The 57,671-nt window shown below is 55.6% G+C and carries 48 protein-coding genes and 3 tRNA genes (2 of these 51 cut by a window edge); 13 read left to right on the forward strand and 38 right to left on the reverse strand.

The annotated features are described in order from the left end of the window. The 9 genes from ccmI to ccmA form a co-directional block, all read right to left on the reverse strand. On the reverse strand, positions 1-1,225 hold the 5' portion of the coding sequence (ccmI, locus tag V8L71_RS04730) for a c-type cytochrome biogenesis protein CcmI (protein ID WP_336273332.1). The gene continues 23 nt to the left of window position 1, outside the view; the window shows 1,225 of its 1,248 coding nt (coding positions 1-1,225); the start codon lies at positions 1,223-1,225; the stop codon falls past the left edge of the window. Continuing rightward, on the reverse strand, positions 1,222-1,692 hold the full coding sequence (locus V8L71_RS04735; RefSeq protein ID WP_176303255.1) for a cytochrome c-type biogenesis protein: 471 nt from the start codon (positions 1,690-1,692) through the stop codon (positions 1,222-1,224). Before V8L71_RS04735 ends, ccmI begins: the two co-directional genes overlap by 4 nt. Continuing rightward, positions 1,683-2,210 carry a DsbE family thiol:disulfide interchange protein gene (locus V8L71_RS04740; RefSeq protein ID WP_336273333.1) on the reverse strand — a complete coding sequence of 176 codons (528 nt, stop codon included), beginning with the start codon at positions 2,208-2,210 and terminating at the stop codon, positions 1,683-1,685. Before V8L71_RS04740 ends, V8L71_RS04735 begins: the two co-directional genes overlap by 10 nt. Next, positions 2,207-4,216, reverse strand: a complete 2,010-nt coding sequence (locus V8L71_RS04745) for a heme lyase CcmF/NrfE family subunit (protein ID WP_336273334.1) — start codon at positions 4,214-4,216, stop codon at positions 2,207-2,209. The genes V8L71_RS04740 and V8L71_RS04745 overlap by 4 nt, the downstream gene beginning before the upstream one ends. A 53-nt stretch (positions 4,217-4,269) precedes the next feature. After that, positions 4,270-4,779 (reverse strand): cytochrome c maturation protein CcmE, encoded by a 510-nt coding sequence (gene ccmE / locus V8L71_RS04750; protein ID WP_008957500.1) that lies wholly within the window; start codon positions 4,777-4,779, stop codon positions 4,270-4,272. Then, entirely contained in the window at positions 4,776-4,967 is a 192-nt protein-coding gene (ccmD, locus tag V8L71_RS04755) for a heme exporter protein CcmD (RefSeq protein WP_008957501.1), read from the reverse strand. The genes ccmE and ccmD overlap by 4 nt, the downstream gene beginning before the upstream one ends. Then, positions 4,967-5,734, reverse strand: a complete 768-nt coding sequence (locus tag V8L71_RS04760) for a heme ABC transporter permease (RefSeq protein WP_008957502.1) — start codon at positions 5,732-5,734, stop codon at positions 4,967-4,969. The genes ccmD and V8L71_RS04760 overlap by 1 nt, the downstream gene beginning before the upstream one ends. A gap of 14 nt (positions 5,735-5,748) precedes the next feature. Further along, positions 5,749-6,462 carry a heme exporter protein CcmB gene (ccmB, locus tag V8L71_RS04765; protein ID WP_008957503.1) on the reverse strand — a complete coding sequence of 238 codons (714 nt, stop codon included), beginning with the start codon at positions 6,460-6,462 and terminating at the stop codon, positions 5,749-5,751. Between the two features lie 86 nt (positions 6,463-6,548). After that, complete coding sequence (gene ccmA / locus V8L71_RS04770; RefSeq protein WP_336273335.1) at positions 6,549-7,196, reverse strand: cytochrome c biogenesis heme-transporting ATPase CcmA; 648 nt, start codon at positions 7,194-7,196, stop codon at positions 6,549-6,551. Between the two features lie 197 nt (positions 7,197-7,393). Between ccmA and V8L71_RS04775 the strand changes: the two genes are divergently transcribed. Then, positions 7,394-7,798: a LexA family protein gene (locus tag V8L71_RS04775; RefSeq protein ID WP_336273336.1), complete on the forward strand. Its 405-nt coding sequence runs from the start codon at positions 7,394-7,396 to the stop codon at positions 7,796-7,798. Beyond that, positions 7,798-8,415 (forward strand): IMPACT family protein, encoded by a 618-nt coding sequence (locus tag V8L71_RS04780; protein WP_336273337.1) that lies wholly within the window; start codon positions 7,798-7,800, stop codon positions 8,413-8,415. Before V8L71_RS04775 ends, V8L71_RS04780 begins: the two co-directional genes overlap by 1 nt. Positions 8,416-8,517: 102 nt before the next feature. Here V8L71_RS04780 and V8L71_RS04785 read toward each other — a convergent pair whose 3' ends face one another. The 3 genes from V8L71_RS04785 to V8L71_RS04795 all read right to left on the reverse strand — a co-directional run bounded on the left by V8L71_RS04785 (position 8,518) and on the right by V8L71_RS04795 (position 12,020). Beyond that, on the reverse strand, positions 8,518-9,840 hold the full coding sequence (locus V8L71_RS04785) for a sodium ion-translocating decarboxylase subunit beta (protein ID WP_008957507.1): 1,323 nt from the start codon (positions 9,838-9,840) through the stop codon (positions 8,518-8,520). A gap of 10 nt (positions 9,841-9,850) precedes the next feature. Beyond that, positions 9,851-11,671, reverse strand: a complete 1,821-nt coding sequence (oadA, locus tag V8L71_RS04790; RefSeq protein WP_336273338.1) for a sodium-extruding oxaloacetate decarboxylase subunit alpha — start codon at positions 11,669-11,671, stop codon at positions 9,851-9,853. Between the two features lie 91 nt (positions 11,672-11,762). Continuing rightward, positions 11,763-12,020 carry an OadG family protein gene (locus V8L71_RS04795; RefSeq protein ID WP_008957509.1) on the reverse strand — a complete coding sequence of 86 codons (258 nt, stop codon included), beginning with the start codon at positions 12,018-12,020 and terminating at the stop codon, positions 11,763-11,765. A 138-nt stretch (positions 12,021-12,158) separates the two neighbouring features. On the opposite strand from V8L71_RS04795, the gene V8L71_RS04800 reads away from it, so the two are divergent. Continuing rightward, the gene (locus V8L71_RS04800) at positions 12,159-13,154 is read left to right on the forward strand and encodes a tRNA dihydrouridine synthase (RefSeq protein ID WP_336273339.1); all 996 of its coding nucleotides are present in this window, start codon (positions 12,159-12,161) and stop codon (positions 13,152-13,154) included. A 343-nt stretch (positions 13,155-13,497) separates the two neighbouring features. Here the strand turns inward: V8L71_RS04800 and V8L71_RS04805 are convergent. From V8L71_RS04805 to V8L71_RS04845, 9 genes are all read right to left on the reverse strand, one after another. Beyond that, positions 13,498-13,574, reverse strand: a tRNA-Arg gene (locus V8L71_RS04805). Positions 13,575-13,617: 43 nt separating this feature from the next. Then, positions 13,618-13,694 (reverse strand) — tRNA-Arg (locus tag V8L71_RS04810). A 79-nt stretch (positions 13,695-13,773) separates the two neighbouring features. After that, positions 13,774-13,866 (reverse strand) — tRNA-Ser (locus tag V8L71_RS04815). A 133-nt stretch (positions 13,867-13,999) separates the two neighbouring features. Further along, positions 14,000-14,188 carry a carbon storage regulator CsrA gene (csrA, locus tag V8L71_RS04820; RefSeq protein WP_007111501.1) on the reverse strand — a complete coding sequence of 63 codons (189 nt, stop codon included), beginning with the start codon at positions 14,186-14,188 and terminating at the stop codon, positions 14,000-14,002. Positions 14,189-14,381: 193 nt separating this feature from the next. Then, positions 14,382-15,632, reverse strand: a complete 1,251-nt coding sequence (locus V8L71_RS04825) for an aspartate kinase (RefSeq protein ID WP_008957511.1) — start codon at positions 15,630-15,632, stop codon at positions 14,382-14,384. Between the two features lie 99 nt (positions 15,633-15,731). Next, positions 15,732-18,341, reverse strand: coding sequence for an alanine--tRNA ligase (alaS, locus tag V8L71_RS04830; protein ID WP_336273340.1), 2,610 nt, complete (start codon positions 18,339-18,341; stop codon positions 15,732-15,734). A 243-nt stretch (positions 18,342-18,584) separates the two neighbouring features. Beyond that, complete coding sequence (locus V8L71_RS04835) at positions 18,585-19,049, reverse strand: regulatory protein RecX (RefSeq protein ID WP_008957513.1); 465 nt, start codon at positions 19,047-19,049, stop codon at positions 18,585-18,587. 24 nt (positions 19,050-19,073) lie between these two features. After that, the gene (recA, locus tag V8L71_RS04840; protein WP_336273341.1) at positions 19,074-20,147 is read right to left on the reverse strand and encodes a recombinase RecA; all 1,074 of its coding nucleotides are present in this window, start codon (positions 20,145-20,147) and stop codon (positions 19,074-19,076) included. A 104-nt stretch (positions 20,148-20,251) separates the two neighbouring features. Further along, positions 20,252-20,785 (reverse strand): CinA family protein, encoded by a 534-nt coding sequence (locus V8L71_RS04845; RefSeq protein WP_336273424.1) that lies wholly within the window; start codon positions 20,783-20,785, stop codon positions 20,252-20,254. 83 nt (positions 20,786-20,868) lie between these two features. Here V8L71_RS04845 and mutS point away from each other — a divergent pair, with 83 nt between their 5' ends. Both mutS and fdxA read left to right on the forward strand, forming a co-directional pair. Continuing rightward, positions 20,869-23,430: a DNA mismatch repair protein MutS gene (gene mutS, locus V8L71_RS04850; protein WP_336273342.1), complete on the forward strand. Its 2,562-nt coding sequence runs from the start codon at positions 20,869-20,871 to the stop codon at positions 23,428-23,430. Between the two features lie 166 nt (positions 23,431-23,596). Continuing rightward, the gene (gene fdxA / locus V8L71_RS04855; RefSeq protein WP_176303240.1) at positions 23,597-23,920 is read left to right on the forward strand and encodes a ferredoxin FdxA; all 324 of its coding nucleotides are present in this window, start codon (positions 23,597-23,599) and stop codon (positions 23,918-23,920) included. A gap of 531 nt (positions 23,921-24,451) precedes the next feature. On the opposite strand, the gene eno is transcribed toward fdxA, so the two are convergent. The 12 genes from eno to pilM all read right to left on the reverse strand — a co-directional run bounded on the left by eno (position 24,452) and on the right by pilM (position 41,654). Beyond that, complete coding sequence (gene eno / locus V8L71_RS04860) at positions 24,452-25,741, reverse strand: phosphopyruvate hydratase (protein WP_009286778.1); 1,290 nt, start codon at positions 25,739-25,741, stop codon at positions 24,452-24,454. Positions 25,742-25,791: 50 nt separating this feature from the next. Further along, complete coding sequence (kdsA, locus tag V8L71_RS04865) at positions 25,792-26,679, reverse strand: 3-deoxy-8-phosphooctulonate synthase (protein WP_336273343.1); 888 nt, start codon at positions 26,677-26,679, stop codon at positions 25,792-25,794. Positions 26,680-26,691: 12 nt separating this feature from the next. Continuing rightward, complete coding sequence (gene pyrG, locus V8L71_RS04870; RefSeq protein ID WP_336273344.1) at positions 26,692-28,347, reverse strand: CTP synthase; 1,656 nt, start codon at positions 28,345-28,347, stop codon at positions 26,692-26,694. A gap of 262 nt (positions 28,348-28,609) precedes the next feature. Continuing rightward, a complete protein-coding gene (locus tag V8L71_RS04875) occupies positions 28,610-30,028 on the reverse strand; it encodes an FAD-dependent oxidoreductase (RefSeq protein ID WP_035564444.1) in 1,419 nt (472 codons plus the stop codon). 36 nt (positions 30,029-30,064) lie between these two features. Then, positions 30,065-34,507: a glutamate synthase large subunit gene (gltB, locus tag V8L71_RS04880; RefSeq protein WP_336273345.1), complete on the reverse strand. Its 4,443-nt coding sequence runs from the start codon at positions 34,505-34,507 to the stop codon at positions 30,065-30,067. A gap of 493 nt (positions 34,508-35,000) precedes the next feature. Then, positions 35,001-36,107, reverse strand: coding sequence for a 3-dehydroquinate synthase (gene aroB, locus V8L71_RS04885; RefSeq protein ID WP_336273346.1), 1,107 nt, complete (start codon positions 36,105-36,107; stop codon positions 35,001-35,003). Continuing rightward, positions 36,104-36,691: a shikimate kinase AroK gene (gene aroK, locus V8L71_RS04890; protein ID WP_008958864.1), complete on the reverse strand. Its 588-nt coding sequence runs from the start codon at positions 36,689-36,691 to the stop codon at positions 36,104-36,106. The genes aroB and aroK overlap by 4 nt, the downstream gene beginning before the upstream one ends. Further along, positions 36,691-38,775: a type IV pilus secretin PilQ gene (locus V8L71_RS04895; protein ID WP_336273347.1), complete on the reverse strand. Its 2,085-nt coding sequence runs from the start codon at positions 38,773-38,775 to the stop codon at positions 36,691-36,693. The genes aroK and V8L71_RS04895 overlap by 1 nt, the downstream gene beginning before the upstream one ends. A gap of 14 nt (positions 38,776-38,789) precedes the next feature. Further along, the gene (locus tag V8L71_RS04900) at positions 38,790-39,326 is read right to left on the reverse strand and encodes a pilus assembly protein PilP (RefSeq protein WP_336273348.1); all 537 of its coding nucleotides are present in this window, start codon (positions 39,324-39,326) and stop codon (positions 38,790-38,792) included. Further along, complete coding sequence (locus V8L71_RS04905; RefSeq protein ID WP_336273349.1) at positions 39,323-39,982, reverse strand: type IV pilus inner membrane component PilO; 660 nt, start codon at positions 39,980-39,982, stop codon at positions 39,323-39,325. The genes V8L71_RS04900 and V8L71_RS04905 overlap by 4 nt, the downstream gene beginning before the upstream one ends. Continuing rightward, a complete protein-coding gene (locus tag V8L71_RS04910; RefSeq protein WP_336273350.1) occupies positions 39,979-40,596 on the reverse strand; it encodes a PilN domain-containing protein in 618 nt (205 codons plus the stop codon). The genes V8L71_RS04905 and V8L71_RS04910 overlap by 4 nt, the downstream gene beginning before the upstream one ends. Beyond that, positions 40,593-41,654: a type IV pilus assembly protein PilM gene (gene pilM / locus V8L71_RS04915; RefSeq protein WP_336273351.1), complete on the reverse strand. Its 1,062-nt coding sequence runs from the start codon at positions 41,652-41,654 to the stop codon at positions 40,593-40,595. The genes V8L71_RS04910 and pilM overlap by 4 nt, the downstream gene beginning before the upstream one ends. Positions 41,655-41,856: 202 nt before the next feature. Between pilM and V8L71_RS04920 the strand changes: the two genes are divergently transcribed. Continuing rightward, positions 41,857-44,385 carry a penicillin-binding protein 1A gene (locus tag V8L71_RS04920; protein WP_336273352.1) on the forward strand — a complete coding sequence of 843 codons (2,529 nt, stop codon included), beginning with the start codon at positions 41,857-41,859 and terminating at the stop codon, positions 44,383-44,385. A gap of 92 nt (positions 44,386-44,477) precedes the next feature. Here the strand turns inward: V8L71_RS04920 and V8L71_RS04925 are convergent, their stop codons facing one another. The 3 genes from V8L71_RS04925 to V8L71_RS04935 are packed head-to-tail and all read right to left on the reverse strand — an operon-like array spanning position 44,478 to position 48,056. Further along, complete coding sequence (locus tag V8L71_RS04925; protein ID WP_336273353.1) at positions 44,478-46,496, reverse strand: TRAP transporter permease; 2,019 nt, start codon at positions 46,494-46,496, stop codon at positions 44,478-44,480. Between the two features lie 32 nt (positions 46,497-46,528). After that, positions 46,529-47,041 carry a DUF1850 domain-containing protein gene (locus tag V8L71_RS04930; protein ID WP_336273425.1) on the reverse strand — a complete coding sequence of 171 codons (513 nt, stop codon included), beginning with the start codon at positions 47,039-47,041 and terminating at the stop codon, positions 46,529-46,531. A 43-nt stretch (positions 47,042-47,084) separates the two neighbouring features. Beyond that, positions 47,085-48,056, reverse strand: a complete 972-nt coding sequence (locus V8L71_RS04935; RefSeq protein WP_008958853.1) for a TAXI family TRAP transporter solute-binding subunit — start codon at positions 48,054-48,056, stop codon at positions 47,085-47,087. Here V8L71_RS04935 and V8L71_RS04940 point away from each other — a divergent pair. From V8L71_RS04940 to gabT, 6 genes are all read left to right on the forward strand, one after another. Next, positions 48,055-48,243 carry a hypothetical protein gene (locus V8L71_RS04940; RefSeq protein ID WP_336273354.1) on the forward strand — a complete coding sequence of 63 codons (189 nt, stop codon included), beginning with the start codon at positions 48,055-48,057 and terminating at the stop codon, positions 48,241-48,243. The two genes, V8L71_RS04935 and V8L71_RS04940, sit on opposite strands and share 2 nt — an antisense overlap. A 139-nt stretch (positions 48,244-48,382) precedes the next feature. After that, positions 48,383-49,087, forward strand: a complete 705-nt coding sequence (gene csiR / locus V8L71_RS04945; RefSeq protein ID WP_336273355.1) for a DNA-binding transcriptional regulator CsiR — start codon at positions 48,383-48,385, stop codon at positions 49,085-49,087. Between the two features lie 102 nt (positions 49,088-49,189). Next, positions 49,190-50,368, forward strand: coding sequence for an acyl-CoA dehydrogenase (locus tag V8L71_RS04950; protein ID WP_035564468.1), 1,179 nt, complete (start codon positions 49,190-49,192; stop codon positions 50,366-50,368). Positions 50,369-50,435: 67 nt separating this feature from the next. Next, positions 50,436-51,650, forward strand: a complete 1,215-nt coding sequence (locus tag V8L71_RS04955; RefSeq protein ID WP_336273426.1) for a CaiB/BaiF CoA transferase family protein — start codon at positions 50,436-50,438, stop codon at positions 51,648-51,650. Between the two features lie 304 nt (positions 51,651-51,954). Further along, on the forward strand, positions 51,955-52,749 hold the full coding sequence (locus V8L71_RS04960; protein ID WP_336273356.1) for an EAL domain-containing protein: 795 nt from the start codon (positions 51,955-51,957) through the stop codon (positions 52,747-52,749). A 172-nt stretch (positions 52,750-52,921) separates the two neighbouring features. Beyond that, entirely contained in the window at positions 52,922-54,199 is a 1,278-nt protein-coding gene (gene gabT, locus V8L71_RS04965) for a 4-aminobutyrate--2-oxoglutarate transaminase (RefSeq protein WP_336273357.1), read from the forward strand. Between the two features lie 115 nt (positions 54,200-54,314). Here the strand turns inward: gabT and V8L71_RS04970 are convergent, their stop codons facing one another. Both V8L71_RS04970 and ccoG read right to left on the reverse strand, forming a co-directional pair. After that, entirely contained in the window at positions 54,315-54,962 is a 648-nt protein-coding gene (locus tag V8L71_RS04970; RefSeq protein WP_336273358.1) for a hypothetical protein, read from the reverse strand. 58 nt (positions 54,963-55,020) lie between these two features. After that, on the reverse strand, positions 55,021-56,448 hold the full coding sequence (ccoG, locus tag V8L71_RS04975; protein ID WP_336273359.1) for a cytochrome c oxidase accessory protein CcoG: 1,428 nt from the start codon (positions 56,446-56,448) through the stop codon (positions 55,021-55,023). Positions 56,449-56,789: 341 nt separating this feature from the next. On the opposite strand from ccoG, the gene mapR reads away from it, so the two are divergent. Beyond that, a protein-coding gene (mapR, locus tag V8L71_RS04980; RefSeq protein WP_336273360.1) for a GntR family transcriptional regulator MpaR crosses the window boundary here: on the forward strand, positions 56,790-57,671 show its 5' portion. It continues 528 nt past the right edge of the window; the window shows 882 of its 1,410 coding nt (coding positions 1-882); the start codon lies at positions 56,790-56,792; its stop codon lies off the right edge, out of view.

Raw genomic sequence — 57,671 nt, forward strand, 5'->3', positions numbered from 1 at the left:
CCACCTCAGCGGCTTCATCATCTGAGATTGGTCCGACGCTGACGCTCTCAAGATCACCAAATAGATCACCCGGTTGGGGCATGGCTTGCCCAGAGGGCGAAACGCGCACCATCAAACGTGCCTCCCGTACCTGTGAGATTTGCGCTTGGGGCGACATGGCCACGCTATTATCTAAGACGACGGTCATGGGCAGTTCAGACACTCGTGCCTGCACCACGGCCAGCGGTGGTAGTTCACCTTCCACATCACGAGCGGTGATAAACACCGTGTCGTCGCCGTCAACGCGATCGGCGAGTTCTTCGTCTAACGAGACACTCACACGGACACCTGAACTCTGGGCGGCTTCCACGGCAGCCTCTTCAGGCGCAACGCCCATCCGCTCTTGGGCAACGCGAATGCCATCGCGCAGCGAGGCGGCGGTATTAGGGTCTTCGATGTTAGCCACAGCACGGCGCCAGCGGTCGATAGCCTGTTCATAATCACCGTTATCAAAGGCATGAATGCCTAGCATGCCTAGCACGGTCGGCTGGCGTGGATCTTGTTCCAGCGTTTCATCGACCAGCGCCTGCACTTCATCGGTGAGTTCGCGCTCGGCCATAAAGAAACGAATTTGCGCTAGTTGAGCAAGCAGCGGTGGAATGCGGCCCTCAATCTCAATCAGGCGTTCAAGCGCATCGACGGCCTGGGGCATCTGTCCGGTTTCGCGATAGACCGGAAACAGCGCGCTCCATACGTTTGGGTTATCCGGCTGACGCTCGGCCTGCTCTTCCATCCGCTCGATATACATATCCAACGAGCCTTCGGGGTCATTCTGTACTTCTTGCTGAACGGCGAGTAACACGAGGTCGCCCTCGGCGCCTTTCTGCTGATACCAAAGCACGCTGACCACCACCACGGCCACCATAACGACCGGCACCACAAGGCGACCCGCCCCCGCCGGTTTGAGCGGCCGGCGCGCACGCACGGCGGTGTCTTCCAGCAGGCTGCGCTCAAGCTCCAACCGATCTTCTTCAAAGCGCTCGGCGTCAATGTCGCCACGCTCTCGCGCCGCTTCTAATGACGTTAAGCGACGTTTAAAGATCGCCACGTTCTGCTCGGCAGAGGTGTCATTGGTTTCAAACGCGTGTTGTTGATCATGTAATCGACGCGCGTTTCTTAGCGGCGCTACCAGCAGCCACAGCGCGGGGAGCAGTAAAACGGCAATCGCAATCCAGAGCAGCGTCATGAAGACCTCTTACGGTTAATCAGCGCATCTATACGCTGGCGCTCTTCGGCGCTCAGCGCTTTAGCAGAGGCATTTCGGCGGGCACGAATCATTAACACAACCACCAGAGCGCCTAGCAGCACCAACGCAATAGGTAGCCCCCAAAGCAGATAGGTGCGACTCTCTAAACGCGGGTTATAGAGAATATATTCGCCAAACCGCTGGACCATATGATTGACGATTTCGATGTCCGATTGCCCCTCTTGCAGCAGTTGATAAACCCGCTCACGCATGTCCCCCGAGATAGGGGCATCGGAATCGTTTATGGCCTGATTTTCACACAGCGGGCAACGCATGGAGGCGGTTAAATCGTGATAACGTTTTTCCATGACCGGATCGTCAAACTCGCGTAGCTCGATCCCCCCCGCCGCTGCACCAAACGCTATGACCAGCAGTAGTAGCGCTGCCATGGTTCGCATTAGCGCCATTTTTCCACCTCCGGCAGGATTCGTTCGCGGACGTCTTGTGGCGATACGTAGCCCTTATGGTGATAGCGAATAACGCCGTCGGCATCGACCAGAAAGGTTTCCGGCGCGCCGTAAACGCCAAGGTCAAAACCCAGCTCGCCTTCTGGATCAAAAATATTCACTTCGAACGGATCGCCAAACTCGCTGAGAAACTCCATGCCTTTCTCGCGGGTATCGCGGTAGTTAACCCCGACCATCCGAATATCCTGATCGGCCAGTTCCAGCAGCTGGGGCATCTCCTGCTTGCACGCGGGGCACCACTCGCCCCAGACGTTAACCAGGGTGACGTCGCCCTGGAGTAGCGATTGATCCACGCGCCGATTCTCATCGCGCAGCGTGGTGGCTTCAAAGGCCGGGAACTCGCGTGCCATCAGCGCCGAATCGCGCTGGGAAGGATCCAGCGATAGGCCTTGGTAAAAAAACAGCGCCAAGCCTAAAAAGCTTATGGGCAGCAGTAATAGCAGTAGCCGTCGTTTCATACCACGGCCTCCTGCGATGAATCGGCTTTAGTCGCGGCCTGGGGCGTTTCACGGGTGACTGCGGCGCGACGATAGCGCTTGTCGAGCACTGCCAGTACGCCGCCAAATGCCATAAACAGAGCGCCCAGCCATAGCCAGCGTACAAAGGGCTTGTATTGGACACGCATCGCCCAGCTGCCGTCGCCAAGGTCTTCGCCCATGGCCACATAGAGATCACGGAATAGCCCCGGTCGCAGAGCCACCTGGGTCATCGGCATACCGGTTGCGAGATAAAGGCGTTTTTCAGGACGCATGGTGAAACTGCTACCGGTATCGCCACGCTGTACCTGAATAACCGCGGTATCCGCCAGGAAGTTAGGCCCGCGACGCTCGGTCAACTCCGTCATGGTGAACTGATAGCCCGCCACTTCAACCGTGGTACCCGGCGACATGCGCACATTACGCTCAATGTTGTAGTTGGAAACCACCGCAACACCCACAATCGTGACCGCCACACCAATGTGTCCTAACACCATGCCCCAGTAAGAGAGTGAGAGTTTGCGTAACCCGGCGATGAACGAGCTGGCGTGACGGGTTTTATCGAATACATCGCGCACCATCGGCAGCACAATCCAAAGCGCAGAGACGATCCCCAGGGAGACAAACAGGTTCCACTCACCGCGATACAGCAGCGGCATCAGTATGCCCAACACCAGCGCAGCAACGCCCGCCAACCAAAGCTTACGGACTAGGTCACGCACCGCCATGCCTTTCCAGCGCGTTACCGAGCCTAGTCCCATAAAGATACACATCACCACGGTGAGCGGTACAAACAGCGCATTGAAGTAGGGCGGGCCCACGCTGATTTTACCCAGCCCCAGGGAGTCAAGAATCAGCGGATAGACGGTGCCAAGCAAAACGGTGACCGTCATGATGACCAGGAAGATATTATTGACCAGCAGCAGCGCATCGCGAGAGAGCCAGTTAAAGCCCACTTTGTGGCTGACCCGCGGGGCTCGCAGTGCGAATACCAGCAGCGAGAGCGTCACCGTAATCGCCAGCAGCATCAGGATAAAGAAGCCACGGGCAGGGTCGTTGGCAAACGCATGTACCGAGGTGAGCACGCCGGAGCGCACCAGGAAGGTTCCCATCAGCGACAGCGAAAAGGTCGAGATCGCCAATAGCACGGTCCAGCTCTTAAACGAGCCGCGCTTTTCGGTCACCGCCAGCGAGTGCACCAGCGCAGTCCCCGTTAACCAGGGCAGCAGCGACGCGTTTTCGACCGGGTCCCAGAACCACCAGCCGCCCCAGCCAAGCTCGTAATAGGCCCACCAACTGCCCAGGGCGATCCCCACGGTCAAAAACGCCCAGGCCAGATTCGTCCAGGGACGTGCCCAGCGCGTCCAGGCGGCGTCTAGGCGCCCTCCCATGAGAGCCGCAATCGCAAAGGCAAAGACCACGGAAAAACCCACATAGCCCATGTAAAGCATCGGCGGATGCACCACTAGCCCGAAGTCTTGCAGCAGCGGGTTGAGGTCGGCACCGTCTTGAGGCATGTCGGGCAGCAAGCGTTCAAAAGGGTTAGAGGTGATCAGGATGAATAGTAAGAAACCGACACATACCATGCCCATGACGCCCATCACCCGAGCGACCATATCCCGCGGCAAGTTGCCGGTGAACAGGCTCGCCGCAAAGCCCCAGCCTGCCAGCATTAGGCTCCATAGCAGGACAGAGCCCTCATGGTTGCCCCACACCGCGCTGAATTTGTAGTACCACGGCAGCAGCGAATTGGAGTTATTCGCTACGTTAGCCACGCTAAAGTCATCCAGCATATAGCTCGCGGTCAAACAGGCGTAGGCGATGGCAATGAACAGAAACTGCCCGGCCGCCATGGGCTGACCATACGCCATCCACAGTGGGCGGCGGGTCGCTGCACCGGCCAGGGGCATCACTGCCTGCACCATCGCCATCAACAGCGCGATGATGAGGGCGAAGTGGCCAATTTCAGGAATCATTTTAATCAGCATGTGCGCTCCGAATTAGCACTGGCGGTAGGGCAAGTCGGTTAAACGATGGGGGGTTAATACTCGCTTGCTTGAGGGACGCCCTCTTCATCAAGCCGCTTACCCACTTCGGCAGCTTTGGCCTGATAGTCGGCTGGCGAATAGCCCGCCTCTTCAAGTGCCTGCGCTACTTCAGGCGGCATGTAGTTCTCATCGTGACGCGCCAGCACTTTATCGGCATACAAACGGCCATCGGTTTGAAGCTCCCCGACCACCACCACACCTTGGCCTTCGCGGAATAGATCGGGAAGGATGCCGCTGTAGTAGACCTCTAGGTCATCGACATAATCAGTCACGGTAAACGCGACGTCCAGGCTGTCAGGGTTACGGGACACCGAGCCCTCTTTCACCATGCCACCCGCGCGAATCTGTCGTTCCATGGGCGCATCGCCCTGGGCGATCTGCACCGGGCTAAAAAACAGATTAATGTTGGCACGTAGCGCATACAGCGTTAGCCCGACAGCAATCGCGGTTAACGATACCAAACCCAAAATGACGAAGAGTTTCTGTTTACGTTTAGGGGTCATTGGGCGTTCTCTCTCAAGCTATTTGCGCGCCGTGCCCGACGCTTTATGCCATTCAGTAACTGACGTTGTTCAACACGTGCATGCCAAACGGTGGCCACCAGCAGCAGTGCCGTTACTCCCCAGGCAGACCATACGTAAGGTGCATGGCCACCCATGGCGAGAAATTCGGAAAATGAGGCAAATGCCATTAGCGCGTCTCCTCTGCCTGTGCATTCACTACCTGGCCGTTAACGAGCTCCTGTACCCAGCGCTTGCTCGACTCTCGGCGTAGGATCTCGCTGCGCGTGCGCATCAGCGTCAAGGCAATAAAAAAGCTGTAGAAACCCAGCACCATAATGACCAGCGGTAGCCACATTTCGGTGGGCATCGTTGGGCGCGAGGTTAATGTAAACGAGGCTGGCTGGTGAAGGGTGTACCACCAATCCACCGAGTATTTGATGATGGGAATGTTGATGACGCCCACCATGGCCAGCACCGAGGCTGCCCGTGAGGCGCTATCGCGGCTGGTAAACGCACCGCGCAGGGCAATCACGCCTAAATAGAGAAAGAGCAGAATCAGCATGGAGGTAAGTCGGGCATCCCACATCCACCAGGTACCCCAGGTCGGCACACCCCATACAGCACCGGAAAATAGCGCGACAAAGGTCATCGCAGCGCCCAGCGGTGCCATGACTGCCGCCGCCATATCGGCGACTTTAATTTTCCAGACCATAAACACCAGCCCAGACACTGCCATGGAAATAAAAATCGATTGAGCTAAAAAGGCCGCCGGCACGTGAACATAAATGATCCGGAAGCTGTTGCCCTGCTGATAATCCGCAGGCGCAAACGCCAGCCCCCACAGCGAGCCTGTGACCAATAACAGCACCGCTGCGGCCCAAAACCAGGGCTGTAATTTGGCGCTAATGCCATAGAACCACTTGGGTGATCCCAGTTTGTGTATAAAGGCCCACATAGCGTGTCCTATCCTTAACCGTTAATACTGATACGCAGCGATGCGGCAATCGCCCACGGCGCTAACATAAGTGAGGCGGCCAGCAGCGCGCCTAAGATAGCCAAGTGCGCAGAGACACCGTCGCCCAAAATAGCCGCCTGGACGGCACCTGCGCCAAAAATGAGTACCGGAATATACAGCGGCAGCACTAATAGCGAGAGCAATACGCCGCCCCGCGCCAACCCAACGGTTAACGCCGCACCAATGGCACCAATCAGGCTCAAGCTCGCGGTGCCCAGCGCCAGCGATAGCGCCAACACCGCGTAGCTACCCGCAGGCAGTGCAAGCATAATGCCCAGCAGTGGTGCCATCAGTGCCAACGGCAGCCCGGTCAGCAGCCAATGCACCGCCACTTTCGCCACACTTAATGCAGCCAGCGGCTGCGGGGCGAGTAACAGCTGCTCAAGGCTGCCGTCGTCATAGTCGCTGCGAAACAGGCTATCTAGCGACAGCAGCGCGGCTAGCAGTGCCGCCACCCATAGCAACCCTGGCGCAATCGTCGCCAACAGCTCCGGGTCGGGTGAAATAGCGATCGGAAACAGGGTGATCACCAGAGCAAAAAACACCAGCGGATTGAGCACTTCACCGCGACGTCTCAGCAGCAGCGTCAAATCACGCACCAACGTGGCCTTCACCGCGATCATCAGCCCGCCCTGATGCTCAAGCAATGGCACTGAAGGGGCATCCATGACGGAGTCTGATCCGTTTAGAGAGCTACCTGAAGAGCTGTGCAAGCCTGTTTTCTGCAACCCTGTTTCCTGCAATCCGGTCTCCTCTACCCCAGCGCTATGCGTCTTAACAGCGATGACGCGGCTAACTCGTGGTGTGTCGTTACTAGCACGCAGCCGCCCGCTTGAGCATGCCTAATCAGTTGCCTTTCAAGGGCTGCAACACCGTGGCGATCAATGGCGGTGAAGGGCTCGTCTAGCACCCACAGCGCGCGGGGGGTCAGCGTCAATCGCGCCAGCGCCACACGGCGCTGCTGGCCTGCCGAGAGTTGACCGGCGGGCACGTCTTCAAAGCCTGCCAGGCCAACCTGTTCAAGGGCATCCAGGCGCTGCTCCTCGCCCTCTTGTGCCCCGCGGCCCTGTCCTCCACTGCTCTCGCCACTCAGCGCCTGATACCACGCTAAATTTTCTAAGGGGGATAGCCCAGACTTGATGCCTGGGGCATGTCCTAAATAGAGCAAATTAGCGAGAAAATGTTCACGGACACTCTGCATTGCAGCGCCATTCCAGAACAGCTCGCCTTCATAGTCGCTCAGTTGCCCGGAGAGAATTTTAAGCAGGCTAGTTTTACCACTGCCATTAGGCCCTTCAATTCGCACGATTTCACCGCTGCGAATATCGAGATCCAGCCCCTTAAACAGTGAGCGATCATCACGTTCGCAGGACAGCTGTCGGGCTTGTAGACACAGGCTCAAGAGTCTCTCCAGGCACATTGATTTCGCGTCGAACTCTACACGGAAAGCCCGTTTCTCGCCACTCACTCTATGCGGCGCTGGGTCGCAGCATGACCTCAATCAATATGGCGTAAGACCAATTACTGCTAGCACTGTATGCAAAAACAGGTCTATACTGAAAACCACTGTATGAAAGAACATGCAATGGAGATTTCTCAATGACCATATCGATGGCAGCACCTACCGTTAAGCCTAACCACTTACGCTCGGTTCCGCGTACCTATGCGCCAACGCCTAGCATTACCCGTCGCAATACCTATGCGCTTAAAGTGCGTGGTAACGCAATGCGTGATTGCAACTTGTTCGATGGCGATGTCATTATTATTCGGCGTTATCAGCATGATGCCCAAACAGAAACCGCCGTTGCCGAAATCAACCAGCAAAAAATCGTCTTGAAGCAACTTTCGATCAGCCGCTTTGGCGTAGAGCTATGGCCTGAGGATACGTTGCAGCCAGCGCTTTTTTTGCATAACCGTGATATTCAGGTGCTCGGCATGGTGATGGGTGTTGAATCTCATCCAAGAGCTGGCCTGCAAAACAAGCCTACTATCACGGAGCATTAATGCGCTACCGGGTGCCGGAACTCCCTCTTTCGTCTTGGCAGACCACTGACATCGAAGTCGAAAAGAGTCACTTTATTACCTGGACCTGCCACGCCTCAGATATTGATGCATTCACTCGCATGCTGGCGGCGGCTAAAGCCGAGCATCCCAATGCGAGCCATCACTGCACGGCCTATATTGCTGGCCCACCCGGCGAGCAAAATTTGATTGGCTTCTCTGATGATGGCGAACCTGGCGGCACCGCGGGTCGCCCAATGTATCAAGTTCTGCAGGGCAGCCAATTAGGTCAAATCGGTTGCGTGGTGATCCGCTATTTTGGCGGCACGAAGCTCGGTACCGGCGGCTTGGCCCGCGCTTACGCCCAGGCGGTTAGCCATGCTTTGGAGACGCTACCTACCCAGGAAGTGGTCGAGCGCGATCTTTATACCCTGCGGCTCGGTTTTGCCAACGAAGCGATTGCCCGCGCCTGGTGCGAAGAGCAGGCTATCCCCATTGAGCAAGCGGATTACGATGGCGACGGTGTTCGTCTGACCATTGGCTGGCCACGGGACAACCCATTTGACCTTTCCCCGCTAGAAAACCGCTTGAAGAGCGCTATCGATATTCTCACTCGCTAGCTAGATAGCCCTTCGAATCAGCACTTCAAAAAAGCCCTTCAAAAAAAACGCGACATACTGAACCTGTCAGTACGCCGCGCTCGTATTCTCACTCTTTTTGCGTTAGCCCAGGTATTTAATCATTACCCCAGCCGCGACCGCCGACCCAATAACCCCTGCGACGTTGGGGCCCATGGCATGCATCAACAGGAAGTTATGCGGGTTTGCTTCCAAGCCCACTTTGTTGGCAACCCGTGCCGCCATCGGCACCGCAGAAACACCCGCAGCACCAATTAACGGATTGATGGGCATTTTGCTGACTAAATTCATCAGCTTTGCCATCAATACGCCCGCGGCGGTGCCTATTCCAAAGGCCACAATGCCCAGCCCTAATATCCCCAGGGTCTCAAACGCCAGGAAACTCTCGGCCATTAGCTTGGAGCCCACCGATAAGCCGAGGATTATCGTCACGATATTGATCAGGGCGTTTTGTGCAGTATCCGATAAGCGCTCTACCACGCCGCACTCGCGCATCAGGTTACCGAAACAGAACATCCCCAGCAGCGGCGCGGCATCAGGCAGAAACAGGGCAACCAGAATCAGCAGCATTAGCGGAAAGATCACTTTTTCCAGCTTGGACACTGGCCGCAACTGCGTCATTTTGATTTCCCGCTCTTTCTGGGACGTCAAAAGACGCATGATCGGCGGCTGAATCAGCGGCACCAACGCCATATAGGCGTAGGCGGCCACGGCAATCGCCCCCAATAGCTCAGGCGCCAGCACGCTAGAAACGTAAATAGACGTTGGGCCGTCGGCGCCACCAATAATACCAATGGCGGCTGCCTGATTAAGCGAGAAGTCCATCACGCCCATCGAGGTAAGCACCACAGCGCCAAACAGCGTGGCAAAGATACCAAACTGGGCGGCGGCGCCTAAAAATAGCGTGCGCGGATTGGCTAACAGCGGGCCAAAGTCGGTCATTGCCCCGACACCCATAAAGATAATCAGCGGCGCGATACCAGAGGCAATGGCAACTTTGTAGAAGTTGTAGAGCATGCCATCGCTGTAGCCGACGCCAATGGCGATATCTCGCGCGGCACGAACCTGATCTGGCGCCGCAGCATCATGGGCGATTACCTTAAGGGACTCACGCCATGCTTCAACGTTTGCCAGTGGATCAAGACTCGCGCCTAATGCTGCCGCCATTTGCTGCAGCACCGCGGGTTTAGCCACTTCAATCGCTTGATCGAGCGCTGAAATCGCCAGTCCAGCTTCAGGAATATTCGCAAGAATCCCGCCAAAGCCGATGGGTACCAGAAGCAGCGGCTCAAACTTCTTATAAATGGCCAGGTAAAGCAGCAGTAGCCCCACCATGATCATCGCCGCTTGACCGAGCTCAAGGTTATATAGTCCCGAGCCTTCCCATAACGTCACTAATTTATCCATTACTGGGCCCTTAGAGCTCGATCAGCGTATCGCCTACGGCTACGCTGTCGCCCTCGCTGACGTTCACCTTAGACACAGTGCCTGCGCTGCTGGCACGCACTTCGGTTTCCATTTTCATCGCTTCAAGAATGATGACTACATCACCTTCAGCAACTTGCTCACCAGGGCGAACGTTCACCTTGAAGATATTACCTGCTAACGGTGCATCAATGGTTTCACCACTGGGTGCAGGCGCTTCCTCTTTGGGTGCAGTAGGACTGGCTGCCGTTTGCTCTTGCACCTCGCCCAGTTCACCGCCTTCAGAAACCTCGACCACAAAGGATTTGCCGTTGAGCTTAACCGTGTAGGTTTCTGGGCCACTGGCAGCTACTGGTGGTTTACTTTCAGCCTTAGCCTTAGCAGGGGCATTGGCAGCACTCGCCTCAGCCGCCTGGGGAGCGGGCTCAAAGGCGTCGGGATTGTCACGATTCTTAAGGAACTTCAAACCAATCTGTGGGAATAGCGCGAAGGTCAGCACGTCATCGACTTCGCGCTTGCCTTCGGCCAAGCGGATACCTTCAGCGCTGGCTTTCTCTTTCAGCTCGGCGGCCAATCTATCCATTTCAGGTGAGAGGTTATCCGCCGGGCGGCAGGTAATTGGCTCGCCGCCTTCCAACACGCGTTTTTGCAATTCAGCGTTGAAGGGCGCTGGTGCAGCACCATATTCACCTTTAAGCAGCGCCTGAACTTCCTTGGAGATCGACTTATAGCGCTCGCCCATCATCACGTTCATCACCGCCTGGGTGCCGACGATTTGCGAGGTAGGCGTTACCAGCGGGATAAAGCCAAGGTCTTCGCGTACGCGAGGAATCTCGTTCAGCACATCGTCAAGCTTATCGCCCGCGCCCTGCTCTTTGAGCTGGCCTTCCATATTGGTCAGCATGCCGCCTGGCACCTGAGCAATCAGAATGCGCGAATCAATACCACGCAGCGAGCCTTCAAAGGCGGCGTACTTCTTGCGCACTTCGCGGAAGTAACCGGCAATATCTTCCAGCAGCTCGAGATCCAGCCCGGTGTCGCGGCCGGTGTCTTTGAGCATCGCCACGACAGATTCGGTCGGACTGTGGCCGTAGGTCATCGACATGGAGGAGATCGAGGTATCGACGTTATCGATCCCGGCCTCTACCGCTTTTAAAATGGTCGACGTAGAAAGGCCGGTGGTGGCGTGACAGTGCAGATGCACCGGAATCGATAGCTCTTTTTTGAGCCGCGAAACGAGGTCGAAGGCCGTGTAAGGAGTGAGTAGCCCCGCCATATCCTTGATAGCCAATGTATCTGCGCCCAAACCGGCAATGGTTTTGGCGAGATCGACCCAGCTATCCAGGGTATGTACCGGGCTCACGGTATAAGAGATGGTGCCCTGGGCGTGGCCTTCGACGTTACGCACCGCCTGAATGGCGCGCTCCAAATTACGCGGATCATTCATGGCGTCAAAAACGCGGAAGACGTCAACACCGTTGGTTTTTGCCCGCTCGACAAATTTATCGACCACGTCGTCGGCGTAGTGGCGGTAGCCCAGCAGGTTCTGGCCGCGCAGTAGCATTGCCTGGGGCGTATTTGGCATGGCTTCTTTCAGGGCGCGGATACGCTCCCATGGATCTTCACCCAAATAGCGGATACAAGCGTCATAGGTCGCCCCACCCCAGGTTTCCAGCGACCAGTAGCCAACGCGATCCAGCTTTTCGGCGATCGGCAGCATATCGTCCAAACGCATACGCGTCGCAAATAGCGATTGATGGGCATCGCGCAGCACGACATCGGTAATGCCTAGAGGGCGTTTTGTTTCGTTCATGGTCTTAGCTCACCGTAGAGAATTGTCAGTTTGTAGTAAAAATAACAAAAAAATAGCCTAGAGAGGGCTGAGATAGAAAAAAATGAGAAAGTTAACGACGTCGTGTCGAGCGATAACGGTGCACTGCAGCACTGATCACCGCCAACATCTCGTCATTTTGGCTGGCAGGCGCTGAAGATGACGGCGACTTCTTGCTCACTTCAGCCGCGGTGGGGGCAGGCTGAAAACGGCCAATCAACTTCGACATTAGCGTAACGCTAATAACTAAAATAGTAAGAAAAACAAACACAACACCCATACCAAGCGCCATTAACGCCAACCCGTCCTGCAATAGTTCATAATCCTGCATAAGACGCTCCTACCTCTCGAAGTACAGTTGCTAGACACGTTATTTCACCAGCGGCTATTAAAGCCCCTTGGCGCAGTGAGGGGAATACACTAACCTGCCACACCCAGAATAGAATGCAATGGCGCGATAGTGGAAGTCATGGTTGTTAATTTACTACAAAACGGCAGAATTGGCCTAGCCCCTATGGAAGGGGTCATCGACGCACTGACGCGTGACCTGTTAACCCGTCACGCGGGGTTCGACTGGACGGTTACCGAATTTGTCCGCGTCGTCGATGCACGCCTACCGCCAAGAGTGTTTTATAAGCATTGCCCGGAACTTGCGCAACCGCCGGTGGCAACGCCGAGCGGGATTCCTGTGCATTTACAACTTTTGGGCTCAGACCCTGCTGCCCTAGCGGCCAATGCGCAGCAGGCGCTCAAACTTGGCGCAGTTAGCGTTGACCTTAATTTCGGCTGCCCAGCCAAACTGGTCAATCGACACGATGGCGGCGCTTCGCTCTTACGCCAGCCCGATCGGGTCTACCAAGCGGTTAGAGCCGTCCATGATGCGTTAGACGGGCAAATCCCGGTCACAGCCAAGATCCGCCTGGGCTTCGCCAACCGCCGCTTAGCGGTTGCCTGTGCTCAAGCCACCGAAGCAGGTGGAGCAGCGCAGTTGGTCGTACACGCCCGCACCCGCGATGAAGGCTACCGACCGCCTGCGCACTGGGAATGGATTGGCAAAATACGCCGCCATGTCAGCATCCCCGTTGTCGCCAATGGGGATATCTGGACGCTGGAGGATTACTGGAAAGCTCGAACGCTTTCAGGCTGTCGCGATGTGATGTTAGGCCGCAGTGCACTGGCAGACCCCTGGCTTGCGCCACGCATCCGTCACTGGCTACAGACCGGCGAGCGGTTGCCCGAAAGCAGCTGGTCCATGCGCGCCAACGTACTCAAAGAGTACGCCGCTCTGCAGCGCCAACAGCTGCCTGACCGCGTTGTCGTCTCTCTGGTAAAGCAGTGGCTTGCCCAAATGCGCCAAGGCAGTGCCGAAGCCGAGCAGAACTTTCAGCGGGTGAAGCGCATTACCGAACTGGATCACCTGCTCGATAGACTTGTGGTTGACGAGCAGCACGCCACCCTGGCTTAGGCTCTGTCTGAAAAGTGCCTGAGCTCGACAATACGGCGTTAAAAATTGGCTCAGAATACTCATTTACACCCCGTAAACTCCGTTTCTTCGCCAATTTTTGCCTTGTCTTGTCTTCGCTAGCCGACCTTTCAGGCAGAGCCCTAGCGCCCTTTCCGCAACGCCTTATCAATTTATAGCCAAAAAAAAGCGCCCTACCGCAAAGCGGGGGCGCTACACACGATCGCAAGACCGGAGCGCGAGCTTATATACCGGTCAGGCTGGAAAATAGTCAGTCAGGTTAGAAACAAGCAGGCAGACTGGAAACAGAAAACCCGCTCTCGTTAAGAGAGCGGGTTTTGAAATCTGGCGCGCCCGGGAGGATTCGAACCTCCGACCCCCTGATTCGTAGTCAGGTACTCTATCCAGCTGAGCTACGGGCGCGTAATGTTACAACTAATCTATACTAATACTGCTACTAAGTAGGTGGCGCGCCCGGGAGGATTCGAACCTCCGACCCCCTGATTCGTAGTCAGGTACTCTATCCAGCTGAGCTACGGGCGCATACCTTGTGACCATGTACTTTCTAGCTAAGTACTTTTTTAAGTACTCTATAACCTATAGTACTTAATGGTCATGCTATTGGCGGAGAGAGAGGGATTCGAACCCTCGATAGGGCTATAAACCCTATACTCCCTTAGCAGGGGAGCGCCTTCAGCCACTCGGCCACCTCTCCTCAACGGCACGGCGCGAATATTACCGATTTAGGGATCTTGTGTCTAGTCCTCTGCCGATTTTTTTCGCGCCGACCATATCTTACCTATCAGCTTACGTCTTAAGCATCGCGTCATTATGCAAACCCGCAAGTCTTATTCCACTTCGTTTTCACTATTTCTTTCACGCTGAATGCGCTGATAAATCTCTTCCCGGTGAACCGCAACATCTTTAGGCGCATTAACACCAATACGCACTTGATTGCCTTTCACACCTAAGACGGTGACAGTGATTTCATCACCGATCATCAAGGTTTCGCCAACACGGCGAGTTAGGATGAGCATGGCTGATCTCCTTTTCAGACGTTTAATGCAACGGAATGTGTCAGCCCGAGGCAACACTAGGCCATTATGCGGCATAGCGTTGCCTGTCACCAACGGCTCCGGCTCCATGACACCTCAACTTCCCGTTGAAAGAAAGCTCACCACCACATGGCAGCAAGTACCCCTTCAGCGTAGAAGATTTAAGGCATTAATGTTATTCAGATTCGATATCTGCCTTATCTAAACCAAAGGCTTTGTGTAATGCATTGACGGCAAGTTCCATATGCTTCTCATCAATGACGACTGAGATTTTAATCTCAGAGGTGGAGACCATACGAATATTGACGTTCTCATCAGCCAGCACGCGGAACATTTTTGATGCCACACCCGCGTGGGAGCGCATTCCCACACCTACCAAAGAGACCTTGGCGATGTTGTCATCACCACGCAGCTCACCACCACCTAGATCCGGGATTACCGTCTCTTCAAGCAGTTTCTTGGTAGCTTTGTAATCGCCTTTGGCAACCGTAAAGGTGAAATCGGTATAGTCACCAGCCGGGGCAACGTTCTGTACGATCATATCGACTTCGATATTGGCATCGGCAATCGGGCCAAGAATACGTGAAGCGACGCCTGGTACATCCGGCGTATTGAGCAGGGTCAGTTTGGCTTCATTCTTGGTAAAGGCGATACCGGAGATCAGTGGTTCTTCCATAGCGTCCTCGTCTTTGTCTGCTTCTGCAACAATTAGGGTACCGGGGCCGTCTTGAAAGCTAGACAGCACCCGCAGGGGCACGTTGTATTTACCGGCAAACTCTACCGCGCGGATCTGCAGTACTTTAGAGCCAAGACTAGCCAGCTCCAGCATCTCTTCTACCGTAATGCTTTCCAGACGCTGGGCCTTGGAGCATACGCGGGGATCAGTGGTGTATACCCCGTCGACATCGGTATAAATCTGGCACTCATCGGCGCCAAGTGCGGCGGCCAGGGCTACACCCGTGGTGTCAGAGCCACCACGACCTAAGGTAGTGATGTTGCCGTCCTCATCAACCCCTTGGAAACCGGCAACGACAACTACCTGCCCTGCTTCCAGGTCAGCTTTTAGATCGTCGGTTTCGATGCGCTGGATACGCGCCTTGGTATAGGCGCTGTCCGTATGGATACCTACCTGGGCGCCAGTGTGTGAAGTGGCTTGCACGCCAATTTGCTGCAGCGCCATAGCGAGTAGTGAGATCGTCACCTGCTCGCCGGTCGACAGCAGCATATCCATCTCGCGCGGTGCGGGATCGTCATTAAGTGCCTGAGCCATGTCCGTGAGGCGGTTGGTTTCGCCGCTCATAGCGGAGACCACAACCACCACCTGATGGCCTTGATCGCGGAAGCCCTTAACCTTTTCTGCTACGGCCTTGATACGCTCGACAGAGCCCACCGAAGTGCCGCCGAACTTCTGTACGTATAGTGCCATATGCCGTTTTTCCTATGCGTTCGGGAATGGAGGGTGAAGTTGTCACAAGTATTAAATAAATAATAAGGCCGACGACAATCATGCCACCGGCCTTGGGGTTTAGCTAAGTGCGTTTTCCAACCATGCCGGTACGCTCTTCAACGCATCCGGCAGAGCATCGGGCTGGCTACCTCCTGCCTGAGCCATATCCGCGCGACCACCACCTTTACCTCCTACCTGAGAGGCAACATGGTTAACCAGCTCACCGGCTTTAACCCGGCCGGTCAGGTCTTGGGTTACCCCAGCAATCAGGCTGACTTTGCCCGCTACCTGATCGGCAACCCCAAGGATAATAACCCCGGAACTGAGCTTGTTCTTCAGTTGGTCAAGAATGCCTCGCAGGTCTTTGCCAGAGACACCTTCCAACTGTGTCGCTAACAGTTTAACGCCGTTGACCTCGTGCACCTGACTCAGCATGTCACTACCCGCAGCACTGGCCAGTTTAGCTTTAAGCTGCTCAAGCTCTTTTTCTAGGCTACGATTGCGCTCAACCAGAGACTCTACCCGCGCTTCAACTTGCTCAGGCTTGGTCTTCAAACGTTCGCCCAAACGCTCAAGGCGGGCTTCCTGCTCGCGGAAGTAGGCTAACGCATTTTCACCGGTGATCGCTTCGATACGGCGTACACCGGAGGCAATGCCCACTTCGCTCATCACATGACAGCAGCCGATATCGCCACTACGTGTCACGTGGGTACCACCGCACAACTCGATAGAGAAGTCGTCGGCACCAATCGTCAGTACCCGCACGCTCTCGGCGTATTTGGCCTCAAACAGCGCCGCCGCCCCTTTGGCTTTGGCTTGATCCAGGCTCATTTGCTCGGTTTTAGTCGGCGCATTAGCCAGAATCTGCTCATTGACCAGCCGTTCGACTTCCGCCAACTGCTCGGCAGTCATCGGCTCAAAATGGCTAAAGTCGAAGCGCAGCCGCTCAGCATTAACCAGCGAGCCTTTTTGCTGCACGTGATCGCCTAGCACCATACGCAGCGCTTTGTGCAGCAGGTGGGTCGCCGAGTGGTTACGGATCGTGGCGGTACGCAGACTGGCATCCACTTCGCCGCGTACGCTAGCACCGACACTTAGCGAACCTTCCACCATGATGCCCTGGTGTAAGTGATGGCCGCTCTGCTTTTGGGTATCCGTCACCTGGAAACGACCGCCGTCGACATGCAGGTAGCCGGTATCGCCCACCTGGCCGCCTGACTCACCGTAAAATGGCGTGCGATCTAGCACCACAACGCCCTTCTGCCCCGCTTCCAGCGCAGCCAGTGCATTGCCTTCGCTGTCAACCAGTGCCGTTACCTTGGCTTGATCCTCAAGGCGATCATAGCCAGTGAAAGCGGTCTCACCGTCCAGCTCAATAGAGGCACTGTAGTCGGCGCCGAACTGGCTAGCCGCCCGGGCACGCTCGCGTTGGGCCTCTAAGGCCTGCTGAAAGCCCTCTTCATCGAGCGTGACGCCGCGTTCGCGGCACACATCAGCGGTGAGATCAAAAGGAAAGCCGTAGGTGTCGTAAAGCTTAAACACCGTTTCACCCGGCAGCACCTTACCATCCAGCTCGGCTAAGGCTGCATTTAACAATCCCATGCCGTGGTCGAGGGTGCGCGCAAACTGCTCTTCTTCTTTCAACAGCACTCGGGTGATTTGGTCATTCGCCTCGCGAAGCTCTGGATACGCATCGCCCATTTCGGCATCCAGCGCGTCCACCAACTTGTGGAAGAACGGCTCTACGGCACCCAGCTTGTGGCCATGGCGAATCGCACGGCGAATGATGCGGCGCAGGACATAGCCGCGACCTTCGTTAGACGGCAACACGCCATCGGCAATCAGGAAGGCACAGGAGCGAATGTGATCGGCAATCACGCGCAACGAAGGTGTAGCAGTGTCTGGGTGCCCGGTAGCTTTAGCGGCAGCCTGCAGCAAGCTCTGGAACAGATCAATTTCGTAGTTAGAGTGCACGCCCTGCATAACGGCGGCCACGCGCTCCAAGCCCATTCCGGTATCGATAGAGGGCTTGGGCAGCGGATTGAGTGTACCTTGGCTATCACGATCAAACTGCATGAACACCAGGTTCCAGATTTCGATGTAGCGGTCGCCATCTTCTTCCGGGCTACCGGGAGGGCCGCCCCATACCTCTGGACCATGGTCAAAAAAGATTTCCGAACTCGGACCACAAGGCCCGGTGTCGCCCATTTGCCAGAAGTTATCTTCGTCTAATTTGGAAAAACGCTCGGGGTCAATACCGATCTCGTCTTTCCAGATACGTTCAGCTTCGTCATCGCTGACATGCACCGTGACCCACAGCTTCTCTTTAGGCAGACCTAGCGTTTCGGTCAGAAATACCCAGGCAAAGCGTATGGCGTCGTGCTTGAAGTAGTCGCCAAAGCTGAAGTTGCCCAGCATTTCAAAAAACGTGTGGTGACGTGCAGTATAGCCGACATTGTCTAAATCATTATGCTTACCGCCTGCGCGTACGCAGCGCTGCGCCGATGTTGCACGCACGTATGGGCGTGGGTCGCGACCCAGAAACACATCTTTGAAAGGCACCATGCCGGCATTGGTAAACAGCAGCGTCGGGTCATTGCCCGGCACTAAAGAGCTGGTGGGTACAACCGTATGTCCCTGCTTTTCAAAGAAGGTAAGAAAGGCCTGTCTGATTTCTGCGCTTTTCATAGGGTATCCGTAACAAGAAAGCGTGGTGTCCCAGGGCGCTGTCGACGCTACCCTCAGGGGTCGCAAAGGGGCCATTATAGCGCAGTTGTCAAACGACTAAAGCCGCACTTAGTGGCAGAGAGGCAAACTACTAGGTAGAAAAGCGTAGGAGAGCGCTATTAGAAAGGTAAGAGAAGGCGTTTTACAGGCAGGGGGAAAGTATTACAGACAAGAGAAAATATATTACAAGCAGGAGAAAAATTATTACAGACAGGAGAGCGCGTAGCGGATTTGCTCAAAATCGAAGCCACGACTAGCCAGAAAGCGCTCGCGTCGAGCGCGCTCTTTAGGCGTCTCACCAGGGCTATCGAAGCGTCGCGCCAGCGTTTCCCGGGCTAGCTCGAACCAGTCAACCTGCTCCCCTTCTTCCACCTCTTCAAAAGCGGTATTAAGGGTTTCCTGATCAACGCCGCGTTGGCGAAGCTCGCCTTTAATACGAATAACACCCTGGCCGCGCAGAATGCGCGAGCGTACGAAACTAGCCGCAAAACGCGCATCAGACTGCAGGTCCTGTTCGGCCAGAGCGTCTAAACACTCATCGATAGCGGTATCGTCGAAGGCTTTTTTCTTCAAGCGCTGTGCTAGCTCGGCGCGAGAGTATTCGCGCCGAGCCAGTAGGCCAATCGCGATGTCACGGGGCGTGGCATCGCGCTGAGACATAAAGGCCATTAGATTGTCTCGGTTAGAACAGACTTAGAGCAGATCGTCATCGTTGGCATCCACTTCGGCCGCTGCTTCGGTAGGTGCACCTTCCTTCTCCTTTTTAGGATCAGGCTTGGCCAAGAGCTGCTCACGAATCTGCGTTTCGATTTCGAGCATAATGTCTGGATGCTCTTCCAGATAAAGTGCGGAGTTTGCTTTACCCTGGCCGATTTTCTTGCCTTTATAGCTGTACCAAGCACCGGCTTTATCGACTAGGTTGCACTGCACGCCCAGGTCAATAACCTCGCCAGCGTGGTAGATACCCTTGCCATAAAGGATTTGGAATTCAGCCTGACGGAATGGCGGTGCCACTTTATTTTTGACTACTTTCACGCGGGTTTCGTTACCGGTGACTTCATCGCCCACTTTCACCGAGCCTGTGCGGCGAATATCCAGACGCACGCTGGCATAGAACTTAAGCGCGTTACCACCGGTAGTGGTTTCGGGTGAACCAAACATCACGCCGATCTTCATGCGGATCTGGTTGATGAAGATCACTAGGCAGTTGGCGTTTTTGATATTACCGGTGATCTTACGCAGCGCCTGTGACATCAAACGCGCCTGCAAGCCAACGTGGGAATCACCCATTTCGCCTTCGATTTCAGCGCGCGGAGTCAACGCAGCCACCGAGTCGATAACAATGACATCAACACCGCCAGAGCGCACCAGCATGTCGGTAATTTCTAGCGCCTGCTCGCCAGTGTCCGGCTGGGAAATCAGTAGATCATTCAGGTTAACGCCCAGCTTTTCTGCATAGCTGGGGTCAAGGGCGTGCTCGGCATCAACGAAAGCACACACTTTGCCCTGCTTTTGCGCTTGAGCAATCACCGAAAGGGTCAGCGTCGTTTTACCCGATGATTCCGGGCCAAAGATTTCGCAAACACGACCAAACGGCAGCCCGCCGATGCCAAGTGCGATATCCAGACCCAACGAACCCGTGGAAACCGACGGCATGACCACACGCGGTGCGTCGCCAAGACGCATGACGGTGCCCTTGCCGAACTGACGGTCGATTTGGGTGAGTGCAGCGTTTAGCGCTTTAGTGCGGTTGTCATCCTGAGCCATTCAGAGATTCCTCATAACAAGCTGTATAATTACCCAGTAGTATGCCAAAGATTGTGCCGTAAACAAATCCTTGATCACGCTTTCTCTAAACTATTTTCCTACCCCTACTCCTGCTTGCCTGCCTTCACCTGTGCATCCAGGCGTGCCACCAGCCCTGCCAGCGCCTGCCGCACTGCCTGCTCGCGCACGGCTTGGCGATCCCCGGGGAAGTGGAAGCACTCGGCTTGCTGCTCAGCGGTATCACCCCAGGCGAGCCAAACGGTACCCACCGGCTTTTCAGCACTACCACCATCCGGCCCGGCCACCCCACTAACGGCAACGCCCAAGCCCGCACCGCTTTCCCGGCAGGCGCCTTGCACCATCGCTTTCACTACTTCTTCGCTCACCGCCCCGTGTTCTGCCAGTATAGCGTCTGACACGCCGAGCAGGCGGGTCTTCGACGCGTTCGCATAGGTCACATAGCCAGTTGTAAAGTAAGCAGAGCTACCCGCTGTGCTGGTAATCGCACTGGCGATACCACCGCCCGTGCAGGACTCAGCGGCGGTCACTTCCACTTTCAACTGCTGACAAAGTCGCCCTAGGCGCTGAGCTAACAGCGTCAAATCAAGATTTTTCAGGCTAGATACGCTGGGCACTATGGTCGCTCCTTCAAGTGAGTCGTCTGTTCAGCGTAGAATACTGTGTTTAGCTTTCTCAAAGAAATTGCTCAATCAGGACGCCCATGTCACAGGCCATTCCCCCTAACACGCCAATGATCACGCAGTATTTAAAGATCAAACGCGAACACCCCGAGGTTCTGCTGTTTTACCGAATGGGGGATTTTTATGAGCTATTTTTCGACGACGCCAAGCGCGCCGCCGCACTGCTGGACATTACGCTTACCCAGCGCGGCCAATCGGGCGGCAAACCCATCCCGATGGCAGGCGTACCTTACCATAGCGCTGAAGGCTATTTGGCGCGTCTGGTCGCCGGTGGCGAGTCAGTTGCCATTTGTGAGCAGATTGGCGACCCCGCTACCAGCAAAGGCCCCGTTGATCGCCAAGTAGTGCGTATCGTCACCCCCGGCACGCTCCACGATGAAGCGCTGCTCGATGCCCGCCGCGACAACGTACTGGTGTCGGTTTCCCCCGGTAAAGATAGCTGGGGCCTTGCCTGGCTGGAACTCTCTAGCGGCCGCTTCAATGTACTGGAAGTCGAGAGCGAAGCGGAGATGCTAGCAGAGCTTACCCGTCTCTCCCCTGCTGAGTTGCTGGTGCCCGAAAGCCTGACCCTACCCGATGCCTGGTCGCAAAAGCGCAGCCTGCGTCGCCAGGGCGAGTGGCTGTTTGATTTGGAGAGCGCCACCCGCAGCCTGTGCGATCAGTTTGAAGTGCAGGATTTACGCGGCTTTGGCTGCGCACACTTAACCACCGCACTGATTGCCGCCGGAGTGCTGATTGATTACGCCCGCGACACTCAGCGCTCGCGCCTGCCCCACGTGACCGCGATTAGCGTCGAGAATCGCGACGATGCGGTGGTGATCGACGCCGCCAGCCGCCGTAATCTGGAAATCGATATTAACCTGGGTGGCAATATCGACAACACCCTGGCGAGCGTGCTGGACACCTGCACCACTGCGATGGGCTCGCGGCTACTCAAACGCTGGCTGAACCGTCCGCTGCGCCAACGAGAGATTGTCCAGAACCGCCATGCAGGCGTGGCATTGCTAAGCCTGGATGCCGCCTACATGGCGCTGCGCGAGACGTTGAGCGATGTGGGCGATGTGGAGCGCATTCTGGCCCGGGTCGCGCTGTACAGCGCCCGGCCACGGGATTTGGCACGCCTGCGGGATGCACTGGTTACACTTCCTGAGCTTGAGCAGCAGCTCAGCGAGGTAGAGAGCGGCAGCGCGCTAGACAATCTGCGCCCGCATATTCGCCCCTACCCAGAAATGGCCGATATGCTCAGCCGTGCGCTAGTCGAAAATCCGCCGGTGGTGATTCGTGATGGTGGCGTCATCGCCGATGGCTTTGACGCCGAGCTCGACGAGCATCGGGGCATGGCCGAGAACGCGGGCGACTATCTTGTTCGGCTGGAAACCCGCGAGCGCGAGCGTACCGGGCTTGCCAATCTCAAAGTCGGCTATAACCGCGTACACGGCTACTTTATTGAGCTGCCGCGCTCCCAGGCGCAGCAGGCGCCTGCTGACTATATCCGCCGCCAAACGCTTAAAAACGCCGAGCGCTTTATCATTCCCGAACTTAAAGAGTTTGAGGATAAGGCGCTATCGGCTAAGTCCCGCGCACTGACCCGTGAAAAGTGGCTTTATGACCGCCTGCTGGGCGAGCTGAATGACAGCCTTCACGCGCTACAAAGCACTTCTCAAGCGCTTGCGGAGTTGGATGTGCTGTGCGCCTTTGCCGAACGCGCCGAGGCGTTGAGCTGGGTGCGCCCGACGCTGAGCGAGGCCACAGGCATTCGTATCGAGGCGGGGCGGCACCCTGTGGTTGAACAGGTTAGCGAAACGCCCTTTGTGCCCAATGACGTTACGCTTAACCCCGACCAGCATATGCTGATTATTACCGGGCCTAATATGGGTGGTAAATCGACCTATATGCGGCAAACAGCGCTAATTGCTCTGCTCGCCCACTGCGGCAGCTTTGTGCCCGCCGATGCCGCCGAGATCGGCCCGCTGGATCGGATATTTACCCGCATTGGCTCGTCGGATGATCTGGCAGGCGGACGCTCCACCTTTATGGTCGAGATGACCGAAACGGCCAATATTTTGCACAATGCCACCCAGCAAAGCTTGATTTTGATGGATGAAATTGGCCGCGGCACTAGCACCTTTGACGGGTTATCGCTGGCCTGGGCGAGTGCGGAACATCTTGCCAAGGGGCGTGCACTAACACTATTTGCCACGCACTATTTTGAGATGACCGCCCTGCCTGAACACATGGAGGGTGTGGCCAATATCCACCTAACGGCGACCGAGCATGGCGACAGCATCGTGTTCATGCACCGCATTGAAGCAGGCCCGGCTAGCCAGAGTTACGGTTTGCAGGTTGCTCAATTAGCGGGCGTACCTGGCCATGTGATTAAACGGGCCCGTGAGAAGCTGATGAGCCTGGAGCAGCGCGATGTAGATAACACAGCGCAAGCGCCACGAACGGCTCCCCAGCAAAACGACCTGTTTGCAGCCGCACCGCACCCGGTGGTGGAGGCATTGGAAAATGTCGATATGGATGGTTTAACGCCGCGGGAAGCGCTGTCGCTGTTGTATCAATGGCGAGACCTGATCTAATGGTAAATATAGTAGGTTATACAGAAGCCCATAAGGCGCTTGCCGCCAGGTAGACGCACCACTAGAATGTCGCTCAAACTTTTAGCTTATAAAAAACGGCTGATTTATAACCATTCACGATTGACCATGGCCAGGAGCTACCTGGCCCTGCAAGAGGGATAGCAAGATGACGTTTGTCGTTACCGAGAACTGCATCCAGTGCAAATACACCGACTGTGTGGAAGTCTGCCCGGTCGACTGTTTCTACGAGGGCCCGAACTTCCTGGTCATTCACCCTGACGAGTGTATTGACTGCGCACTGTGTGAACCAGAATGCCCCGCTGAGGCGATATTCTCAGAGGATGAGCTGCCGGATGGGCAAGAGGCGTTTATTGAGATTAACGCTGAAATGTCAGAAGTATGGCCCAATATTACCGAAAGGAAGGATCCGCTGCCTGACGCCGAAGAGTGGGACGGCAAGCCCGGTAAGCTTGAGAAGTTAGAGCGTTAAGCTTAACTCACTCCTGCTCTGCTGCTACTTTATAACCAGCGCTTTTTTTGAAAAAAGCGCTGGTTTTTTATGGGTTGCCAAGCGTGTAGTGCCAAATAAAAGGCAAAAAAAAGGCGACCCGTAGGCCGCCCGCTCCAAGCACTTCCTCTGACCACTCCCTGTATCAACTTCCTCAGATGTCTTCCCTGCCGGGGCTCACCTCTCTGTATCGCCCGGCGCATCCGTCCTACATCCCGTTGCATCCTGTCTGAAGCATCCTTGCCTCCCCTTGTCCTGCGTGTATTGTGGCAGATCATGTAGGCTTCTCAACAAAGCCAAAATGTAAAAAGGCGAGTCTTAGCGACTCGCCTTAATTCCACAATTATATTTAAAAACAAAAGCTTAAATTTTAATTAGTGGAAAATTTCGCTTTTTCTTACCCTAAACCAAGCGATTCTCGTCGGCTTTTGTAAGACATCTCTTACAAAATCTTGAGACATCACTTACAAAATCTTGAGACATCACTTACAAACCTCATTCAATATTGGCACTTTACTGACCTTTGATCGCTTTTAGGCCAGGATAGGTCACATCACCCAGTTCCGCTTCAATCACCAGCAAACGGTTGTACTTGGCAACGCGATCAGAACGGCACAGTGAACCCGTTTTAATCTGACCAGCGCAGGTACCTACCGCCAAATCGGCAATAGTGGTGTCTTCCGTTTCACCAGAGCGGTGCGAAATCACTGCAGTAAAGCCTGCATCCTGGGCCATCTTGATGGCATCCAGGGTCTCGGAGAGCGAGCCGATCTGGTTGAACTTAATCAGGATAGAGTTACCGATCTGCTCATCGATACCGCGCTTGAGAATCTTGGTATTGGTCACGAACAGATCGTCACCCACCAGCTGCACTTTATCGCCCAGCTTGTCGGTCAGCGCTTTCCAGCCTGCCCAGTCGGACTCGTCCATGCCATCTTCGATAGACACGATTGGGTAATCGGCGCACAGGCCTGCTAGGTAATCAGTAAAGCCTTGGGCATCGTAGCTTTTGCCTTCACCGGAAAGGTTGTACTGACCGTCTTTGTAGAATTCGGAAGAGGCACAGTCCAGCGCCAGCGTGACGTCTTTACCCAGCTCGTAGCCAGCATCGGCAACGGCTTGTTTGATGACTGCCAGCGCATCGGCGTTAGACGCCAGGTTCGGCGCAAAGCCACCCTCGTCGCCAACGGAGGTGGAAAGGCCTTTCGCCGACAGCACTTTTTTCAGGGCATGGAAAATTTCCGCGCCCATGCGCAGTCCTTCGCGGAAGTTAGGGGCGCCCACCGGCTGCACCATAAACTCTTGGATATCAACATTATTATCAGCGTGCTCGCCGCCGTTGATAATGTTCATCATCGGCACCGGCATGCTGTACTGGCCAGGCTGACCGTAGAGTTCGGCAATGTGCGCATAAAGCGGCACGCCTTTGGCGTTAGCCGCTGCTTTAGCTGCGGCCAGGGAAACCGCTAGAATCGCGTTTGCGCCCAAATTCGCTTTGTTCTCGGTGCCGTCCAACGCCAGCATGGCATCGTCCAAGCCGCGCTGGTCGCGTGCATCCATGCCCATCAGCGCATCACGAATTTTGCCATTGACCGCATCGACTGCTTTCAGAACGCCTTTGCCGAGGTAGCGCGACTTATCGCCGTCACGCAACTCGAGCGCTTCCCGTGAACCGGTCGAGGCACCGCTGGGGGCACAGGCTTCGCCGACAGCGCCACTTGCAAGGCGTACGTGCGCCTGCACGGTCGGGTTACCACGTGAATCCAGCACTTCCAACGCACTGATAGCAACAATTTTGGTCATGGCAGTTTCCTTTCTGTATGTCAGATAAAATTATTTATATAACGTCCTGCTTAGCGAATCGTTAGCGGCTCAAACCCTTTCACCAGCGCATCTAACTGGGCAAGCTGGGTCAAGAACGGCTCTAATTGATCCAGGGGGAGCGCACAGGGGCCATCGCACTTGGCGTTGTCAGGGTCCGGGTGAGCTTCCAAAAACAGCCCTGCAAGGCCAACGGCTACGCCTGCCCGGGCTAATTCCGCCACCTGAGCTCGGCGCCCGTCAGCACTGTCCGCACGCCCACCGGGGCGCTGCAGCGCGTGGGTGACATCGAAGAAAACCGGATAGCCGGTTTGCTTCATATCACCAAAGCCGAGCATGTCCACAATAAGGTTGTTGTAACCAAAGCTTGAACCGCGCTCGCAGAGCATCAACTGATCGTTACCCGCTTCCTGGAACTTACTGAGGATGTGGCGCATTTCATGGGGCGCCAGAAACTGCGGCTTCTTGATATTGATGACCGCGCCGGTTTTGGCCATGGCGACCACTAGATCGGTTTGGCGGGCCAAAAAGGCGGGCAGTTGTATAATATCAGCAACTTCCGCCGCCGCTTCTGCCTGCCAGGGCTCGTGCACATCAGTGATGATCGGCACGTTATGGCGGGCTTTGATATCGGCCAGAATCTGCAGCCCTTTTTCAAGACCGGGGCCGCGGTAGGAGTTGATTGAGCTGCGGTTGGCTTTATCGAAGCTGGCCTTGAATACGTAGGGCATGCCCAGCTTCTGGGTCACTGATACATACGCTTGAGCTACCTCATCGGCAAGCTCGGCTGACTCCAGCACATTCATGCCGCCCAGCAGCATCAGCGGCAAGGAATTGCCGGCGGTTAAGCCGGCAACGTTAATATGACGCTCTTGCGATCCATCTTGAGACGGCTCTTGAGAACGGACTTGAGAAGCCATGCTATTGCCCTCTTATTCCTGCGAATGCGCATGGGCGCGATTACGCGCTGTTTTATGCTCCAACGCAGCGTTCACAAACCCTGAGAAGAGTGGATGACCATCACGCGGGGTGGAAGTGAATTCCGGATGGAACTGACACGCCACATACCAAGGGTGATCCGCCAACTCGATAACCTCGACCAGAGATTGGTCAACGCTCTTACCCGAAATAACCAAACCGGCCTTTTCAAGCTCATCAATAAACTGGTTATTGACCTCGAAACGATGACGATGGCGCTCGACAATCTCGTCTGATCCGTAGGCTTCGCGCGCTTTGGTGCCGGATTCCAGATGACAGACCTGACCGCCCAAACGCATGGTGCCACCTAAATCAGACGCCGCATCGCGTAGTTCGATTTTGCCTTCCGGATTCAGCCACTCGGTAATCAGGCCCACCACCGGATGCTGGGTATCGTGGGTAAACTCGGTGGAGTTGGCGTCTTTCCAACCCGCCACGTTGCGAGCGAACTCAATCACCGCTACCTGCATGCCCAGGCAAATACCCAGATAGGGAACGTTATTTTCACGCGCGAATTGGGCGGTCATAATCTTGCCTTCCACGCCACGCTCGCCAAAGCCGCCGGGCACTAGAATGGCGTCTTTGCCCGCCAAGCGTTCGGTGCCGTGGCGCTCGATGTCTTCGGAGTCAATATAGTCGACGTTGACCTTAATGCGACCTTGGATACCGGCGTGAATCAGCGCTTCGTTGAGCGACTTGTAGGCATCCAGCAGCTCCATGTACTTACCGACCATGGCGATACTGACGGACTTGAGCGGGTTGAGCTTGGCATCGAGTACCTTCACCCACTCGGATAAATCTGCTTCCGGGGCTTCCAGGCGCAGCTTATCGCAAACGATCTCGTCCAGACCGTGTTCATGGAGCATCAGCGGAATGCGATAAATCGTATCGGCATCCTGAAGCGGCACCACGGCACGCTCTTCAACGTTGGTGAACAGGGCGATTTTGCGACGCTCGCTCTCTTCCAGCTCAACTTCGCTGCGGCAAATCAAAATATCCGGCTGGATACCGATGGAGCGCAGCTCTTTAACGCTGTGCTGGGTCGGTTTGGTTTTGGTCTCACCCGCCGTTTTGATGTAGGGCACCAGGGTTAGGTGCATAAACAGCGCGCGGTTAGCGCCCTGTTCACTACGGATTTGGCGAATGGATTCAAGAAAAGGCAGCGATTCAATATCACCGACCGTACCGCCGATTTCCACCAGCGCCACATCAAAACCTTCGCCGCCCGCGTAAACGCGCTGCTTGATCTCGTCGGTGATATGCGGGATGACCTGAACGGTGCCGCCTAAATAGTCGCCACGACGCTCTTTACGCAGTACGTGCTCGTAAACACGGCCGGTCGTAAAGTTATTGCGCTGGGTCATCTTGGTGCGGATGAAGCGCTCGTAATGCCCGAGATCAAGGTCGGTTTCGGCACCATCTTCTGTGACGAACACCTCACCGTGCTGGAAAGGGCTCATGGTGCCCGGATCCACGTTGATGTACGGGTCGAGCTTGAGCATGGTGACCTTAAGGCCGCGGGCCTCTAAAATCGCCGCAAGCGAGGCGGAGGCGATGCCCTTCCCGAGAGAGGACACAACGCCGCCGGTCACGAAGATATATCGTGTCATGGATAACCTGTCGAAACGTGATCAGAAGGCACGGCAGAAAGCCACGCCAGGATGGGTCGACAGACTAGCAGATTACGACCTAAGGCTCAATTTGAACTGAGCAGCCAAAACTACTCACCTTAATCACGCTCGTGCAACCGCCCCAGCGATAGGTCTACGCGAGGGCGCTGTGAACCCATCCCTGGGCGCTACTTTTGTCATCCATGACAAAAGACCCTCGCTACGACCTATCCCTGGAGCTGCTCTATGCATCAGACACGCTCTATACGCCCAGGTAGTCCAGAATGCCTTCTGCAGCTTGACGGCCTTCGTAAATCGCCGTGACCACCAAATCAGAGCCGCGCACCATATCGCCACCGGCAAAGATTTTTTCATTGCTGGTTTGGAAGGCGTACTGGCCGTGTTCCGGTGCAGTTACGCGGTCGCGTTCGTCGACTTGGATATTCGAACTGTCGAACCACGGCGCGGGGCTGGCCTGGAAGCCGAAGGCGATAACCACAGCATCCGCCGCAATGATCTCTTCAGAGCCGGGCACCACTTCAGGGCGCTGACGGCCGTTTTCGTCCGGCTCACCCAAGCGTGTGCGCACCACCTTCACGCCTTCGACTTTCTCTTCACCGACGACCGCCACCGGCTGACGGTTGAACAGAAACTCAACGCCCTCTTCACGGGCATTGGAGACTTCACGGCGCGACCCCGGCATGTTGCCTTCGTCACGGCGGTACGCACAGGTCACGCTGGTCGCATTCTGGCGAATGGACGTACGGTTACAGTCCATCGCAGTATCGCCGCCGCCCAGCACGACCACGCGCTTGCCTTCCATGGAGATATAGTCGTTGGGGTCTTTTTCAAAACCCAGGCAACGATTGACGTTGGCAATCAAGAAATCGAGGGCTTTATACACGCCCGGTAGATCTTCGCCAGGGAAACCGCCTTCCATGTATTTATAAGTCCCCATCCCCAGGAATACCGCGTCGTACTCCTGCATCAAGGTTTCAAACTCGATATCGGTGCCGATTTCGGTATTGAGGCGGAACTCGACGCCCATTTCCTCAAACACCGCGCGGCGGCGCTCCATCACGCTTTTCTCGAGCTTGAACTCGGGAATACCAAAGGTCAGCAGGCCACCGATTTCCGGGTACTTGTCGAACACCACCGGCTTGACGCCGTTGCGGGCCAGAATGTCGGCACAGCCCAAGCCCGCAGGGCCAGCACCAATAATGGCGACCTTCTTATCGGTCCAGGTCACGTGGGACATATCCGGACGCCAACCCATGGCGAACGCCGTATCGGTGATGTACTTCTCCACCGAGCCAATAGTTACCGCGCCAAAGCCGTCGTTCAGCGTACAGTCGCCTTCACACAGACGATCCTGCGGGCATACGCGGCCACATACCTCGGGCAGCGAGTTGGTTTTGTGCGACAGCTCTGCAGCTTCGATGATGTTGCCTTCCACCACCAACTGCAGCCAGTTGGGGATGTAGTTATGCACCGGGCACTTCCACTCGCAGTACGGGTTACCGCAATGCAGGCAGCGGTGCGCCTGGCTCGCCGCATCCGTGGGCTTGAACGGTTCGTAAATTTCCGCGAACTCTTTGGCACGGGCTCGGGCATCTTTTTTCTGTGGGTCCTTACGACCCACATCGACAAACTGAAAATCGTTATTTAAACGGTTAGCCATGATCTCTCTCCTGTCAGCGTGAGGGGCATAAGCGAGTTATTGCGGCTGACGCCGAGACTGATCCAGCAAACTACCTAAGCTGGCCGCCTTTGGCTTCACCAGCCAGAAGTGGCGCGCATAGTCGCTGAAGTCTTCCAAAATAGCCGCCCCGCGCGCGGAACCCGTCGCGGCCACATAGGCTTCGATCATTTCACGCAGGTGACGACGATATGCCTCCATGGCCTCTGTGTTAACGCGATGAATCTCGACCAGTTCGTGGTTGTACTTGTCCACGAAGGTGCGCTCTTCATCCAGCACATAGGCAAACCCGCCGGTCATCCCCGCGCCGAAGTTCACGCCGGTCTCACCGAGTACGCAGACCAAACCGCCGGTCATGTATTCGCAGCAATGATCCCCTGCGCCTTCAATGACTGCTGAAGCACCGGAATTACGCACCCCGAAGCGCTCGCCCGCGGTACCGGCGGCGAATAGCGTCCCGCCGGTGGCACCGTAAAGGCAGGTGTTGCCGATGATGGCCGTTTTATGGCTCTCAAACTGGCTGACTTTGGGCGGCACAATCACGATGCTGCCGCCGTTCATGCCCTTGCCGACGTAATCGTTGGCGTCGCCTTCGAGATATAAATTCAAACCACGCGCATTCCACACCCCAAAGCTCTGGCCTGCTACGCCAGTAAAGCGAGCAGTGATCGGTGCCGTTTCCAGGCCTTCTTCACCATAGCGCTTGGCAATCGCGCCAGACGTTAGCGCTGCCACGCTACGGTCGCAGTTGGTGATGGTAAAGTCGAACTCACCGCCCGAGCGATTTTCGATGGCGTCTTTCAGCGCCGCCAGCACTTCCTGGTTTTTAGCACCGGGGTCGTGCGGCACGTTACGGCTAACCTTGCAGTACTGCGGCGCATCTTTAGGTACAAAGTCATTCGCTAGCAGCGGCGTCAGGTCAAGCTTACGCTGAGAAGCGGTATTGCCTTCCAACACTTCCAACAGGTCAGTACGCCCGATCAGATCGGTCAACTTGCGAACGCCCAGCGTCGCCATCAGCTCGCGCACTTCTTCGGCAATAAAGCGGAAGTAGTTTTTGACCATATCCACGGTGCCGCGGAAATGCTCACCGCGTAGGAAGTCATCCTGAGTGGCAACACCGGTAGCACAGTTGTTGAGGTGACAGATACGCAGGTACTTACAGCCCAACGCCACCATCGGCGCGGTGCCAAAACCGAAGCTCTCTGCACCGAGTATCGCCGCTTTAACAACGTCGAGACCGGTTTTTAGGCCGCCATCGGTCTGCAGGCGAATCTTGTCGCGCAGGCCGTTGATACGCAGCGCCTGATGCACTTCAGGAAGCCCCAACTCCCAAGGAGAACCTGCATGCTTGATCGAGGTCAGCGGGCTGGCCGCCGTGCCGCCATCGTAGCCGGACACGGTAATCAAATCCGCATAGGCCTTGGCCACACCGGTGGCGATCGTGCCGATACCCGGCTCAGACACCAGTTTCACCGACACCTGGGCCTCAGGATTGACCTGTTTGAGGTCAAAAATCAGCTGGGCCAAATCCTCGATAGAGTAAATATCGTGGTGCGGTGGCGGAGAAATCAGCGTCACACCGGGCACCGCGTAGCGCAGCCGGGCAATCAACTGATTTACTTTACCGCCGGGCAACTGACCACCTTCGCCGGGTTTAGCGCCCTGGGCAACTTTGATTTGCAGTACTTCTGCATTGACCAGGTACGCCGGGGTAACGCCAAAGCGGCCGGAGGCGATCTGCTTGATTTTCGAGCTACGGATAGTGCCGTAGCGCACCGGGTCTTCACCGCCTTCGCCAGAGTTGGAGCGGCCGCCCGCTTCGTTCATGGCCTGGGCCAGCGCTTCGTGAGCTTCCGGCGAGAGCGCACCCAGTGACATACCCGCGCTGTCAAAACGCGGCAGCAGCTCTTCAACCGGCTCTACTTCCTCCAGCGCAATCGGCGTTTCTGCCGGCTTGAGCTTGAGCAAGTCACGAATGGTGGCCACCGGACGCTCGTTCACCAACTGGGCGAACTTTTTCCACTTGGCGTAGCTGCCTTCCTGAACCGCCGCCTGCAGCGACATCACTACATCGGGGTTATAAGCGTGGTACTCGTGGCCGTGGACATACTTGAACATGCCACCTTGAGAAATCCCTTTACGCGGAATCCAGGCGTCTTTTGCCAGTAGCGCTTGCTGCATCTGAAGCTCGGCAAAACCGGCGCCCTGAATGCGCGACGCCATACCGACAAAGCAGAGATCCATTACTTCATCTGCCAAGCCAACGGCTTCGAACAGCATCGAGCCGCGGTAGGAAGCCAGCGTCGAGATACCCATTTTAGACAGGATCTTGAACAGACCTTTCTGCAGCCCTTTACGGTAATTCTCGCGGCCATCAGCCGGGTTACCGGTTAGCTCGCCCGTACGGTGCATATCCGCCATCACTTGGTAGGCAAGCCACGGATAAACCGCCGTCGCGCCCACGCCAAACAGCACTGCCATTTGGTGAGCATCACGGGCATAGCCCGTTTCCACCACGATATTGGCATTGGGACGCAGCGCCAAACGGCCTAAGTGAGAGTGTACGGCACCCACGGCCAAGGCGGCCTGAATGGGAATCAGCCCTTTCGCCAGCTCGGCATCGGTGAGTACCAGAATGACTTTACCAGCGCGCACCTGTGCTTCGGCCTCTTCACATAGCGCCTTGAGCGCCTGATGAAGGCTCTGCTGCTCAGGATCGTAACCCAGTGACATGGTGTGGCTGGCAAAGGCCGGATCATCCTGGCTGACCAACGCGGTAAATTTGCGTGGCGACAGCACCGGCGTGGTCAAGATCAAGCGATGCGCGTGCTCAGGCGTCGCTTTAAAGACGTTGAGCTCAGCACCACAGCAGGTTTCCAACGACATCACGATCGCTTCACGCAGCGGATCGATCGGCGGGTTGGTGACCTGGGCAAACTTCTGCCGGAAGAAATCCGTCAGCAGGCGCGGACGACTGGAGAGCACCGCCATCGGTGTATCGTCGCCCATGGAGCCAACGGCTTCCTGGCCACTTTCCGCCAGCGGGCGCAGCACTTGGTCGCGCTCTTCAAAGCTCACTTGGAACAGTTTCTGCTGAACGTTGAGCGAATCGGTATCCATGCTCTGGAAACGCGCAAGCTCGGTTAGCGCCGACTCTAAATAATTGGCTTCTTGCTTTAACCAACGCTTATAAGGGTAGGCGGATTTCAGGCGCTCATCGATATCGGTGGTATGCAGCACTTCGCCGGTCTGGGTATCTACGGCAAGCATCTGGCCGGGGCCAACACGGCCTTTGGCGACCACGTCTTCCGGCTTATAGCCGTAAGTGCCCGTTTCCGATGCCAGTGTGATATAGCCATTTTTGGTAATCACCCAGCGCGCCGGGCGCAGGCCGTTACGGTCCAGCATACACACCGCTTGGCGACCGTCGGTCATCACCACGCCCGCCGGGCCATCCCACGGTTCCATGTGCATGGAATTGTATTCGTAGAAAGCACGCAGCTCAGCGTCCATGGTCTCTACGTTCTGCCAGGCGGGCGGCACCATCATACGTACCGCGCGGTGCAGTTCCATGCCACCGGTCAGCAATACTTCCAGCATGTTATCCATACTGGAGGAGTCAGAGCCGGTGGTGTTGACGATTTCGTCCAGCTCGGCGATATCCGGCAGGCGCTCGTTAACGAAGTTGGCTTTACGCGAGTTCGCCCAGCCGCGGTTGGCTTCAATCGTGTTGATTTCACCATTGTGCGCCAACAGCCGGAACGGCTGTGCCAGCGGCCAACGCGGCGCGGTATTGGTAGAGAAGCGCTGGTGGAAAACGCAAATGGCAGTTTCCAGGCGCGGGTCATTCAAGTCGTGATAAAAGGCCGGCAGATCTTCTGGCATCACCAAGCCTTTATAGGAGATGACTTCCGACGATAGCGAGGCGACATAGAAGTCTTCTTCGTCGCGCAGCGCCTGCTCGGCGCGGCGACGGGCCATAAAGAGGTCAACATCGAAGTGCTCACCCAGGCCAGGCTGTACAAAAAGCTGACGAATACGCGGCAGGCAGTCCAGCGCCATGGGGCCACAAACGCTGGGGTCGGTAGGCACATCGCGCCAGCCCAATACGTTGAGGCCGCGCGCTTCAAGCTCGCGGGTTAAGGTATCTCGGGCATTTGCTTCACGGGCGTCATCGTTGGGCAGAAACACCACGCCCACAGCAAAGCGTTCGCCCAATTCAGCGTCAAACGCCTCTTTGGCCAGCGCCTGCATAAAGGGAGTGGGCATTTTAAGTAGCAAGCCACAACCGTCGCCGGTCTTTCCGTCGGCAGCGATACCACCCCGGTGGGTCATGCAGGTCAGTGATTCAATGGCAGTTTTCAGCAAATCGTGGCTAGCCTGGCCTTCCATATGGGCAATCAGGCCAAAACCACAGTTATCGCGAAACTCGCCAGGCTGGTGAAGACCTCTATTCATGGGCGTGCCTCTACTAGTCAACGTATTTTTTTAGCAGCGTGCTTATGGTATAAAGGGCGGTTTTGCTTTTTTTATGATGCTTATAACCTGCCCAGAATGGGGTGTTTCCCACGTTCGCTGCCGCAAGAAAATGGCCGGTCAGCATAGCGATTAGCGCCCACGTTGCGCAATCATCTGGTGCTTATAACGTTAGAGAAACTCTTTTCAAATCCTGTATTTGCACTCTCATTCAAGAAAAAAATACATATACTTCAAAGGCTTGTAACGAAAAGAAACGCCACTTTAGGACTCTTTATTTTCCATTAGACTTTAGTCTTATTCACGGAAAACCACCCATGCCGATAGCGCATAAGGCATGCGGATTATTGAAAACGTAGCACCCGGGTTAAGTTTACAGACAGCTTTCTCAGCGCAAAGAAACTGTCAAAACTGCCCCGCTAGGGAGCAGCTTTGCCGGGAAGGAGAAAGTAATAGAAAGGAATTGATAGGCCACTTAGCGGCGCGGATAGTCATCCAGCAGCGTGCGGAGAACATCAACGGGCGTGGCATCGCTAACGCAGGCATCGCCCAGGGCGTTAAGTAGCACCAGACGCAACCGCGTATCGATATTTTTCTTATCCAACCGCATACGAGCTAAAAAGTCTTCACTCGCCATGTTGGCCGGTGCTGCTAACGGCAACTCGGCGCTCTCGATTACCGCCAGGCTACGCGCTAGGGCTGCTTCATCGATCCAACCCAGCCGGTTTGAGAGCGTAGCCGCCATGGCCATGCCCGCACCTACGGCTTCGCCGTGCAGCCAATTGCCGTAGCCCTGGTGGGCTTCAATGGCGTGGCCGAACGTGTGCCCCAGGTTGAGCAGCGCACGCACTCCTTGCTCGGTTTCGTCTTCGGCAACGATATCTGCCTTGATTTGGCAACTGCGCGCAATGGCTTCGGCGACTATTTCCGGTTCTACGTCGAGTAGCGCAGGCATATTGACTTCCAGCCAGCTTAAAAACGCTTCATCACGGATAAAACCGTACTTGATAACCTCGGCAAGGCCAGCGGAAAGCTCGCGACGCGGCAGACTCTTCAGCGTATCAATATCCACCAGCACGGCTTTGGGCTGCCAGAAGGCACCAATCATATTCTTACCCAGCGGATGGTTAACGCCGGTCTTGCCCCCTACCGACGAATCCACCTGGGAAAGTAGCGTGGTGGGAACCTGGATAAACGCCACGCCGCGCTGATAGGAAGCGGCGGCATAGCCGACCATATCGCCAATCACCCCGCCCCCTAAGGCGATCAGGGTACAGCGGCGATTAAAACCAGCTTCAAGCAGCGCATCCCAAATCCGGCTGACCTGCTCAATGGTTTTGTACTGTTCGCCATCAGGCAGCACGACTGTGCGCACATCTAAATGCGCCGGCAGGCTAGCACAGAGTTTTTCCAGGTAGAGCGGCGCGATAGTCTCGTTGGTGACCACCATTACCTGATTTCCCGCCAGGTAAGGCGTCAATGTATCCGCTTGACCGATCAGCCCGGTGCCAATATGAATCGGGTAGCTACGCTCATCTAAAGCAACCTGAAGTGTGCGTTGCGCGCTGGCGGTCGAGGTCATTGCGATACCTTATTATGGTTAAGCGGTCCAGCCGAATGAGGCGAAGAGGAGGGTTCAAGCGGGTCCACCAACCGATGCACCCGGCGCAGGATCTCATTCACCACCGCCCGCGGGCTGCGCCGGTCGGTGCGCACAGCAATATCCGAAGTGGCACGATAGAGCGGGTCGCGCTGAGCAAACATGTCATTGAGTACCTGTTCGCGGTTAGCGCACTGTAGCAACGGCCGATTGCGATCTTTCGCCGTCCGCTTTAGCTGCTGGTCGACGGTGGTCAACAGATACACCACGGTGCCGCGCTCGCGCAGTGCGCGGCGATTCTCTTCGCGCAGCACCGCCCCACCGCCGGTAGCGACAACCACGGGGGAAAGACGGGTTAACTCATCAATCATATGGATTTCGCGCAGCCGAAAGCCCTGCTCGCCTTCAACATCGAAAATCCACGGAATATCCGCCCCGCAGCGGTCTTGAATGGCGTGGTCACTGTCAAAAAATTGGCGCGAAAGCTCCGCCGCCAATAGGCGGCCAATGGTGCTTTTGCCGGCCCCCATGGGGCCTATGAGAAATAAATTGGGTAAATCCTGCATCAGCGAACCGTTAAGCCATCGTCTAGGAGTCGTGGAGTAATAAAGACTAACAACTCTACCTTCTCATTGCTCTCTTCGGTATAGCGAAACAGTCTACCCAGCAAAGGAATATCACCCAATAGCGGTGTTTTAGCAATTTGACGCAGCTCTTCGGTGGTTAAAATACCGCCTAACACCACTGTTTGGCCGTTATCGACCAGCACTTGGGTCTCAATCTGATTGGTATCAATTGGTGGTTCGCCGCCAAATTCTGATTCACGGAAGCTATCATTTTTGATGACCAGATCCATGATGATCCGGTTATCCGGGGTAATCTGCGGGGTAACTTCCAGCGAGAGCTCAGCTTCTTTGAACTCGGTATCCGGATTGTCGTTGCCATCCACACTCTGGAAGGCGCGCTCTTCACCCTGACTAATACGGGCAGTGCGCTGATTGGCGGTAATGATACGGGGCTGAGAAATGGTCTGGCTCTTGCCTTCGCTCTCCAGCGCACGCAGCTCCAAATCCAATAAGATATCGCCAGATAAATAGCCGAAACTAAAGCCGGTCCCTGGCCCCGTAGCGGCGCCTAAATCGACGGCCAAACCGCCTTGAGCACGGTTGATGCCATTAGGATTGATATCACGCCGAGTGAAATTGCCATCTTCACCTTCTTGAAAACCGCGTGTGCTCGACATCCCCCAGTTAATACCCAATTCGCGTGAAGCAGTGTCGCGAGCGATGACAATGCGCGCTTCTATCTGCACCTGGCGAACGGCGACGTCCAAACGGTCGATGGTGCGTACGATATCGCGCACCTGATCGGCGGTATCCTGCACCAGCAGCGTATTGGTGCGATTATCAATACTGACACGGCCGCGCTCGGTGAGCAGCCCAAAGCCATCGTCGTCACCGCCACGCAGCAGCAGGGCCAAATCCTCAGCCCTGGCATACTTGATCTCGATAAACTCAGTCACCAGCGGGGAAAGGGTTTCACGCTGGTTACGCGCCTCTAGCTCTTGGCGCTCTAGCTCAGCCAGCTCACTGGCGGGCGCCACCACAATCACATTGCCCTGTTCACGGCTTGATAGACCCTGGCTTTGCAGAATCAGTGCGAGCGCCTGATCCCAAGGGACATCGTTTAAGTTGAGCGTCACACGGCCGGTGACGCTGTCACTGGCAACCAAGTTCAGCCCGGTAAATTCAGCCAGCGTCGCTAGCACTGAACGCACTTCGATATCCTGGAAATTAAGGCTCAAGCGTTCGCCATTGAAGCGCTCGCCTGTCGCCTGAGAGGGCTGTGACTCCTGGCTGGCGGGCTGCACTTCCACTGTCAGCGTGCGGCCACTTTGCGAAGAGATCATCGCATAAGCGCCCTGGGTGGCGATGGCTAACTGGGTGTCGCCCTGGTTGGCGCGGGGCGTAATCCGGGTGATCGGCGTGGCAAAGTCGGTGACGTCGTAGACCTGATTAAGCGAATCCGGAATCGCCACATCGCGCAGGTCAACCAGCACTTGGTCAGAGCCGCCTTCTCGGACGTTCGCCTCAACCCCTTCGCGGTCAAAGGTAACCAACAAGCGACCAGCACCATCGGCACCACGACGAAAGTCGATATTTTCAATTTGTGGCCCTTCGTCGGTTTCTAGCCCCGCCGAAGAAACACCGGCTGTGGGCGCGGGCGAAGGGTTGAGCGATGAGGTCGGCGCGGGGGTAGTGCCAGATGCAAAGGTAATACGTAGCAGACCTTCCTGCACGCTGGTCGTAAATGCCTGTGGTTCGCTGAGATTGACTACCAAGCGCGTGCGGCCATTGCCCTCAAGGGCGGTAATTTGTTCGACGCCGTGGTTATTAATGCTCAAACGTCGGGTGGCGAGCCCGCTTTGGGTGTCGGCCAAATCAAACGTGACACGCGGCGGTGATTCCAAACGGTAGCTGCGCAGTTCGGGCACGCCACCAGTGAAGCTAAGATCAACGTTGGCGCCACCATTGTCGGCGGGCTGCACGTCAACACCCGTCAGCACTGACGCTACTGCCAATGAAGGCAACAGTGAAAGTAGTGCAACCATGGCCATTAAAAGGGTGATTCGCCAAGCTGTAACTGCCATGAGCTAATATCCGTTTACTCGTTGTTTTCGTTGATAGCAAGCGACACTTGCCGCTCTTGCCAACCTTCCCGCTGGGTAAAGACACGCTCGGTAACACGAATTTCTTGAGCGCTTATCTGGGCAATGCGTCCATAGTCGGTGCCCATATAGTTACCCTCTTTCACGCTGGTCACATTGCCATCTGGAGAGGCAATCATCGCGACTTGCCGACCCGCCATACGCATCGTACCGACCAAACGCAGCTCCTGCAGAGAAAAGCGCTCTAGTGGCTCAGGGGTACGCTGCGGGTCAGGCGCAAGCGCACCCTCGCTACGACTAGCATCATCCTGAGCTATGGCATCTGGCGGTAAAAAGGGGCTGCGGTCTTCGCTATATAAATAAGCCAAGGTACGACTTTCAGGCAGCGCAACCGCAATGACCGGCGGCTGACCGCCTGGCGACTGACGAATATTGGCTAACGTGCGTTCCAACTGAGTTAACTCGGCATCCGCACAGCCCGTGAGCAGCGCCACACTAACCATCATTCCTATGAGCTTAGCTGTACGCGTCATAGTGGCTCCGCCCCGTCAGTTGGGGACTGGTCGCCCGGTTCCAGGTAGCGATAAGTGCGGGCCAGTAGCGAAAGGCGCAGCGTGTCGCCACGCTCTTCTACTGGCTCCAAGGTAAAATCGTGCTGGGTCACCATACGGGGTAACGACGCGATATCAGCACTAAAGCGCGCCAGCTGGTGATAGTCACCGCGTACCTGTATATCCAGCGGCTGCTCGACATAATGGGCCTGGGTTAGCGTTGGACGCAGCCGAATCGTTTCAATGGTGAGCCGGTTGTCAACGGCGGCATCGCTAATACTATCGAGCAGTGAAGGGATCTCCGCATCGGTGGGCAGCATTGTGCGCAAACGCGCTATTTGCCCCTCCAGGGTCGCTAACTGCTCGCGCATTTCCGGTAAAAAGGCGGCTTCCGAGGCTTTACTGCGGTATTCGCTCAGCAGCCTAACCTCTGCACGCTGCGCCGCCCTAAAGGCTTCCCGCTGCTCGCTCACAACGAACCACAGCATGACACTCAATGCTGCCAGCAGTGCCAAACAACAGCTCAACACTTTTAGCAGCAATGGCCATCCACCGGCTTCCTTAATATCTAGATCGCGCCAATCGACATCACGCAGGCGCTGCCACTCGATAGCCCACTGCTCGCGATTAAGGCTCATGACGAACCCTCTTCTTCCTCACCCAGTTCTGCCACACCCTGCTCTTCCACATCTTGGGCAACACCTTGCGGCACCGCTACTGTGGTCTGCTCCACGTCAAAACGAAACACGCGACCAGCGCCGTTCTGTTCGCTCTCTACCGCCGATAATGAAGGCACTCCCATCCCTGGCAGCGCTGCAATACGGCGCAGCTGCTCAGAGACCTGTCGTTCACTGCCAGCCACCGCAGTGACACTGACTTGATCGCCGTTTTTCGCTAACCGTTGATAAATAACGCCGTTAGCCACGCTGTTAGCCACATCATTGAACAGTTGCACAGTGTCTGCTTGCTCACTCTGTAACGCCTGAAACACCGCAATCTGCTCACCTAGGCGTGCGGCATCACTGGCGTAGCGTGACACGCCCGCGATATCCGCATTAAGGCGTTCAATATGGTCACTCACATAAGCATTGCGCTGCTGCTGGGCCACCAATTTAAGCTGGTAATAATGGGAGATCAGCAGCCCCAGCGCGACGCCCAGTATCAGCATACCGGCCACGACAACATAAAATTTGCGGGTATTTCGCTCACGCTGCGCTTCCCGCCAGGGCAGCAGGTTAATGTTCATGCTCATTGGCTCACCCGCATTGCCAAGCCACCCGCGGTGAGCATCGCCGGCGCATCATTGGTCAACGCCTGAAGGTTTAAGCGCTTATTGACCCGCATGCGCTGGAAGGGGTTGGCAATGGTCACCGACATACCACTGTCTTCAGCAATCCGTTCGGCAAGCCCAGGAATCACACTCGACCCGCCTGCCAATACAATGTGTTGCACCTCTTGCTGACGTCCGGCGGTGTAGTAAAGCTGCAAAGAGCGGCCCACCTGCTGCACCACGGTTTCCAGGAAAGGATTGAGGACGCGCTCATGGTAATCGTCAGGTAGCCCGCCCCGTTTTTTAGCGAAACCGGCCTCTTCCATGCTCAAGTCATAGCGCTCACGAATCGAGTCAGTAAGCTGGCGGCCACCGAATACGGTGTCGCGGGTATAAACGATATGGCCACCACGGACAACGTGAAAGGCGTTCATATTGGCGCCAATGTCCACCAAGCCAACGCAGGCGGTCGGGTCATTCTCTACCTTTAGCTGGCGGCGCAATTCGGCAAGCGAACGCTCCATGGCAAAGGTTTCCACATCCACTGCCGCGGGCTCTAAGCCAGCGCGCTCTAACGTTTCCGTGAGTTGGGTAACATCCTGCTGACGGCAGGCCACCAGCATGACTTGCTGCTGCTCATCGTCAAAGGGGGCGGGGCCAAGGCATTCAAAGTCGAATGCCACTTCATTGAACGGAAAAGGAATATGGCGGTCGGATTCAGCCACAATGCGCTCTTCAATTTCCTCTTCGCTTAGCCCAATAGGAAAGGTCAACGTTTTGGTAATCGCGGCGCTGGCGGGAACGGCCACTGCTGCTTTGCGGGTAGAGGGTTTGGCATGATCCACGGCGCGGCTCAGTACACTGGCGACGTCATCAATATCGCGAATACGGCGTTCAACCACTGCGCCTTCGCGTAACGGCCTCACCGCGTAGCTTTCTACTTGGTAGTTATCGTGGCACTGTTTTAGCTCAAGCAGCTTTACGGTCGCTGATGTAATATCGACGCCGATCAACCCTTTACCAGATTTCAGAAAGCGCATATTGGGTTCGGCTCCGCCTACTTGTCGCCCGTCTTCACATGTCGTTTGAGGTTACATGATTTTTAGTTAAGTCACACGCGAACCAACTTACGGCATATCAACACTGGTGGCCGCCGCCTCAGGTTCCTATAATGGCAGCCAATTGCATGATACGGCCGTTTAGATGCCTATCTTTTTATTCTTTCCAGGGTGCCCTTCGTACATGACGTTTCTTCGAACCCTTATTGTGTCGCTCTTTTTTCTGATTGTATCGTTAGTCGGTGCCACTGCGTTAGCCGTAGTAGGCGCCGCCATTTACTTTGCACCGGGGCTGCCCGACGTTCGCCAACTGCAGGACTTCGAACTGCACACGCCGCTACGTATATTTACCCAGGACGGTAAATTGATTGGCGAATTTGGTGAAGAGCGTCGCATGGCGATCAATTTTGATCAAATCCCACAGGATATGATCAATGCCTTGATTGCCGCCGAGGATGCCAGTTATTTCGACCACGCAGGTGTCGACCCACGCGGTTTAGCCAGGGCCGCGGTGGAGCTTGTGCAGAGTGGCGGTACCATCCAATCCGGTGGTTCAACCATCACCATGCAGGTCGCGCGTAACTACATGCTGACGCTGGACCAGACCTTTACGCGTAAAATTCGCGAAATTCTGCTGGCACTGCAAATGGAGCAGGTACTCAATAAAGAGGAGATCTTCGAGCTTTACGTCAATAAGATTTTCTTGGGTAATCGCGCTTACGGTATCGCTGCCGCCGCTGAAACCTATTATGACAAGCCGCTCGCCGAGCTGAATCTGGCACAAACGGCGATGATTGCTGGCTTGCCCAAGGCGCCCTCTGCCTTCAACCCGCTGGCTAACTCCGAGCGTTCGCTCATTCGTCGTAACTGGATTCTGTTCCGCATGCGTGAACTGGGTTATATCGACGACGAGACTTATCAAGTCGCGGTGCAGGACCCCGTCACCGCACGCCGCCACTTTACCCAAGCCGAGGTTGATGCCGCTTATGTATCGGAAATGGCGCGCCAGTATGCAGTAGAGCGCTTTGGCGATGAGGCTTACACCGGCGGCTATCGTGTCTACACCACCATTGATAGCGAGCTGCAGCCCTACGCCCGCCAAGCACTGGCCAATGGTTTGACGGACTACGACCTGCGTCACGGCTGGCGCGGGCCAGAGCAGAGCGACATTGCCTCCAGTCTTGTGGAAGCACAGGAGCAAACCGCGACCCAAGGCCTGGAAGAGGAACTTTCCGAGTCGCCGGAAATTCGTCAGACCGCCCGTCAGGCTGCCCAGCGCAGCCAAACGGAGGTCGAGGGGATCGAGGGTGACGTCAGTAACTGGGTCCAGGTGCTTGAACGCACGCCCAATTACGGCATTCTCCAACCCGCCATTGTGGTCGAGAGCAGCGATCGCGAAATGCAGGTGCTTACCCGCCGTGGTGGCCTACAGACCATTGCCTGGGAGGGCTTGAACTGGGCTCGTCCTTATCTGAGCCCGCGTAGCCGTGGTGCCGAGCCAAGCTCAGCGGCTGAGATTGCGGTACGTGGCGATCTAATCCGCGTAATTGAGAATGATGATGGCTCGCTTCGCCTCTCTCAGCTCCCGGATGCTGAAGGCTCGCTGGTGGTGCAAGACCCGCAAACAGGCGCTATTTTGGCTCTGCAGGGCGGTTTTGACTTTAATGCCAGTAAGTTCAACCGTGCTGTCCAGGCCCGGCGTCAATCGGGCTCAATCTTCAAACCGTTTATTTATTTAGCGGCCCTTGAAAATGGCGAGATGAACGCCGCCAGCGTGGTTAACGATGCCCCCGTGGTACTTGACGATGGCAGTAACTCATTGTGGCGGCCGGTCAACTCTAGCCGCGACTTCCAAGGCCCCATGCGCTTACGCCCAGCGTTGGCCCGTTCGCGCAACTTGGTGACCATCCGTGTGCTGCAGACCATGGGGCTGGATTACACGATTAACTTCTTGGAAGGTTTCGGCTTCTCCCCCGCCCAACTCCCCAACGGCTTATCATTAGCACTAGGCAGTGCCAGCTTAACGCCGATGGAAATGACCAACGCCTACGCAGTGCTCGCCAATGGTGGCTTTCAAGTGTCACCTTGGTTTATTGAGCGAGTAACCCGTGATGATGATAACGAAGTCATCGATGAAGCGACCCCCCAGGTTGCCTGCTCCAGTTGTGCCGAGGGTCAGGAGACGGTGGAAATTGATGGTCGCGAGTACCCGATCGCCAAACGAGTAGCCGACCCGGCCGCGGTGTATATCTTGCGCGATATGCTGCGTGACGTTATTACCTCGGGCACTGGCCGCGGTGCGCTAAGCCTTAACCGTGACGATATCGTCGGCAAAACCGGTACGACTAACAGCCAGCGTGATGCGTGGTTTGCGGGCTTCAACAGCAACCTGGTGACCACGGTATGGGTAGGCAAGGATAGTAACGAAACCATTTCTGAATATGGGGCTCAGGCCGCGTTACCCATTTGGATAGAGTTCATGGGCAATGCCTTGGAAGGAATGCCGAGTGCTGTGCCCGAACGCCCAGAGACTGTCGTTACAGCACGTGTAGACCCGAACACAGGCCAGCGTTTAGCGGACGGTCAGTCTGGTGGTATCTCTGAGCTTTTCCATCAGGATCACTTGCCGGATTACCAGCAGCGCCGCATCAGCCGTGAGCTTGAAGAAGCCAGTGGTTCCCAGGGATCAGGCACTGCTGAGTCGATCTTCTAACCCAGCCAACCTTTCTCTCACCAAACAAAAGGCCCGGAGTTTTGCTCCGGGCCTTTTCGTTTCTTGCTAGGGTTTTCGTTCACCGCTAACAATCAACCGCTAACGGGGGTTGCCTGTGATTCGCGTTTGCTGGCCAACCAGTTAGCCCCAATGGCAACCACCATGACCGCCACACCGGCAATCTCGCTGAGCAGATTGGGGTAGAACACGGCAATAATCGCGGCGGTAATCGCAAGGCGAGGTAGCCACGACATGCGAGTAAACAGGTACCCTTCCAGGGCAGCCGCAAACGCACCCAGCGCCAGAATGGCGATGACTCCGTTCCAGATCACTACCGGTACCGGCCCACCCATAATGATCTCTGGATTGAAGACCATGAACAGCGGAATCAAGTAGAGGCCTTTAGCAAACTTCCACGCCTGGAAGCTGGTCTCCATCGGCTTACTACCCGCAATCGCCGCCCCGGCAAAGCCTGCCAAGGCGATGGGCGGCGTCACGTTGGAGTCCTGGGAGTACCAGAACACCACTAAGTGAGCGACCAGTAGCGGGATACCAAACTCTTGGGTAAGCGCAGGGCCCACCAGCACTATCAAGACGATATAGCTGGCGGTAACCGGCAGCCCCATGCCCAGCACCAGGCTAGCCAGCAGCACCATTAATAGTGCCAGTAAGATATTACCGCCGGAGAAAGCCAACATCATGGAAGAGAACTTCAACCCGAGACCGGTCAAGCCAACGATCCCGACGATGATACCGGCCACCGCACAGGCCATTGACACCGCGACCGCGTTGCGCGCACCCAACTCCAAACCTTCGATCAATTTGGCAATACCGGCGCGGATGGTATCTTTCACCGCCGAGGCGGTCACCGGCTGGCCTTGGCGAGGCGCTACAAAGAAGAACCACAGCGCATAGCGAATCACCGCCACGGCCACCATGGTGACCACTGCGTAGTAGCCTACCCGCATCGGCGACATACTCATCGCCAGCAGCCATACCAGCACCGCTAGCGGCAGCAGGAAGTGCCAGCCCTCTTTCATTACCTGGCGCATCTGCGGTAGTTCGTCCTTGGGTAACCCTTGCATGCCTTGCTTAAGCGCAATGATGTGGACGAACAGGTAAACCGTGGCGAAATACATAATCGCTGGCAGGATACTGACTTTGACGATATCCAAGTAAGGCGTATTGGTGTATTCGGCAATCAAGAACGCCCCGGCGCCCATTAACGGTGGCATGATCTGCCCACCGGTCGACGCCGCCGCTTCAATACCGCCCGCCTGCTTGGCCTTGTAGCCCAAGCGCTTCATTAGCGGAATGGTAAAGGCACCGGTGGTGACCACGTTCGCAATCGCGCTGCCGGAAATAGACCCCATCCCGGCGGAGGCCAGCACCGCTGCTTTGGCGGGGCCACCCCTCTGGCGGCCCGTCGCCGCATAGGCCATATCGATAAAGAACTTGCCTGCCCCGGTACACTCCAAAAAGGCACCAAACAGCACAAAGATAAAGATATAGGTCGCCGCAACGCCTAGCGGCAGGCCAAAGATGCCTTCTTGCCCCAGGTACAGCTGACCGGCGACCCGGTCAAAGGTGTAGCCGCGGTGCTCCAGAATGCCCGGCATCCACTCGCCCAGCCATGGCAACTCGCCCCGTGGCCCGGCAAACGCATACACAATGGCCAGCAAGCCAATCACGGTCATCCCGAAACCCACCGCCCGGCGGCTGGCTTCCAGTACCGTGACCGTGGCAATGCAGGCGACCAGAATATCGGTACTGTTCCAGAATCCGGCACGGCTGAATATCTCATCCAGGTTGAGTACCAGGTAGCCACCGGTCAGCACCGCACCGGCAAAGAACAGCAGATCAAGTCCCCAGCCCACTACTCCACGTTTGCGAGTTGGGCCAAAGGCGGGAAACATTAAAAACGCCAGCATCATAATCAATGCCAGGTGAATACTGCGCTGATAAAAGAGCCCCAAGGGCTGAATACCGGCTGAATAAAGCTGAAACAGGGAAAGACCCACCGCCACAATGGTGATCGACCACAGCACCATGCGGGGTTGAATCGCATTACCGCCCGGCATCACGCTTGGCGGTTGCTTGGATTCGTTCATGAAGTCCTCGGAAGCGTTAACTAATGTCGTTTTTATTCACGCGGGGATGCGTGAGGGGCTATTAGCTGAATGGTCACGCGTTGCCCAGCAGCGTGATCACTTAGGCTCACCGGCGCATGCTCACCGCCAGGCCATACTACGCGATGGTTGACAGCTGGGGAGCCAACTCTCAATACATACCGGTTATTGGTGACAGGCTCGTTAATCGCATTAATCCAGTAACCGCCTTCACCGTCTGACACCTGCTCGCCGCGGCCAAAAATATGCCCGAGCCCCGCGGCAAAATCAGGTTGATGACTACGCTCCAATTGCATGACGCCCGCTGCATTACGATAGCAATCCAGCACCGTAAAATGCTCAACGGAGTGCTGCCACTTTATACACCAGCGACCACCAGCAGGCACCGCTTCATCCACCAGGGTGTCGCCTTGCTCAGTCACGACGGCTAGGTGCATAAACGCCGACGCCGAAGCGGGGGAAGCCCCCACTTCGGCGAACGGAGAACATGCAATCAGTAGCGCCAACAGTCGTTGCTGCCACTGCATGGCAATATCCTTCAATGCACTATCCTTCAATGCACTTTAGCGGTTACGGACGCAAACGATCCGGAATCTCAGCACCGACTTCTTCGAAGTAGCGCAGTGCACCTGGGTGTAGCGGCACCGGGGTAGAGTCCATGGTGAACTCAACGGTGGTGTCGTTCGCTGCCGGGTGAACGGCAATCAGCTCATCGGTGTTTTCGAACAGCAGTTGCGTCAGCTGGTAGGCCAGCTCTTCGTCCATATCGGCATTGACGACGAGAACATTGGGAATACCAATGGTCTGTACGGCTTCATCCATGCCGTCATACATACCGGCTGCCAGTTCGTAAGGGGCAAATACCGCCTCTTCTTCCTGGGCATTGGCCACTTCTTCATCGGAAAGACCGATCAGACGAATATCACGCGTGGCGGCTAGGTTAAGAATGGAGCTGGTCGGCGGGCCCACGCTCCAGAAGCCTGCATCGATATCACCGTCACGAATCGCGTCTGCGGTTTCGTTGAAGTTAAGACGTTGTGGCGTGAAGTCGTCATAGCTAACGCCATTGGCTTCTAGCAGGGCACGCGCATTCAGCTCGGTGCCGCTACCCGGTGCACCAACAGATACCCGCTTGCCTTCTAAGTCGGCAATCGACTCGATATCCGACTCGGCCAGGGTCACCAGCTGTACTGCATTAGGGTAAACCGACGCCAAAGCACGGGTGTTTTCAATCTGACGACCTTCAAAGTCACCGGTACCGGTGTAGGCCTGATAGACAGTATCAGCCAGTGCCAGCGCCAGATCCGCATCGCCGCGCATGATCAAACCCATATTTTCAACCGACGCACCGGTGACTTCAGCCGTAGCCTGAGCACCTTCGATATGGTTGTTGATCATTTCGGCAAAACCACCACCGATCGGGTAATAAACGCCGCCCGTACCGCCGGTAGCGATTGAAAGTTGTTGAGCGCTTGCGGGAAGCGCAACTGCGAGCATAGAAGCGGCAGCGGCTGTGGTGTATAGAGAGCGTAGAGTTCGCATGAGCGTTTCCTCCGTCCTGCTTGGACTTATAGGTATGGTTGACGAAAAAGGAGGTGTTGAAGCCCCAGCTTCTGCTAACTATCTAAAAGCAATCAGAAGCGGTGGAGGAGAAGTTAGCACGGCTGATGCGTTAGATGCTAATGAGGGTTATCAGCGCTGCGCCACCTTAATTAGGCTTCGTACTTGAGACTAGCCGCTGACAGAGGTCGACGCAGAAAAATGATGAAATTCTGCATAAATATATTCCTCTATGCCAAATTGTTATTATTTGGCCATTATAGTCGATAATTCATTCCCTTCCTCAGTCACCCAGGAGCCATACCGCTATGGAGCTCAATGTTTTTGAGAAAGGCGCGCCACGCCAGAATCTGGCCATCAGTGCTTACCAGCAACTCAAGCATGACATTATCCGAGGCCGCTACGCTCCAGAACAGAAGCTGTTGATGAGCCACCTGAAAGAGCATTACGGCGCCAGCACCGGGCCGCTGCGGGAAGCACTATCACAGCTGGTGGCAGACCGCTTAGTGGTGGCGATCAGCCAGCGCGGTTACCGAGTGGCCCCGATGTCGCTGGCCGAACTCAACGACATTTACGATGCTCGAGCACAGCTTGAGGGGTTAATCCTGCGTCTAGCCATCGAGCGCGGCGACGACGACTGGGAAGCCATGGTGCTGGCCACGGCTCACCGGCTGGCCAAGGTCACTGATGTCAGCACCCCGGATGAGTTGCTCGACATTTGGGATCAACGCCACAAGGCCTTCCATACCGCCATCGCCAGTGGCTGCAACTCCCCTCACCTGCTGCAGATGCGCGATACCCTGTTTAACCAGGTGGAGCGCTACCGTCACCTATGGCTACAGGAAACCGTGATGTCACCCCAAGCGCTGGAGCTAAAGCGCCAGGAGCACGCCGCGCTGGTGGAGGTCATTCTAGCCAGGGACACCGCCCAGGCCGACAGCTTAATGCGCGACCATTTGATGACCCCGGTGCCGATCATTACTCGCGTGCTTGAGGCGCGCGGCATTCGCTAAATTCTGCGTTTTAAAAAAATGTAGATATTTTACAAAAACGGCGATACATTGATTGTCAGCTATTTTGCATTTATTCCTGCCCACGAACTTAGGAATCACGCCATGACACACTTTAACTGGGACGACCCGCTGCTACTGGAACAACAGCTCACCGACGAAGAGCGCCAGATCCGCGATGCCGCCTACGATTACTGCCAGGAAAACCTTCAGCCCCGCGTGCTGACCGCCTTCCGCGAAGAGCGTTTTGACCGCGAGATCATGACCGAAATGGGCGAGCTTGGCCTACTGGGCGCCACGGTTTCTCCTGAATACGGCGGCGCAGGCGTTAATCACGTCGCCTACGGCCTGATTGCTCGTGAAGTCGAGCGCGTTGACTCCGGCTACCGTTCCGCCATGAGCGTGCAGTCCTCGCTGGTGATGTATCCCATCGAGACGTATGGCTCTGAAGAGCAGAAGCAAAAATTTCTGCCTAAGCTGGCCAGTGGCGAGATGGTGGGTTGCTTTGGTTTGACCGAGCCCGACCACGGCTCCGACCCCGGCAATATGATTACCCGGGCGGAAAAAGTCGATGGTGGCTACCGCCTGACTGGCGCCAAAATGTGGATCACCAACAGTCCGATTGCGGATATCGCGGTGGTTTGGGCGAAATCAGCGGCCCACGATAATCAGATCAAAGGCTTTATCGTCGAGCGCGGCACCGAAGGCTTCACCACGCCCAAAATCGAAGGCAAGGTCTCGCTGCGTGCATCGATTACCGGTGAGATCGTCCTCGACAATGCCTTCGTTCCTGAAGAGAACCTGCTGCCCAACGTCAGCGGCCTGAAAGGCCCGTTTGGCTGCTTGAACAAAGCACGTTACGGAATCGCCTGGGGCGTTATGGGCACGGCGGAATTCTGCTGGCACGCGGCGCGTCAATACACCTTAGACCGCAAGCAGTTTGGTCGCCCGCTGGCCGCCAATCAGTTGATCCAGAAAAAGCTCGCCGACATGCAAACCGAGATAACCCTTGGCTTGCAGGCAGCCCTCCAGGTGGGTCGCCTGATGGATAGTGGCAACTGGGCGCCGGAAATGGTCTCGCTGATCAAGCGCAACAACTGCGGCAAGGCATTGGATATCGCCCGTCAGTCTCGCGATATGCACGGCGGCAACGGCGTTTCCGACGAGTACGGCGTGATTCGCCATATGGTCAACCTGGAGTCGGTGAATACCTACGAAGGCACCCACGATGTGCACGCGTTGATTCTGGGCCGCGCACAAACGGGTATTCAGGCATTCTTTTAAGAACTCTTGAATGACGCCCCGTTAAACGCCAACAGCCAAGGAAACCGCCTTTATGAGCAAGCCCCTTATGAGTGAGCCAACCAAACCACTGGCCGGCATTAAAGTACTCGATATCTCCCGCGTACTGGCCGGGCCGTGGTGCGGTCAAATGCTTGCGGATATGGGCGCGGATGTCATCAAGGTTGAACGCCCCGGCAGCGGCGATGATACCCGCCATTGGGGCCCTCCATGGCTGGCGGGCACTGAAGAGTCGGCGTATTACCTATGCGCTAACCGCGGCAAACGCTCGGTAACCGTCGATATGGCCAAGCCCGAAGGCCAAGCGGTAATTAAGCAGTTAGTCGCGCAATCGGATGTGCTGATCGAGAACTTCAAGGTCGGCGGCCTCAAGCGCTATGGCTTGGATTACACCAGCCTGAAAGCACTAAATCCCAAGCTGATTTACTGCTCGATTACCGGTTTTGGCCAGGAAAGCCCTTACGCCCACCGGGCGGGTTATGACTTTATGATTCAAGCCATGGGCGGGATTATGAGCCTAACCGGCAAACCCGATAACGAACCTGGCGGCGGGCCAGTGAAGAGCGGCGTCGCGTTTACCGATATTTTTACCGGCCTGTATGCGGCCAATGCGATACTCGCCGCGCTTTATCAGCGCCGCGATAGCGGCGTTGGTTGCCATATTGATATGGCACTGATGGATGTCCAGGTCGGTGTGCTCGCTAATCAGGCGCTCAACTACCTAACCTCCGGCAATGTGCCCCAGCGCTTGGGTAATGCTCACCCTAATATCGTGCCTTACCAGGCGTTTGCCACCCAGGATGGTCACATGATCATGGCCGTGGGCAACGACGAGCAGTTCAAGCGTTTTTGCGCCGTGCTTTCGCTACCGACCTTGGCTGAAGACCCACACTTTGCCACCAACGGCGCCAGGGTGAATCACCGGGCACTGCTGGTACCGCAATTGGAAGCGGCGCTGGCCCAACGCACCACCGATGAATGGTTAGCTGCTTTTGAAGCGGTCGGCGTGCCCTGCGGGCCGATCAATACGCTCGATCGCGTCTTCGATGACCCGCATGTAAAAGCGCGCGGGCTCAAACAGACCCTGCCCCACGACCAAGCGGGCCACGTTGATCTAGTGGCCAATCCTATCCGCTTTAATGGCGCTCAACTGAGCGCCACCACGGCGCCGCCCCACTTGGGCCAACACACAGAAAGCGTGTTAGAAGAGCTTGGGATTACTCCAGAGCAGCGTATGGCGCTTCGCGAAGCGGGCATTATTTAGCCGCGTTTTGTCGTCCAAACTACTTCCCTTCTTTAGCGCCTGAATAGGCGCTTTTTTTATGCCTTTTTACTGAAAGAAAAGCGGTAAGCAAAAGCGCGATACAAGCAACATTGCTATACAAAACCTATACCGATACTGTATTAAGATTTAAACTCGTCATTGCAGAAACTAGGCAGCAATAACTAAGCATTACAAAAATTGGGCATCGCAAAAATATGCATCGCAAAGCGCTTCCATATAACGTAAAGAATGCGCTTTTTTCCAATGAACGCTTTAGCGACAATTGACACCATCAGGAGTAGCAATGAGCCAGTGCGCACGCGTTAACGGCAGCTGTAAACGCTGTGAAGGCGAATTGCCTTTTGCATTCACCATGGCTTTTCAGCCGATTGTGGATTTATCACTGGCTGAAGTCGTCACTTACGAGGCACTGGTTCGCGGTATGCAAGGCGAGTCTGCTGGGAGCGTTATTTCGCAAGTCACGAGTGATTTGCTCTACCGCTTCGATCAAGCCTGTCGCGTGAAAGCGATCGAAATGGCCAGTGCACTGGGCATGCAAACCAATCTTTCGATTAACTTTCTGCCCAACGCCGTTTACGAACCCGACGCCTGCATACAGGCAACGCTAGAAGTATCAAAGCGGGTGGGCTGGCCAACGAACCGGCTCATTTTTGAAATCACCGAAACCGAGCGTGTCCGCGACCGCCAGCACCTATGCAATATCATTGATGCCTATCGCTCGATGGGTTTCAAAACGGCGCTCGATGACTTTGGCAACGGTTACGCCAACCTGGATCTGCTCACTGATTTAACCCCTGACACGCTCAAAATCGATCGTGAATTAGTGATGCACTGCGATAGCGACCCACGCCGCCAAGCACTGTTGAACGCTATCATTTTACTCGCCCAAGAGCTCGACATGGCACTGATCGCCGAAGGCGTAGAAACCCGAGCCGAGGCATTGTGGCTGGCCCAGGCCGGTATTGTCCGCCAGCAGGGCTTTTATTTTGCCAGGCCCGCGGTGAACGCCCTTAGCGGCGACTTGACGGAGCGCCTTCAAGAATTGCGCCTGGCGGTTAAAACGCTAAACAGGGCTTAATTCTTCCGTTATCGTTAGGACAGGCCGCAACCGCTATGTAGCAAGCTAAACAGGCGAGGCGTAACCGCGTTGTCATTGCATCGTCATCCATGTAAGTAACGCTATTAGGCACTATGCTTACAGATACGCACTATGCTGAACGATCATCCCTCATCAATCTAGGAAGTAAGCCATGAGCAGCAATGCCGAACTGAACGAGTTGAAACACAAATACGTCGCTGCTGGCGCCGCTAGCCCAGCGACGGCATTCGCCGACCGCGCTGAAAATTCTGAAATCTGGGACGTTGACGGCAACCGCTTCATCGACTTTGCAGGCGGCATTGGCGTACTTAACGTGGGCCACCGTCACCCGAAAGTAGTCGCGGCGGTAAAAGCCCAGCTTGATAAGCTGATGCACACCTGCCAGACGGTCATGCCTTATGAAGGTTATGTCAAAGTCGCTGAAAAACTCAGCCAGATCGTACCGGTTCGTGGTCACGCCAAGGTCATGCTGGCTAACTCGGGCGCTGAAGCGCTGGAAAACGCCGTCAAGATCGCTCGCGCCGCTACCGGCCGCTCCAATGTGATCTGCTTTGACGGCGGCTACCACGGCCGTACGTTCTTCACCATGGCGATGAACGGCAAGGTAGCGCCTTACCAGAGCGACTTCGGCCCAATGCCAGGCACCGTCTTCCGCGCGCCCTACCCAGTGCCCTATCACGGCGTTAGCGAAGATGAGGCCATTCGTGGCCTGAAGATGACGCTAAAAACCGATGCCAACCCCAAAGATACCGCGGCCATTGTGCTTGAGCCGGTACTTGGTGAAGGCGGTTTCTACCCGGCCTCTACCAGCTTCCTGAACAAGGTTCGCGAAATCTGCGATGAGCACGGCATGCTGATGATCATCGATGAAGTGCAGTCGGGCTTTGGCCGTACCGGCAAAATGTTTGCCATCGAGCATAGCGGCGTTGAACCGGACATCATGACCATGGCCAAGAGTATGGCTGACGGCATGCCTATCTCCGCGATTGTCGGTACCGACAAGGTCATGGACGCATCAGGCCCTAACTCACTGGGCGGCACTTACACCGGTAGCCCCACCGCCTGTGCCGCAGCGCTGGCCGTGATGGAAGTGTTTGAAGAAGAGAACATTCTGGAGAAGAGCCAAGCGCTGGGCGACAAGCTGGCGAAGCGCTTCAATGAATGGGCGGGCAAGTTTGACTGCATCGATAACGTGCGCAATATGGGCTCGATGGCCGCATTTGAGTTGGTATCGAACAAAGCAGATCACACGCCTAATGCTGAGCTGGCGGCGGCGCTGTGCAAGAAAGCCCGTGAAGAGGGCTTGATCCTGCTCTCATGCGGTATGTACGGCAACACCATCCGTTTCCTGATGCCCGTCACCATTCAAGACGACGTACTTAACGAAGGTTTGGATATCATTGAGTCCTGCCTGGAATCGTTGACCTAAGCATTATCAATATTCAAACATACGCCGCCCAATCGGGCGGCGTTTTTGTCTAGCCAGTTTTTGTCTAGCCAATGAGGCTATCGCCTCATTTAAAAGAACGTCAAACCTGACAACATCACTTGAATAAAGGCGCCAGCTGATTCAATTTTCCAACCTGATAAAGGTCATGCAGATAAGCATCCACTTTAGAGACCAAGTAGTTCAAGAGCACAATAAAAAATATCGCAGACATAATCATCACAGGTTGATTCATCCACTCTAAAACCGACACACTGACTTCATAGTGAATGGTATAGATACTCATGGCCGCCAATAATTGAATCAACCCACCGTTAGCAATGACGGCGACCATAAAAAAGCTTCTCAGGTTGATTGAAGGCAGCCCCGTCTTGAAGAAAAGAGCATGGCGAGCACTTGTACTACCCCTCCCCTTTTTGCTCGACGAATTTAAAACCAAACCCTTTTTACGTCTTAAAAGTGGTACTCCATAAATCTCCCGCCCCTCTTTAGAAAAAGCAATCCGTAATGCTGCCACATTAAAATCATCACCGAATACATCCACAGCCGCTTCATCAAGCAGGGAGGCATCTTGGTTTTCAACTGCTCTCTTTTCGTAGACTCTAAGCTTTTCGAACTGCCTGTTTTTCTTACCCGAAAGTTTGGCGCTATCATATGTATTAATATTGAAATGCATTTGATAGATTTGATACCAAGAAATCGTCACTCCCACCAAAATCATCAAAAAAACAAGCGCTGTTAACATGATGATATCCTCGCCCCATGTCTTATGTAGTTTAATGATAACTTATCTAACCCGCTTACTAACGAATAGGCCCTAAAAAACGCGTCTCGTTGGTGTAGGTAATCGAAGGGTCATCTAAAGCAATGATATGCAGCTCCACGGCATGACTGGGCTGGGTCAGCGCCTCCTCACCGGCATTCAGTGCAAGGCGTAAAGACCGCGTTTCATTAGCTGCCAACTCTAACATGTCGACTCCTTGTAAACTAAGTCCTGGCAACCCAGACGCCGATAATGCGTAGCGATGCTGCTGGCTATCTTGATTACGCAGCGTCACGTTGTAGTAGTTGACAATACGACCCTCTACCGTCTCCTCAAACAATGTCTGACGATCGCGGGCGACTTCTACATCAATTGGCACCCGAGCATTCAAGAAGCCGACCATGAGTACCACCATGGAGAGTAACGCCGCCGTATACGCCAACAATTGAGGGCGCCAAAAACGTGTCTTTTTACCCTCCAGGGCGCGCTCGTTCGTGTAACGAATCAGGCCAAGCGGTTTATCGATCCGCGCCATGACGCTATCGCAAGCATCGATACACGCCGCGCAGCCAATGCACTCATACTGCAGCCCATCACGAATATCGATCCCTGTAGGGCACACCTGAACGCAGAGTTCGCAGTCTATACAGTCCCCTGCAGAAGCTTCCTTAACGTCTTTTGGATGGTGACGACGCGGCTCACCGCGGTCAGTATCGTAGGATACAATCAGCGTATTGCTATCGAACATGGCCGACTGAAAACGTGAATAGGGGCACATGTGCAGGCACACCTGATGGCGCAACCAGCCAGCATTCAAGTAGGTAAACAGTGTGAAAAAACCGATCCAAAAAACCGCCCAAGGATGCGCATCCAGTGTGAGCAACTCCCTGAATAGTCCACCCACTGGCGTAAAATAACCCACGAAGGTGATGCCCGTTCCCAGGGCTATCAGTAGCCAAGCGGTATGTTTGGCACCTTTTCGCCATAACGTATCAAGCGTGTTAGGTGAAGTGTCACGGCGTATCCGGCGGTGCCGTGGCCCCTCCAGGCGGTGTTCAAACCAGATAAATAAAAACGTCCATACACTTTGCGGGCAGCTGTAGCCACACCACACCCGCCCCGCCACGACCGTGATCAAAAACAGACCAAAGGCGCAGATCATCAAAATCCAGGTTAGTAAGATAAAGTCCTGGGGGTAAAACGTTGCTGCAAAGAGGTGGAACTCCTGGGCAGAGAGATCAAACCAAACCATTGGCCGATCCCCCCACTGGAGCCACGGCAAGCCAAAATAGAGCGCCATCAGCAGCCAGTTGGAGCCACGCCGAATGCGCTGAAAAAAGCCCTTTATTTCTCGCACGTAAATATGCCCGAGTTTCGGTTGCTTGCTACTGGGCGGTTTAGACGTAGGCGTGTAGTGTTCAACCGCTGTCTCTGTCGTCAGGTCTTGCAGTGGAATGCGTTGCGTCATACCGATATCCAGAAAAGAGGGAACGGAGGCCTATACGGTCGAGGGGCGCCGCTAACTAGGTGATCATGCCTTTGTCATGGAGCGACTGAGTTAGGCGCCACTATGCCTAGGCAGCGCCAATACAAACAGGCGCAGTTTTAGAGAAATAAGCCGTATCAGATCGTCTCTGCTCCCCCATATCCTGACTTTCTGATACGCTTTTTATGACTGTATTTGAGTCTGTTTTACACTTCCCCAATAAAACACAATGAGGCTTTCTAACAATCGGGAGCCGCGCCGTGCCTGCCAACAATGGGGGCGAGCCAACTGCAGTTCCATTTCATGCACCCACGGTTTATCCAATGAAACGCTACGAACAGTTTGCCGATGAGATAGCCACGTTGATTAGCGAAGGTGTGCTTGGCCCTGGCGAGCGAATCCCTTCGGTGCGCCAAGCTAGCCGCCATCACGGCATTAGCCCTTCGACGGTGTTCCAGGCCTACTATTTACTTGAGAACCGGGGGCTGATTACCGCGCGGGCACGCTCGGGCTACTTTGTTCGTGAACATGCGCGCCGCTTATTGGGGGAACCCCGGGTGACGCTTCAGCCCACCGACCCAGCGGAGGTGGAGGTCAGCGAGCTGGTGTTCTCGGTACTCGACTCTTTGCAGGATGATCGGACAGTGCCCTTTGGCTCGGCCTTTCCTGACCCCGAGCTATTTCCGCTCTCTCGCTTGAGTATCAGTATGACGCGGGGCTTGCGTGCGCTATCGCCCCAGCAGGTGGTGGCCGCGATGACCACCGGGCATACCGACCTGCTCCGGCAAATTGCGCTGCGCTACATGCTGGGCGGCATACACTTGCCGATGGCAGAGCTGGTGATTACCAATGGTGCGATGGAGGGGCTTAATCTAGCCCTACAGTGCGTCACTCAACCGGGCGACTTGGTGGCGATCGAGTCCCCAGCATTTTACGCCAGCCTGCAGGTGTTGGAGCGCCTAAAACTGCGCGCCGTGGAAATTCCGGTACACCCACGGGAAGGGATCGACCTAGAGGTACTGGCAGAGCGACTGGAGACGCTGCCCATCAAAGCCTGCTGGTTTATGAGTCACCTGCAAAATCCAATCGGTGCCAGCCTGAGTAAAGCGCATAAGCAAGCGCTGTATCAGCTGTTAAAACACCATCAAGTGCCCATGCTAGAGGATGACGTGTATGCCGAGCTGTACTTTGGCAGCACGCCACCG

It is taken from the genome of Vreelandella indica, assembly GCF_037070225.1.
Lineage (GTDB): Bacteria > Pseudomonadota > Gammaproteobacteria > Pseudomonadales > Halomonadaceae > Vreelandella > Vreelandella arctica.

Excerpts from the sequence above, each read along its gene's own strand:
- V8L71_RS04925 (WP_336273353.1), bottom strand. The coding sequence starts at position 46,496 with ATGAACGAATCCAAGCAACCGCCAAGCGTGATGCCGGGCGGTAATGCG.
- csrA (WP_007111501.1), bottom strand. The coding sequence starts at position 14,188 with ATGCTCATCCTAACTCGCCGTGTTGGCGAAACCTTGATGATCGGTGAT.
- V8L71_RS04950 (WP_035564468.1), top strand. The coding sequence starts at position 49,190 with ATGACACACTTTAACTGGGACGACCCGCTGCTACTGGAACAACAGCTC.
- gabT (WP_336273357.1), top strand. The coding sequence starts at position 52,922 with ATGAGCAGCAATGCCGAACTGAACGAGTTGAAACACAAATACGTCGCT.
- aroK (WP_008958864.1), bottom strand. The coding sequence starts at position 36,691 with ATGCAGGATTTACCCAATTTATTTCTCATAGGCCCCATGGGGGCCGGC.
- pilM (WP_336273351.1), bottom strand. The coding sequence starts at position 41,654 with ATGCGCTTTCTGAAATCTGGTAAAGGGTTGATCGGCGTCGATATTACA.
- kdsA (WP_336273343.1), bottom strand. The coding sequence starts at position 26,679 with ATGGCTTCTCAAGTCCGTTCTCAAGAGCCGTCTCAAGATGGATCGCAA.
- V8L71_RS04920 (WP_336273352.1), top strand. The coding sequence starts at position 41,857 with ATGACGTTTCTTCGAACCCTTATTGTGTCGCTCTTTTTTCTGATTGTA.
- V8L71_RS04760 (WP_008957502.1), bottom strand. The coding sequence starts at position 5,734 with ATGTGGGCCTTTATACACAAACTGGGATCACCCAAGTGGTTCTATGGC.
- V8L71_RS04905 (WP_336273349.1), bottom strand. The coding sequence starts at position 39,982 with ATGAGCCTTAATCGCGAGCAGTGGGCTATCGAGTGGCAGCGCCTGCGT.
- V8L71_RS04910 (WP_336273350.1), bottom strand. The coding sequence starts at position 40,596 with ATGAGCATGAACATTAACCTGCTGCCCTGGCGGGAAGCGCAGCGTGAG.
- V8L71_RS04955 (WP_336273426.1), top strand. The coding sequence starts at position 50,436 with ATGAGTGAGCCAACCAAACCACTGGCCGGCATTAAAGTACTCGATATC.
- fdxA (WP_176303240.1), top strand. The coding sequence starts at position 23,597 with ATGACGTTTGTCGTTACCGAGAACTGCATCCAGTGCAAATACACCGAC.
- V8L71_RS04775 (WP_336273336.1), top strand. The coding sequence starts at position 7,394 with ATGACCATATCGATGGCAGCACCTACCGTTAAGCCTAACCACTTACGC.
- V8L71_RS04930 (WP_336273425.1), bottom strand. The coding sequence starts at position 47,041 with ATGCAGTGGCAGCAACGACTGTTGGCGCTACTGATTGCATGTTCTCCG.
- V8L71_RS04900 (WP_336273348.1), bottom strand. The coding sequence starts at position 39,326 with ATGACGCGTACAGCTAAGCTCATAGGAATGATGGTTAGTGTGGCGCTG.
- mutS (WP_336273342.1), top strand. The coding sequence starts at position 20,869 with ATGTCACAGGCCATTCCCCCTAACACGCCAATGATCACGCAGTATTTA.
- V8L71_RS04780 (WP_336273337.1), top strand. The coding sequence starts at position 7,798 with ATGCGCTACCGGGTGCCGGAACTCCCTCTTTCGTCTTGGCAGACCACT.
- csiR (WP_336273355.1), top strand. The coding sequence starts at position 48,383 with ATGGAGCTCAATGTTTTTGAGAAAGGCGCGCCACGCCAGAATCTGGCC.
- V8L71_RS04825 (WP_008957511.1), bottom strand. The coding sequence starts at position 15,632 with ATGGCACTATACGTACAGAAGTTCGGCGGCACTTCGGTGGGCTCTGTC.
- alaS (WP_336273340.1), bottom strand. The coding sequence starts at position 18,341 with ATGAAAAGCGCAGAAATCAGACAGGCCTTTCTTACCTTCTTTGAAAAG.
- pyrG (WP_336273344.1), bottom strand. The coding sequence starts at position 28,347 with ATGACACGATATATCTTCGTGACCGGCGGCGTTGTGTCCTCTCTCGGG.
- V8L71_RS04970 (WP_336273358.1), bottom strand. The coding sequence starts at position 54,962 with ATGTTAACAGCGCTTGTTTTTTTGATGATTTTGGTGGGAGTGACGATT.
- V8L71_RS04940 (WP_336273354.1), top strand. The coding sequence starts at position 48,055 with ATGAGCGTTTCCTCCGTCCTGCTTGGACTTATAGGTATGGTTGACGAA.
- V8L71_RS04795 (WP_008957509.1), bottom strand. The coding sequence starts at position 12,020 with ATGCAGGATTATGAACTATTGCAGGACGGGTTGGCGTTAATGGCGCTT.
- V8L71_RS04735 (WP_176303255.1), bottom strand. The coding sequence starts at position 1,692 with ATGGCGCTAATGCGAACCATGGCAGCGCTACTACTGCTGGTCATAGCG.
- aroB (WP_336273346.1), bottom strand. The coding sequence starts at position 36,107 with ATGACCTCGACCGCCAGCGCGCAACGCACACTTCAGGTTGCTTTAGAT.
- V8L71_RS04835 (WP_008957513.1), bottom strand. The coding sequence starts at position 19,049 with ATGGCCTTTATGTCTCAGCGCGATGCCACGCCCCGTGACATCGCGATT.
- V8L71_RS04935 (WP_008958853.1), bottom strand. The coding sequence starts at position 48,056 with ATGCGAACTCTACGCTCTCTATACACCACAGCCGCTGCCGCTTCTATG.
- ccmB (WP_008957503.1), bottom strand. The coding sequence starts at position 6,462 with ATGGATGCCCCTTCAGTGCCATTGCTTGAGCATCAGGGCGGGCTGATG.
- V8L71_RS04875 (WP_035564444.1), bottom strand. The coding sequence starts at position 30,028 with ATGGCTAACCGTTTAAATAACGATTTTCAGTTTGTCGATGTGGGTCGT.
- oadA (WP_336273338.1), bottom strand. The coding sequence starts at position 11,671 with ATGAACGAAACAAAACGCCCTCTAGGCATTACCGATGTCGTGCTGCGC.
- V8L71_RS04740 (WP_336273333.1), bottom strand. The coding sequence starts at position 2,210 with ATGAAACGACGGCTACTGCTATTACTGCTGCCCATAAGCTTTTTAGGC.
- V8L71_RS04745 (WP_336273334.1), bottom strand. The coding sequence starts at position 4,216 with ATGCTGATTAAAATGATTCCTGAAATTGGCCACTTCGCCCTCATCATC.
- V8L71_RS04785 (WP_008957507.1), bottom strand. The coding sequence starts at position 9,840 with ATGGATAAATTAGTGACGTTATGGGAAGGCTCGGGACTATATAACCTT.
- V8L71_RS04800 (WP_336273339.1), top strand. The coding sequence starts at position 12,159 with ATGGTTGTTAATTTACTACAAAACGGCAGAATTGGCCTAGCCCCTATG.
- V8L71_RS04960 (WP_336273356.1), top strand. The coding sequence starts at position 51,955 with ATGAGCCAGTGCGCACGCGTTAACGGCAGCTGTAAACGCTGTGAAGGC.
- ccoG (WP_336273359.1), bottom strand. The coding sequence starts at position 56,448 with ATGACGCAACGCATTCCACTGCAAGACCTGACGACAGAGACAGCGGTT.
- eno (WP_009286778.1), bottom strand. The coding sequence starts at position 25,741 with ATGACCAAAATTGTTGCTATCAGTGCGTTGGAAGTGCTGGATTCACGT.
- ccmE (WP_008957500.1), bottom strand. The coding sequence starts at position 4,779 with ATGACCCCTAAACGTAAACAGAAACTCTTCGTCATTTTGGGTTTGGTA.
- recA (WP_336273341.1), bottom strand. The coding sequence starts at position 20,147 with ATGGCTCAGGATGACAACCGCACTAAAGCGCTAAACGCTGCACTCACC.
- gltB (WP_336273345.1), bottom strand. The coding sequence starts at position 34,507 with ATGAATAGAGGTCTTCACCAGCCTGGCGAGTTTCGCGATAACTGTGGT.
- V8L71_RS04895 (WP_336273347.1), bottom strand. The coding sequence starts at position 38,775 with ATGGCAGTTACAGCTTGGCGAATCACCCTTTTAATGGCCATGGTTGCA.
- ccmD (WP_008957501.1), bottom strand. The coding sequence starts at position 4,967 with ATGGCATTTGCCTCATTTTCCGAATTTCTCGCCATGGGTGGCCATGCA.